Genomic DNA, 57,671 nt, shown 5'->3' on the forward strand with positions numbered 1-57,671 from the left:
TTTCGGCAATCTCATTCTGCTCCATTCCCGAGAGATAGAGTGACCGGGCGAGCGATTTTTTCTTTTCAGTTTCTTTTGTCATTTCGCTATAATAATGTTTGAATTATGCCTGCAAAATTGGTCTAAAATATTGACACTTAAAAGAAAGTGTGCAATGCTTGCATACTATACTGCAATGCTTGCACTGTTATTTGCTCTGCTGTGGATTAACTTGTAATATTGCAGCATCAAATTTTACAAAACAATGGGAAAAAGAGTAAGAATTTCTAATGAAAGCCTGAACTGCTACGGCTTTCGCGTACTGACAGCAGGCATTGATGTGGAACAGTACAAGCGAAACCCCGTACTTTTATATATGCATGAGCGCGGCAATGTGGTGGGCTACGTGAAAGACCCGAAGGTGGAGAATGATGAGATAACGGGAGAACTGATGTTCGACTGCGCTTCGGAACAGAGTGAGCGCTGTCAGAAGCAGTTCGAGTTCGGCAGCCTTCGAATGGTCAGTGCAGGGCTTGAGATTATTGAGACCAGCGAAGACCCTACAATGCTTGTACCCGGACAGACTCGTCCGACGATTACGAAGAGTCGCCTCATCGAGGTGAGCGTGGCCGATGTGGGGGCCAATGACGATGCAATCGTACTGGAAAAAGACGGGAAGCGGATAACTTTAAGTAAGGACGGAACCTGCGGGCTCCCCCTTATCAATCAAAATAACAATCAAAATCAAGAAGACATGGAACAGAAAGTCATTGCCCTGCAGTTGGGGCTGCCGGAAACGGCAACGGAGAAAGAGATTAACGAGAAGCTGGCACAGCTGACGGCCGTGCAGCAGGAAAACGACACCTTAAAGGCGGAGGCACAGAAGCTCACAGAAGCGCGTATTGCGCAGTTGGTTGACAATGCTATCGCTGAAAAGCGTCTTGACGCGCAGCATAAGGAACAGTTTGTGGAGCTGGGCAAGAAGATCGGTACCGAGGAGTTGGAAAACACCTTGCAGGCTATGAAGCCACAGGTGAAGCTGTCTTCAATGCTTGGGCATCATGGAAGTGCCCCTGTATCAGATAGTGAAAAGACCTACACGAAACTCAGTGAAGTACCGGCTGACGAACTTGTGAAGCTGCGTGCCGAGAACGTGGAGGAGTACAAGAAGCTCTACGAGGCAGAGTACGGCATGAAATGCGAACTTTGAAAGGCAAAGAAATAAAAGTAAGAAAGTAAAAGTAAAAAAATGAGTAACATGAAGAGATTAGTTATGAAATTAATGATTGCATTGCTGGTCAATGTGGTTGTAGGAGGTTTGATAGCCTTAGCTGTAGGCGTTGCGCCCTGGATAGGTGCGGTGGCATTGAATGTGATTGCCATTGCCGTAGGTGCATGTCTGCCCAAGGATGCCCTGCGTGCAGGTGTCTTTACAGAAGTGTGGACGGGCGAGTTGGTAAAATCGCTGCGTGGTGGGTTGGAAGGCTCGTGGCTGGACGGCGTTCCCGACCAGAGCAGCATCGTGAACAACGACGTCATTCACTTGGTAGACGTAGGTGTGGACCCTGATGTGCTTATCAACAACACGACCTATCCGATTCCAACGCAGGCCTTGTCCGACAAGGATATCGCCGTGAAGTTGGATAAGTTTCAGACCAAGGTGACCCCTATCACCGACGATGAACTCTATGCGGCTTCCTACGACAAGATGGCTCGCGTGAAGGAATCACATGGTAATGCCATTAACGACTCTAAGTTTACAAAAGCCGCTCATGCCCTCTGTGCACAGCAGGATACCGCTAAGACCCCAGTGCTGAAGACCACGGGTGAACGTGATGCCACGACAGGGCGTCTGCGTCTGACAATGGCCGACGTGGTAGCATTGAAATCTGCAATGGATAAATTGGGGGTTCCTGCTGAGAACCGCCGACTGGTACTCTGTCCGGATCATGCAAACGACCTGCTGCTCGCCAGTCAGACCTTCCGCGAGCAGTACAATATCGACCGCGCTACGGGTAAGGTGGGCAAACTCTATGGCTTCGATGTCTATGAGTATGCCAATACGCCGCTCTACACACAGGCAGGAAAGAAGAAGAACCTGGGCGTGGCTGCCGGGGACGGCGAGTTCAACTGCTCGTTCGCATTCTACACACCGCGCGTCTTCAAGGCGACAGGCTCGACGAAGATGTACTACAGCGAGGCAGCAACCGACCCTGAGTACCAGCGCAACAAGATCAACTTCCGACACTACTTCCTCTGCATGCCCAAGAAGGAAGATGCCGGCGTAGTGATGATGAGCGGATATAAGGCTTCTTAATCGTAAGAATTGAATGAGCAAGCCAATGCAATATCTCGTTATCCACTGCACGGCCACCCCCGAGGGGCGTGAGGTGAGCGCGGACGAAATACGCCGCTGGCACACTGCGCCCCCTCCTGCAGGCCGTGGTTGGAAGCAGGTAGGCTATACAGACATGGTGCACTTGGACGGAAGCGTGGAGCGACTCGTTAATAACAATGAGGACGCACAGGTGGACTCATGGGAGGTGACCAACGGTGCTGCAGGCTATAACAGCGTGAGCCGACATATTGTATATGTGGGGGGCTGCGACAAAGCCGGGAAGCCGAAAGATACGCGCACCGAGGCGCAGCGCGAAGCGTTGAAACGCTATGTGGAGGACTTCCACGCGCGGTTCCCGCAGATCCATATCGTGGGGCATCATGAATTGAATCCCGGCAAAGCATGTCCGAGTTTCGATGTTCCAACTTGGCTGCGCTCGATAGGCATCCGACAAGTTTAACGATAAAAACCAACGACAATGGCAGAGACTATATTCCAAATCCTGCAATGGGCTATCCCTTCGGGCGGTATCGGTGCTGCCATTGCCTGGATTGCGAACCGCCGCTTAAGGACGGTGGAAGAAAAGAAGAAAGTGGAAGACACCTACAAGCAGATGTACGATATGGTGAGTGCTGAACTTGTAGGTCTTCATAAACAAAACCGCATCAATTATGAGAAAATGGAAGAACTCCGCGGCGAGAACGACAAGACACGCCGTGCCCTCAACCGCCTCTCGCGGGCTATCGAGGCTATCCAGCTCTGTCCTCATCGTGCTGCTTGCCCTGTCAGCGGTGAACTGTCGCTCAGTGAAGACAGCGACAAGGGAAAGCCGCACAGAACACGTCAGCGCAGTGAAGGAAGCCGAACGGCAGACGAACATCCTCAAGCGGTGGCAGCAGCGGGTGACGGTGCCCGAGTCACGGGTGACGCTAAGCGTAGCTGAAGACAGTCTTGCCCTTCTGCCCGCAGGTGCAGGCTACACGGCTCGCCGGGGACAGGCGCATGTGAAAGTGAGCCGACGGCCCACGACAGACAAAGGAAGCCCTGCACGGATTATCATCGAAGCCGGATGCGACAGTCTTGAGGTGCAGTGTGCACGCTACGAGCAACGCATCGAAGAGATGCAGGCGCAGCTGTCAGCTGCAGAGCAGGTGATGACTACGCAGAAAGAGGTAATCAAGACGCAGCAGCCCTGGAGTTTGAAAAGATTATTCACCGCCTTTATCGTCGGGTTGGCGGCCGGCATAGTATCAACAATTTTAATAAGAAAAAAGATATGGCAAAAAGTGTTTTAGACGGAACCAACCTCATCCTGAGCGTTGACGGCAAGGCCCTCGGTTTCTCAACGGGCTGTAAGGTCAGTACATCTACGGAAACCGGTGAGCGCGTGACCAAGGAAGCCGCAAGCGGCAAGTGGAAGGAAAAGTATGTAAAGAGCTTTTCGGAGAGCATCTCTGCTGACGGTTGTGTGTTGACCGATGGTGATGATGATACGCCAACTTATGATCAGCTCAAAGAAAAAATGCTGAAAGGCGAGCCCGTCGATGCTGCCTACGGTCTGCGCGACGGTGACAAGCGTACAGGTAAGGCAGCCGGTGGCTACAAGGGTAAGTACATCATCACTTCACTGGAACTTGACGGTCAGGCCGGAGATGACGGCAAGTACAGTCTGAACTTGGAGAACTGCGGAAAGGTGGAGAAACAAGGGAATGGGCTGACAGAAGCAACGACACCCAAGCAGGGTGGCGGCGGCCATTCATAACATTAATAAGGTTACGTTATGAAAAAGCAAATCTTAAAACTGACGGTCGGCGGCAAGGAATATCCCTGCCGCGTGACCATGGGCGCAATGATGCGTTTCAAGCACATGGTGGGTAAGGATGTGAGTGAGCTCAAGCAGACCGACATCCGCGAACTCGTGCAGTTCATCTACTGCTGCGTGCAGAGTGCATGCAAGGCCGACGATGTGACTTTTGAAATGGACTTCGAAACCTTTGCAGACTCCCTGGAACCCGACAGCCTGAATACTTTCTATGCCCAGGTGGGCGATGCCGAAAAAAAAACGACGGTGAAACCCCTGCCGTAGGCATTGAGGAACTGCAAGGAATTGCGTTGGGGTGCATGGGAATGAGTCTGGATGACTTCTGCCGGTGCACCCCTTCGGAGTTTCAGGCAGCCTGGCAGTCTTGGCATGAATGGCACGAGAATGAGCAGCACGGCGAGTGGGAACGCCTGCGCATGGCATGCCTCTGTATGCTGCAGCCTTATTCAAAGCATACGCTTTCGGCTGAAGACGTGATGCAGTTCCCTTGGGAGGAAGATACGAAAAGAAAGGAACGGGAAGATGTGAGCGAAGAAGAATTGAAGCGGCGGTACCGAGAAGCCAAGCGTGCTGCAGGACTGAAATAAAAAAGACTATTTATGTCTGAGGACCCCGAGGCAGAAAAGCGCACCGAGGACAAAGGCAACAAGGCAGACGGCTACGGTGAAGACCGAAGCAATGGGATGCTCGCTGATGAGTCTGAAAACGGGTGTCCAATGGATTGCTGACATAAGTACTGTTTATGGTGTTGAGACAAAGATAATAAAAAAAACAAGAAACAATGGCAAAAGCTGTAGAATTTCAGATTAAGCTGAAGAGTGACGATGGTAGTGTCCTCAAAAAGCTGACTGTTGAAGCAACGAATTTTGAAGATGTGCTGTCAGATATCGGCGAACAGGCAAAACGGAGTGGTGAACAGCTCAAGACACTGGCTGCTAAGAGTCTTGTCTTTGACAATACCATTCGCTCTCTTGATCAGTTACGTAGTATGCTGACAGGTATTGCCGAACCCTTTAACAGTTTCGAGACTGCAATGCAGGGCGCTAATACTATGGCAGGGAAGAGTGGTAAGGATTTTGATGACCTTACCGATAAAATCGTAGGCCTAAGCAAGAATATACCATTAGCACGAGAAGAATTGGCTAATGGTCTTTATCAAACCATTTCAAATGGTGTCCCCGAGGATAACTGGATAACTTTTTTGGAGAAATCAAGTAAGGCAGCTGTCGGTGGTATTGCTGACCTTGGGCAAACCGTAACCGTTACTTCTACACTCATCAAGAACTATGGTCTGAGCTGGGATGCTGCCGGCGATATCCAAGATAAAATACAGATGACAGCCAAGAACGGTGTAACAAGTTTTGAACAATTAGGCCAGGCTCTGCCCCGCGTGAGTGGAAGTGCCGCCCAGCTGGGAGTTACGATGGATGAGTTGATGGCCGTGTTTGCAACGACGACTGGCGTAACAGGAAATACAGCAGAGGTCTCTACGCAGTTGGCAGCAGTTTTGAATGCACTTATAAAACCTTCGAGTGAAGCTACACAGGCTGCCAACGCCATGGGAATAGGTTTCAATGCTGCAAGTGTGAAAGCTGCAGGAGGTCTTGAAAATTTCCTGCAAGGCTTGGATGCAAGCATTTCGGAATATTCTGCGAGAACCGGGCAGTTGAAAGAGACCATCTACGGTCAGCTGTTTGGCAGTGCAGAGGCTTTACGCGTACTGGGGGCTCTGACGGGTGAACAGAAAGATAAGTTTTCGGAGAATATTCAAGCCATGAGTGACTCTGCGGGTACTATTGATGAAGCCTTTGAGCGTATGTCGAGTACAGGTGAGAGTACAAACCAGATGTTTAAGAACCAGTTACAATCGATGTTGGACTGGGCCGGTAGTATTGCAAGCAGTTCTGCTCCTTACATGGAGTTTCTTGCTAATACAGGGCTGGCTATCATGAGTCTGTCGCAATTGAGGACTGGTGTAATGGCCGTGATAGGCGGATTAAAAGCCATGCGCCTTGCTACGCTTGCGCAGGCTGCCGTATCTAAAGTTGTTGCCATAGCCTCCAATGCATGGAAAGTGGCACAGATAGCCTTGAATGCCGTATTGATGGCAAACCCTGTAGGAATCATTGTAATGGCCATAGCGGGGTTGATATTTATCTTGTATGAAGCTTATAATCACTGTGAGACTTTTCGAAATATCTGTGATCAAGTGTGGAGTGTCATCAAAGACTTGGCAGCTATTGTGTGGGATGCTTTGGTAAAAGCTTTTGAAAAGGCAAGTCAGGTTGTCAAGACCGCTTGGGAATGGGTAAAGAAATTCCTTGGCATCGGTGATGGAGACACAAAAGGTATTGAAAAGAAAACGAAAGCCGTCAAAGAGAATACCAGGGCCCAGGAAGCAAACGTTATTGCTGCTCTGAAAGCTAACAAGGCGCAGAACGGCAAAAGCGGCAGTAAGGGTACAGGTAAAAAGAAGGGGGAAGGCGATAAATATAGTGGAAAGCATCTGATAGAAGGCGCGAGCAGCTATAAGGAACTTGGCAATAATATCCAATACTATCAGAACAAACTTGAAACCACTAAGGGTACCGAAACAAAGCTTATGGCCTTATATGCCGAGAAGATAGCCAAACTTCAGAAGCAGCAGGATTTATTGAAACAGATAGAGGCACATGCACAACGTCCTAAGGAATTGGAAACCCTGGAGGATATCAATGCAGAAATATCTTATCAGCAGGCCCTGCGTGAGAAAGCCGGTAAAAGTTCTTTGGCGGGGATAGATAAGGAAATTAATCGTTTGAACGACCTTAAAACGGCATTTGAACGGAATGCACATGTTGATATAGGGATAGACAAGATTACCACCTACAAGCAGTTAGAAGAAGAACTACAATATTACAATGATTTGCTCAAGACGGCCACGGACACCGAGCGTGTGGAAATACAGAAGCAGATTAATGCCCTTGGTGACCTGAAGAAGAAGTGGGACGAAACCCTTGCCGGTCTGAAGGCTCCGGAGGATATCAGCCGCTTGAACACGATAGAGAAGCTCGACGAAGCTATCACCTACTATCAGGCAAAGCAGAAGAAGGCCTCGGGAGAAGAAATCAGCACTATTGGTGAGGTCATTGTGGCGTTGGAGCAGAAACGGGAGGCACTGAACCGCATGACACGCCTGCCTGAAATGCATGCCGAAACCGCAAAGCTGAACGGCATGGACGCAAAAGAGTTGAAATTGGAACTCAAGGTAATGGGCCTTGACGGTGTGAAGAAGCGCATCAAGGAACTTCAGGACATGCTACGTGACACCAAGAACCCGCTTGATAAGAGTCAGCGCGGGGAGGTAGAGAAACTCGTCGGCTCCTACAAGAAATATGAAAAAGTGCTGCGAAAGAGCGATGCGAGTTTCGAGAACCTATGGGGCAACACGAAAGGTGTCGCCGGCGGTATCTCATCGATGACCAATGCCCTTGAAGGTGGCCGTAATGCGTGGGAGACACTCGCGGGTGTGGTAGATGGTGCAATACAGATCTTCCAGGGCATTGCAGGCGTAGTAGACCTTATCAAGGCCATGACAGTTACGACACAGATGAGTTCGGCAGCCAGTCAAGTGAAAACTGCTGCAACAACCAGCGAAACCGCAGCGACAGCAACACACACTGCTGCCACGGCTGCTGATACGGCTGCGACAATTACCAACACTGCTGCTAAAAGTGGTGAAGCCATTGCCAGTGCTACAGCCAGCGGTGCAAGCATGCCTTTCCCTTATAACCTCATTGCCATTGCCGCAGGTGTGGCCGCTGTCGTTGCTGCCCTGGCATCCGTCAGCGGTGCCTTTGCAAATGGTGGCATTGTGGGCGGCTCCTCACCAAGCGGCGACAAATTGCTGGCTCGTGTGAACTCGGGCGAAATGATACTCAACGGGGCGCAGCAGAGTCGCCTCTTTAACTTCATCAACGGTGTTACACCGTTTGCCGACGGTGGCATCGTTTACGGACCAACACTCTCGATCATGGGCGAATATGCCGGGGCACGGTCAAACCCGGAGGTAATTGCACCGCTGAATAAGCTGAAATCGCTCATCGGCGGTGAAAGCAACGGTGGCGGACGATTGGAGGCCAGGCTGCGTGGCCGTGACCTCGTTCTGGCACTGGCCAACGAGACACGTATCAGCAGACGGAAGACAAATATCAAACTGTAAAAAGATAAAAATGTACATACACGGACACTTCTATAACGAAAAGAACGAGCGCATAGAGGTACATATCCTCACTCGGGGCGACCGCACGAATGAAGTTGAAATCGGTACCGAAGGCTGCGGCGTCAGCTGGACGGATGACCCCGTTGAGATTGAAAGCCAGGTCAGCGACACCTTTGATGTACTGCTCAAATATCAGGCTACCGTACGCCTGCTGGTAAAGAATTTCATTCCCGACCTGTTCTGTGCTTCCTGCCGTGATGCTGTAGTAAATATCTATCGCGAGGGAGAATGCCTCTTTGCCGGCTTTATAGAACCGCAGACTTATTCGCAACCTTATAATGAGGAAGAAGACGAAATAGAACTCAGCTGTATCAACGTGCTGACGGCCCTGCAATATTCCAAGTACCGAAATGTCGGCGTGCAGGGTATCACCTATAAGGAGGTGAAAGAGAAAGCGGGACAGCGCAGCTTCTTAGATATCATCCGTGAGCTGCTGTCTGGTCTGTCGGATAATCTTGATATTCAGGGAAATCAAAGTCTGGCTTGTTTTTATGACGGCAGCATCGGGGTAAGCAAATCGGAGAATGCGTTCGGTATTTTCTCACAGATAGGCATTCATGAGCTGTTGTTCCTCTCGGATAACGAAGACAATGTATGGACGGCAGAAGAGGTGCTGACGGAACTGCTGAAGTACCTTAACCTGCACATCGTACAGCAGGGCTTTTCTTTCTATCTGTTTTCATGGGAGAATGTAAAAAAGGCAGAAAACATCGCATGGAAAGACCTTTACAGCAACAAGCCTCTGACTACACCTCACAGACTGATAGGGATAACGACAGATAAGGTCTCAGGAACGGATACCACCATCAGCGTCGGCGAAATCTACAACCAGCTGCTGCTGACCTGTAAGGTTGAGAAAATGGAAAGTCTCATCGAAAGCCCGCTGGAGGAAAGTGCGCTCGGGAGTTATTTCGCAGCACGGCAGAAATACATGTCAGAACTGATCAGCTTAGGCGATGGAAAACGAGCCTATAGAGGTTTCAGAGATTTGGTGCTTGAAGGTGATACCGACTATGATGATGGAAGCATCGTGGATTGGTATGTGTGGTTGAAGCATCATGTTTCGTGGCGTTTCCCCATGCATGGGGGCACTGGCAGCGGTGAGGAACTCATGGTTCACTTCGGCCGTGGCGGTAAGGACCAGCAGGCGTTGCTGCAGTGGCTCGGCAAGAACCTTGGGGCAGCGCTCGTTTCCTATGGCAAGGTGGAGCGGGCCATGGCCAGAAAAGACAACAGCCCCGTGTCGAAAATCAACATGGACAATGTCCTGGTGCTGTCGGTGAACGGTAACGGAAAGAACAGTGCTGCAGAGGCGTATCCGAACGAGTCTGCTCTTCGCAGTGCCATTCCTTATGCCACTTATGTGAGTCAGCATTCCGGGGGGATGTTTTCCCCTGTCGATGAGGAGACAACGAACTATATTGTGTTTTCAGGGAAAATGCTCCTGAACCCAACCGTGAAAGTAACAGCCAAATACTACGACCTCCGGACTAAGGAATGGGTGTTCATGCCGTTCGGCGGAACACCACCTGAAGGCAAGGTTGACGTAAGAGGGAATGTGACAAAGAACAAAAAAGGAGACAGACTCTACTATACGCGCAAATTCTGGAAACAGACATACTCGGACCCTAAACATAATGAAGAGACCCGCTGGGACGAAAGTGGCGATAGTGGGTGGTATCCATTCACAGACACTGCCCCCGAGCTGTATGAGTTCAAGTACAGCAGCGTGGGTGACGGAACTGATAAAATCAGCAAAGTAGGACTCATAGCCTGTATGCTTATCATCGGTGACAAATGCGTCGTTGAGACAGGAAGCGGCTCGCAGATGGAAGATTTCGAGTGGCGCAAGTACAAGGAGCGCTCGGAGTGCAGCAGTGATGATGAATATTATCAGCAGTCGTTCACCATAGGTTTTGACCCGAAAATTGGTGACAAACTGATTGGTCACGAATACAGCCTGCAGAACAACATCAGCTGGAAGCATGGCGTAGACAGTGAAGGTATGGCTATACCTATTCGGAAACGAGACCATGTGAGCGGTGCGGTAAGGTTTATCGTCCTTGGTCCGGTGAATGTGCTTTGGAGTGATATCACACGCCGTCATCCTACATTCTTCAGACACACAAAGTGGACCGAGGATGCCATTCCACTGCTGGCACACGTGAGTTCCATACAGATAAAGTCTTTCGAGGTGAAGGTGGTGAGTGACAATGGAAAGACGGAGTTGCTCGGGGATGATCATGACATCGTATATATGAGTGCTGCACAGAGTTCCTTCTGCAACCGCAAGGATGACCTTGAGTTCAAGGTTACCTCTGCACTGACGCATGACGAATGCATGCAGATAGGTGTCAAGAATGCCCTCTGTCTCTCTACGCCTGTAGACGCTGCCAGTGGTGACGGCGTACTCACGCTCTACAGTCGGATGACAGACAGCATGGCCAAACCCGAGCAACTCTATGTGAACAGCTACTATCAGGAATATCATGCTCCACGGGTGATCATGACACAGCACATGACGGATATCCGCGGAGGGTTTGTAGATCCGTTTGCGCACTATAGGCATAATTTTCTAAACAAGAATTTCTTTGTGCAGGGTATCAGCAGAAACCTTGCAGAGGGAACGGCAGAACTGACATTAAAGGAAATTGACAGCAATGATTGATATCAAGATGTTTGCCCGAAAGCGGGCTGAGGGAACCGGCAGGGGTGGCAGCACTACGCCCTGGACACAGAGTGACGACGTGCGGCATGCACTGTCGGCAGACAAGGCTACGTTTGCAGAACAGGCAGACAAGGCACTGCAGGCAAACGATGCAGCCCGGGCCGCCTATGCCGATAAAGCGCGGGCCTTGGCAGAGGACAGCCCTGCATACGATGAGTTCCTGCGCAAGGATAAGGAAGATACAGCCAAGGAGTTGATAAATTTCCTCAAGGGTGTCACTATCGGCGATATTAAAATCAGCTATGATGAGAAAAGCGGCGCACTTTCACTGACACGTGTTTCGGATACAAGAAAGGCTGCGGGGCTGTATGCAACAGGTGGATTGACGGCATTCGGTGCAGGCGCCGTGCAAGGTGGCGGAGGTAGCGGTATGTCGTATGAGCGCCTGGATCGTTGGAGCGACTACACTACTGCAAAGGCAGCAGCCGTCCTCTCTGCGTTCCTCGGTAACGACCTTAACGAGCGATTAAAGAAAGTTGAGGGTGGCGCATTGACCTCGGTGGACTGGTCAATTATCAGGAACAAACCGAATGAGTTCAATCCTGCAGCACATTCGCACACTTTTGCTTCTCTGTTGAATAAGCCTACGACTCTGCAGGGGTACGGCATCACCGACGCTGCAAGCATATCACACACGCACGCTTTCTCGCAGCTGCGAGATAAGCCTACAACCGTTGACGGCTATGGTATTATCGATACATTCAAGACGCACAGAGAAGTCAATTTCGCACCAGACGAGGCTGGCTATTATGCTGTGATGACTACAAAGAGCGGAATTGGCGATGATTGGCGACATATCATTTCGATGGACTGGTCTAAAAATGACAGCGTGAACTGGATTAGTCAACTCGCACTCCCTACGCAGCGAAATGAAAGCGTATATTATCGCAAGAATGAAGCTGACGGTAAGCAAATCAAAGATGCAAAATGGATAAAAATTTGGGATGAAAAGAACCTGACGAAGCTCTCACAGTTGACCGATGATGTTGTGACGGGTAAGTACTTATCTCTTGCCGGTGGAACAATGCAGAACACGAGCATGATCCATAACCTGAATTCTGAATTTGTAGGAGGTAAGCATTACTCAAAAATTCTGACTTCGGACGGGAAAGTCACACAGCTAAGTTTAGATGTCAGTACAGAAGGTGGTGCCGGAGGTGGCTATCGGTGTATTTCAAAATCAAAAAAAGTATATCCGTGGTCAATCAACAAACTTATTTTTGCGATGATATCGCGTCACAAAGGGGTTGGATTTATAACGCTTCTTTTTCGTGTAAATTCTACTTTATCATCCTTTGATGCTGATATACGTGCAACGGGCAGCTTTAATGACATAGTAAATGCTTTGCAGTTTTATTACAATGTAAATACGGGAATATTCTCAATTTGGGCCCCTTTCAATGATTTTGATTACACAAAATTCATCACGGTATTAGAAGAGAGCAATATCACCTTGAATGGTGACAACAACTATTATCCGCAACTGCCTTCTGATGTCGGGACGCTGCTTAAATGTGAAGTTAACAGTGCAACAAAACTTGAGCAAACTCGCAAGATTTGGGGGCAGGATTTCGACGGTACAGGCAATGTCACAGGGGAGTTAAGCAGCGTGACGAATATCAATAATCTGTTGCATTTAGCAGGAAACAACGTTGGTATTGGTACAAATACTCCTGTTTACAAACTTGACGTAAACGGCAATATGCGGATATCTGATGAGCTGTTTGTGAACAGCTTTCTCTACCTTGCAAATAACAAGGGTCTGTGCCTGAAAGATAAGGAGGGAGGCAATCAGCGAGCCTTGTTCATATCCTCTTCTAACACTGTTTATTTCGGTTGCAACGACCGACCACTTTACACGCTTTTTGAGGGTGATGAATTACAATTTAACGTGTACAACAAAGGCTGGCAGAACGCACTCGTTATCAGCAGGGACAGAACTGCAATTTTTACAGGTAATGTATTAGCGCAGGGTGGCGTAACAGCTTACACCACGTCAGATAGGCGTTTGAAAGCGAATATCAAGCAGGTTGATAGTATGCGGATAATTCGCTCGCTCGGTGGAACCTGGCAGTTCGATTACAAGGACACGGGTGAGCACAGTATAGGATTTATTGCGCAGAGCGTGAAAGGAAGCGTTCTAAGGAACATGGTTTACACAGATGCAAAAGGCTATCTGAAGCTGAACTACCTCGACACGCGACTTATTGCACTCGCATTAGGTGCAGCCGTGCAGGTGGACGATAAGGTCGAGCGGTTAAAGAAGCGGATAAAAGTGCTTGAAACAGAAATTGAAAAATTGAAAGGAAACTGAAAATGAGCATCATTAATGGTATCATACAGGCCCCTGTCAGCATTGCGGACGTGAGGACCGTGCTCGGTGAGACGAGTAACGACCTTGCAACATTATGCAAAAGTGAAAAAATAAATATGTGGGCGAAGTTCAAGCCCGTGGAACTGAACAAGCCCTTTACCTCAGACGAGTTCGATTTTGAAAATAGAAAATGGCGTGACAATGCAACGTGGTTCAAGGGAGCGGACTTTGAGGGGGTTGGGATATGCGGTATAAAAATCGCACATAGCAGCACTTTGCAAAGTCTGACAGAATTATACGACAAAGGACAAAGTAACTGGTCGCGTGTGAAAGTAGGTTCTACATTTGCATGCCCTTACCGGCTGTCTGATTTCGTAGGCTACAAGCATGCTGCGACTGCGCCTTTCAAAAGGCCTTTTGTCACAAGCAAGACAAATGAAAATGGCAGCGTATTCGCAACGATGATGATAAAAAGTCTTGGTACGGAAAACGAACTGACGCTGCAGGAATTCGGTAAATTGTCGGAGGCTTATTTCGGGCTTGCACTGAAAAATGCTGCAGGACAGATTGCTTATTTCAAAACGTCTGACAAACCTCTGAAAGACGGGGGAACAAGCGTGGAAATGCAGGGTATGATTTTCGCAACTGGCAGCTATAAAGCCTATATTTTCCTTTGTTCCAGGGCGCTTGCATTCAACATACCTCCAGTACAGGCTACTACCTACTACACGATACATGACTTCAGACCGTCAGCTGTAGAAATCGTTTCTGATGCACAGCAGATGCACGATTACTTCTCGATTAAAGCGCGTGAGGACATCAGAGGACGTGTTATCGTAGAGGTAGAGATAAAGGACAACTATGTGCGTACTTCGAACAATGAGAATTTCTATATCATACTTAGATTTGCGACAAGCGAGCTTGGATCTCCGATGCTGGTAGGAGAGCAGGCGTTCACCTTTACTGATATCGAAGCTGGAACAAAATACACACATATCTTTAGCGGCCTGAAGGCTGAACAGCGCTACAAGATTGAATACACGTTCATGACCGTAACGCAGGAAATTTATATTATAGAATTAAACCCTTTTATTAATCAATTAAAATAGACAATCATGGAAGTAAAAGTAAAAGCAATTGCAGGCTTCAAGGCAAGTGTTGAAGCTGTAGGTACAGGTACGACTATCAAGGCCGTTGTTTCGGTTGAAAACGACAAGTATGCAAACATCGAAAATGGAAGTGTAAGCAGCAACGAGGCCAGCAAAGAACTTCTCGCGACTTTCGCGCATTTCGGAGGTATCAACATCAGTTACCTGACTACTGACGAAGACGAAATCATCAGCGTGGTTACCGACGTTGCAAAGTTCGTGAAGTACTGCAAGGCGAACGCAGCGAAGCTCGGCACAGTCAATGCAACAGAAGCAAAAGAAAAGTAAATAACAAAGTAATTTAGTAAGAATTAAAGTAAAAATGAAAGTAAAAACGATTAAGGCAGTTGAAGCCTACAGAGCATTAAAGGCGTTGAAAGTGGGGGGTATGAGCAATGAAGCCATGCTCGCAATATGGAAGGACCTCAAAGTTTTACGCCCTATTGCGGAGGCCTACGACAAAGATATCGAGGAGGTACGAGCAACACTTCAGGACGAAGAGTTTGAGAAGATGCAACAGCGAGTGAAAGAGGCGCAGGAACTTGAGCGACGGGCAAAGGAAGATGTGCGCGGTATGACTGATGCTGAAAAGCAGGAAATCTCTGAAATCAATACCTGGTTTGCTGCGTGGAACAAAAAAGGCGAGGAGTATCTCAAATCGTTAGCTGAAAAAGAGGTTGAAGTTAAAATCGACCCGCTCGATGCTGCAGAACTCCTCAAAGCGTACAAAGGTTCGGACAGAACGTTCGAAGATGCAGAAAAACTTGATTGGCTTACGATGTAGTATATAGCCAATTTAATAATCATCCCGGGGGGTAGAAAAAAGAAGCCCCCGGCCTGTTAATAGTCATCTCACCTACATATTAACGCAATACGAAGTACCGCACGACCGGGGGCAAATACCCTTGTCGCGGCACTTCTTTTTTTGCGCTTATGTAAGTGAGATGATGCAAAGATACAAAAAATATGATTATGAAGATAATAGACATCTTGAAATTTAACAGGGAATTGATAAAAAGGCTTCGCGAGGCCGGTATACGCTTGAAAGACGAACAGTATATAGCCCTTTACAATGATTATACAGAACTACGTCTGCGCGGTGAGAAGGTTTCCTATATCGTGTTAGTATTGTCAACCCGCTACGCCGTGAGTGAGCGTACTGTGTACAGTCTTATAAAGCGGATGAACCGTGAGTGTAATGTATTTGCAGTATAATTGTAGATGAATATTCTTTCTCTTTACGGGATATGCCGACCTTTGCAAGCCACTAAAAAACAAAAATGATGAAGAAACAATATCTTTCAGCGCCGCTTCCATTTCAGGGACAGAAGCGGATGTTCGCCAAAGAGTACATCAAAGTACTCCAACAGTTCCCTGACAATACGACCTTCGTGGATCTTTTCGGTGGCAGCGGTTTGTTGTCACATATCGCCAAGCATCAGAAGCCGAACTCCACCGTAGTCTATAATGACTTCGACGGTTATAGGCTGCGATTAGAGCACATTCCACAGACCAACGCATTGCTCTCCAGGCTGCGCAGCATTCTGTGCGATTATCCAAGAAAGAAAGCCATTGCAGGCGCCATGCGTAGGAGCGTCCTTTCCTGCATACACGAGTATGAGCACACTTTCGGTTATGTCGATTATATCACTCTGTCAGGCTCGCTCCTGTTTTCGATGAAATACGCTACCTGCTATGAAGAGTTGTCGAAAGAAACGTTATATAACAGAATAAAAGCCACCGATTACCCACTTGCCGATACCTACCTTGACGGCCTGACCGTTACCTCATGTGATTATCGTCAGCTGTTCGAGCAGTACAAGAATATACCCGATGTGGTGTTCCTCGTTGACCCTCCATATTTGAGCACAGACAGCAAAACATACAAAATGTATTGGAAACTGTCTGATTACCTTGATATACTAACCATCCTTGCTGGTCATCGTTTCATCTACTTCACTTCAAACAAATCCTCCATAACAGAGCTTTGTGAATGGATAGGTAAAAACAAGCTCATCGGCAACCCCTTTGAGAACTGCCACCGTAGGGAGTTCAATGCCCACATGAACTATAACGCTTCTTATACGGATATCATGCTTTATAAAAATACTGTTCAAATACCATTCGAACGATGAACAAATATCACGAAATATTGAAGCGGATCATAGTTTCAGGGAAGACACAACATAACAGAAAAGGCAGTATCCGCTACCTGCTCAACGAGCAGCTGTCATTATCTCCAGTCGACCTGCTCGACATATTCGAGAGCCACGGCATAGCAAGAAAGAAATTAAAAAATGAGCTGCAGCTGTTCATGCAAGGCGAGCGTCAGGTGCAAAAATATCGTGAGGTTGGAATAAACTGGTGGGACTATTGCGGAAGCGTGCTGGTGAACAGTTATCCGACCTACTTTGAGAAACTGCCACCGCTGATAGCGAAAATAAATCGTGAGAAACGTAACAGCAAGAATTATGTGCTATTCCTTGGTGAAACCAATGCGGAGAGTAATCAGGCTCCTTGCCTTAGCCTTGTGCAGTTCCAGATAGATGATGGAGAATTGGTGTTGTCGGCCTACCAAAGGAGCAGCGATGCTAATTTAGGGTTACCTGCAGATATATACCACCTTTACCTCATGTCGCGACAGATAGACCTGCCGCTGAAAAACATAACGCTGAACCTCGGAAACGTGCACATATACGAGAATAACTTGGAGCGCACGAGGTTGCTGCTTGATGGTGATGAGACGGTGAGGTTTGAACTCAATGTTTGAGTGCGTAAAGTCCCAATATATACTATACAAAGATAGTAATTTTCTGCGAGATATACAAATATTTGTAATAGAAAAACGCCTCAAAATAAAAGATTTTTTGAGGCGTTTCTTGCACGTGTGCGCTCGAAAAAAACACATTTCGTTTTACACAAAATAATCACATTTCGTTTTACCAAAGCGGTACATTTCGTTTTGCCGGATTAATAAAGCATTCTGCTAAGGATTTCGCTGTGTAGCCCCTCCCTGATTTTTGATTTGCCAATCCAATAAAAAAGAGATGCATTAGGATGAAATGCATCTCTTTTCTAAAGTTTTATGCAGCGCTTTATTTATTCTCTGCGTCTATTGTTTTAATCTTCTGTTTGACCAATTCCAAATCGTCTTTGAGTCTCTGTACCTTGTGGTTCATCTCGTCAATGAGGCTATTTCCTTTCTTACTGCTTGCATTCAGGAAGCCAAGATTATTCTCATAGGTGTTGATTTCTTGTTTCAATCCCTCATAACGGCGCATCAGACGGGCACGCTCATTGTCAAGAGCTTCCTCGCCACGCTTAGCTACATTCTTCAGATTATTCTTGAAGTTATCCAGTCTTCTCTTGGCTGCAGTGATGTGAAGATCCTTATAAAGCTTGTCAAGTACTTCGTGATATTGTTGGTAAAGCTTATCTTTCTCTTTGTAAGGAACATGCCCAACTTTACTGTATTCATCTACCAAAGCCTGTACTTTCTCCTGTAAATCATCGACAGCTCCCTCTGCAAGTTCCTTGAGTTGGCTTATGATAGCTTTCTTTTTGTCAAGATTGGAGCGCTCTTCATTGCGAGTTCCTGCATTCGCTTCATTGCGGGCTTCAAAGAATTTGTTGCAGGCGGTGAGGAATTTACTCCACAATTCATCGCCAAGTTTCTTGGGAACAGTTCCAATAGTCTTCCATTCTTTCTGCAAAGCAATCATTTTATCTGTCGTTACTTTCCAGTCGGTACTCTCCATTAGGGCCTCAGCCTGCTCTACAAGTGCCTGCTTTTTAGCTACATTCTCACTGAAGCGCTGCTTCATTTCCTTGAAGAATACGGCTTTTTGTGCAAAGAAATCATCGCAGGCAGCACGGAAACGCTCGAATATCTTGACGTTCATCTTCTGCGGAGCAAACCCAATCTTCTTCCATTCAGCCTGGATATTGATAATCTCCTTGGTTTTCTTTTCCCATTCACTCGCACCTTTATATTCACCTTTGGCAATGGCTTCTACTTGTTCGCAGAGTGTAGTTTTCCGTGCAAGGTTGTCTTCTTCTTTCGCGCGCAGTTCGTCGAAGTGCTGTTGGTGGCGTTTATTGATAACCGTAGATGCCGCTTTAAATCGTGTCCAAATCTCCTCTCTAAGTTCTTTAGCCACAGGCCCTGTCTCGCGATATTGCTGATGCAGTTCCTGCAACTGATGGAAAGCACTGATTACATCGGTCTCTTCGGCCAGCTTTTCTGCTGCCTCGCACAGATGCGTCTTTATGCTCAAGTTCTTCTTGAAGTCGTATTCGCGGGCTTCACGATTGAGATTAAGCTGGTCATAAAACTGCTCCACGTAGAGCTGATAGTTGCGCCACAGCTCGTTTGCCTTGTCTGCAGGCACGTTCTTTATCTCTTTCCAATGCTGTTGCAGCTCTTTGAATTCGTTATAATTCTTATTGGCTTCTTCAGGCGAAGTAGCCATATTCTTAATCTTTTCAATGATGTCAAGCTTCTTTTGCAGGTTCTCTTGTTTCTCTGCTTCCTGCTGCAGGAAGAGTTTTGCCCTACGTTCTTTGATGACACTCATCTCTGCCTTGAACACCTCTTCGTCTTCATCAGGGATCAAGACATATTTTTCGGGGTCGCCTCCAGCCTCAAGATAAGCTTTCTGTTGTGCTTCACGCTCAGCGATATGCAGCTTATAGAATGAAGTCTTTAGATGGTCGAGTTCGTCTTTTGTGGGGTTTTCCTCATTGCCAACGATTTCCTTCAGTCGTTCAATAACCTCTGCCTTGCTCTTGTAGTTGTTGGGTTCGGCAGGGGCTTTTGCTGCATTTTCTACTTCAACCGGCGTCTCCTTTGCCAGCTGCTCATCACTTATTGTTCCCTCTTTGAGGGTGTTTTCTTGAGAGTCCATCATGTCACTGAATTAGTTTATGATTTGAGTTTTTCATTGCATAATGCAATTATTAACATTATGCAAACTTAAATAAAAAAAGCGGAAAATCCTAATTAAATCAAAGTTTTTTTCTTTTTGCGGTCTATAACAGGCGTTTATGGCGCAAAAACCACCATGAAGCACCCGACACGACAACTGAAAGTATCAGTGCAATGGCAAAACCATAAGAACTGGTTTCCATGCCGTTGACAAGGTTCATGCCGAAAAGACTCGAGATAAGTGTGGGAAACATCATGATGATACTCACCGAAGTCAGCGTTCTCATCACAGTGTTCATGTTGTTGTTGATGATGCTTGAGTAGGTTTCCATCGTCGATTTGAGAATGTCCGAATAAATATTTGTCGTTTCACGAGCCTGTGTCATCTCAATGCCTACATCCTCAATGAGGTCTGCATCGAGTTCATCCACCTGCAGTTTGAACTTCAGTTTCTGCAACAGGTTCTCATTCCCACGGATTGAAGTGATGAAATAAGTGAGCGAATCCTGTAGTCTGCTCAGTCCAATCAGACTTTCGTTGTTCACATCCTGATCGAGATTATGCTTGGCTTTGTCAATGAGTGTGCTGATTTGTTTGAGTCGTTTCAGATACCATACTGCACTTGAAAGAAACAGTCTGAAAGTGAGATCCACAAAGTCGGTAAAGCCTTCACGCCGCTTCTGCTGATAGCTTACGAAGTCTAACATCATGTTGGTTTCGTAGTAACAAACCGTGATGGTGACATCGCGTTTGTGGATAATACCCAATGGAACCGTGGTATATGGCGTGCGCGAACGCACCTCTTTCACGTATGGGATACGCAGAATGATGAGCATCCAGCCGTCATCATATTCATAACGGGCACGCTCGTCGGTATCGCTAATGTCGGAAAGAAAGTAGTCGGGGATATGGAAAGTATCTTGAAGATACTCCTGATCTTCGTCCGTAGGGCATGTAACTTGTATCCAGCAATTGGGCTGCCATTCCTTGATGGCACTCAAATTCTCATTGATATTCCAATAGTTTCTCATTGTTGCTAATCTCCGTTAATTAATAAGGTGTGGGGATTAGCATCATACTAAACCTCACGCCTACAAACTAAATGTATCCGCGTGATAATCGTCCATATTTTGATTATGTTTTGATTTAACGCTGCAAAGGTAATCATTTCTGTTCAATTATGCTCATATATGCAAGAGAAAGTTTGGCAAGAAAAATGAAAAAGTAACAAGGGTGTGGTTTTCATGGGTTTTGATAACTGAAAGATGAAGCGTATTATACATTGGGGATAGAGGTTGATTGAAATGTAGTTATGTGTAAATTAATTTCGGGTTGAATTTGCATTCGCCTGTAAAAATCATTATCTTTGTGTCGGGGAGAGTGTGAAAGTGCTTTCCCCTTTTTCATGTCTTGTTGCAAAATCCCATGTAATCTGCGTCAAACAGTGTTGCAATATGCCTCAAAACGTCTCGCGATATGGCTGATATTACAGTGCAATATGATAGAGATTAAAGGTTGAAATGAATGAGATTAGCTGCCAATAGAATAAGAATGGAAAAGCGGACAAATTGAGTTTGTCCGCTTTTTTGAGTATTTCCATAAAAGATGTTAATGCGTTTTGGGCATATACTTCATGTGTCCTTGTCTGTTTTGGGCTGTCATAAAGATGGGCCTGCAAATGCTATACCTGTCTTTTCTCCCTGTTTATAGTTCTTGTCAGTCAATGACTTTGTTTTGTCTTTTATAGGGAAAACAGGGCCGATTGGCTTGAAACCGTGTTACACCAACGTTGCCACAATCTCCTCACGCGTACCTGGAAGCATGTCGATGACGGGGATTTCAGGCATCGTGTAGCAGCCCGGTTGCAGACGCATTGACGCGCGTGCCACGTTGACAAGCACTTGAGCGGTGAGTGCAGGATTGTTGATGCTCATGTTGAACTCCAATCGTTGGTTCTGCGTCTTGCCTGAAACACCTTTGCGAATAAGGTTTACACCATGGCCCATGTCGCGTACATCATCGACTGAGGCAACTGCAAATACGTGGGTTTCATCATGTGCAAAGTAGGGATCGGCTTTGATTTCAGCGGTCACATCCTCGAGTTTTGCACCGTCTTCAAGTTCTACATAGACCATACGGCGATGAATACCTTCGCCCAATGGGATAGTAACAGAAAGCGCATTCTTTACCCCTTCCTTGCTACGTACACACACTGAGTGACCCATTGACATGCCAGGGCCGAAGTTGGTGTAGGTTAAACCTTTCGGCGCAAGGCTTTCCATAAGCACACGAACGATAGAGTCTGAGCCCGGATCCCAGCCTGCAGAGATGACACTTACAGTATTGGTTTTCTTGTTGTTTGCCATCTGTTTGGTACGATAGTCAAGGATAGAAGTGTGTATATCGAAGCTGTCAACGGTGTTGATGCCTAATGCAGTGATCTTCTCTGCATATTCCGGACAGCTGCGAGTTGGCGTTGCAAGGATGGCCACATCAACGTCTTTGAGTTTCGTAATGTCGTCAACAACGTCGTAGGCTGACAGTTCTGCAGGTTTGTTTTTATCTCCCTGACGGCGTACGATACCTGCAATTTCGAAGTCATGTGAGGCTTCAAGCGCTTCAATGGTGTAGTGGCCGATGTTGCCATAGCCTACTACTGCTGCTCTGATTTTCTTCATCTTCTTTTTATTTTTTCGTTAGATGTTACATGAATTTATTTGCTATGACAAAATTACATGATTTAGATGAAAAATCCATTCTTTGCTTCTTGTTTTGTTTCTTTTTTATAATTCGGTAACAGTTGCAGTGATGATAGTTTATCAAAGATGTTTTGTGTTTCTTGATAATCCGTAGAATTATGGGCTGTTTTCTTGTCAAAATCATTGCAAAATCATTTTTTTATGCCTAAATTTGCAATGGAATGAAATAATCATTGATGAGATGAAAACACCTGAAAACAAACAAGTGAATCAGAAATACAGCAAGGATTTCATGATTTTAGCCCTCTTGGTAGGACTTGTTATGCTTACAGCTCATGTCTATGATATGGCTCCTGCACTGATACCTACCCATTTCGGGCTGAACCTTTCAAGTCCAATGGGGTATGGGCCTAAGTCATCTTTGCTGGTTGTTGCAGTTATAGGCATTTGCTTTGGCTTGGCAGGTGTCGCCGCAGGGCATAGCAAGAACCTGCCAATTCGCATCAACGGACTCTCTATGCACAAGATGAATGAGGTTCAGAAAGAGGCTCTAAGGCAGCTTGTCTATCGCTTTACGGTCTGCATCATCCTCTTGTGTGCGTGCGTAGTCATGCTGCTTGTGCCTGTTGTTTTGCCGCGTGTGGCAGTCACAGTACTGTTTATTCTGCTGTTTGCCTGGCTTTTATACAGTGCTGTGAACGCCTCTTTCAAGATACGGAGAATGCGCTGAAACGACAGGTCTTGTTCTATTATGCGTTGTGCTTGATAAGGATATAAACTGCAGAAACAATCATCACGAAGCCTATGCCGACACACCATGTCATGGGTTCTCCAAAGACAAGGATGCCGATAGCCATGGCCGTGAGAGGTTCGAAAGCACCAAGTGTGGCCACACTCGTGCTGTCTATGTTCTTCATTGCCATGACAAGGGTTACGTTACTGATAGTCGTTGGGATGAAACCTAATAATAATAGGTAGAAAAATACGTTGATATTGCCGATCGGTTGGATATATCCCGTGGTGAACAATGAATATAAAGCAAGCAGCATCATAGCCATTAGAAAGACAAAGAAGTTGGTTTTCAGACTGCCCATATTCTTGATTTTCATGTTCGGATAGGCCACCATATAAATTGCATATAGTAGTCCTGAAGAGAGTTCAAGCAGCAATCCGACACTTGATTTCACGTCGAAGCCATTCGTGATAATGCCTGACAGCATGGCAACACCAGCCACGGCAAGCATTATGGAGAGCGCAATGGGGAGCGTAAGTCGATGATGAGAGAAGATGATTTCAAGGATTGCTGTGAATACGGGGTAGGAGAAAAGCAGCGTTGTTGCCACACCGCTCGGCAGATAATTATAGCCGTTGACAAGGCAAATGGCTGAAACGGCGTAGAGCAGTGCCATGAAACTGAGCCGTAATCCCTCACCGAAAGTGAGTCGAAGTGACTTTCCGTTATAGATGAGTATTATCATCATCAACAGGCAAGCGAAGCCAAAACGATAGACAAGCAGGGAAGAAATCTGCATGCCTGCAGCCAAGACAGGAATGCTGAAGAGGGGAATTGTCCCGAAAGTTGCCGAAGAAATGATGGCTTCGATATAGCCTTTTAGCTTTGAGTTTTGCATCATGAGTCGTTGAGATCTTATGTAGCGTAAATCAATAAAGCAGCAGTAATCCAGCAAAAGCTGCATAACCAATCATTCGGATGGGGTTGATGCCGATGATTTTCGTACCTACAAAGGTCACAACGAAAAGGGCAATGCTTATCCAAAAAGTCCAAGGATCAGCGGGAGTAGAGAAGTTTTCGGGCGTCATCAGCAACAATGTTGCTGCTGCCAACAGGCCAACGATAGCCGGACGAAGCCCAAGAAAGATGCTCTGAACAGCTGTTGTCTGCATGTATTTCATGAACATCTTACTGATAAGTATCATTAATATGAACGAAGGAAGCACCAAAGCAAAGGTTGCAGTGACCGAACCGAGAATGGCAATTGGTTCAGAATAGCCTGCATGATGAACGGCACTGTAGCCGCAATAGGTAGCCGAGTTGATACCAACAGGGCCGGGTGTCATCTGACTGATAGCGATAACATTGGTAAATTCACTGGTAGTGAGCCAATGAAATCGGGTGACTACCATGCTCTGGATTAACGAAATCATGGCGTATCCGCCACCGAAACCGAATAAACCAATTTCAAAAAATGCGATGAAAAGCTGTAGAAAAACCATTGTCTGATATCGTTTATTCTGTTGGTTTGATATATTTGCCGTAGATATAGCCACCAAATGCCGCTGCAACAATCACCCAAATAGGGTTCACTCCAAGCAGCCATATGGCCAAAGCCCCTGCAATCGGTATCCAACAATTGGCCAAATTGATGTGTGTATCCTTAGCCAAAGTAAATGTTGGTGCTGCTATTAAGGCCACCACAGCAGGGCGAATGCCGGCAAACATCGCAGCAACAACCGAATTGTTTTGAAACTGATGGAAGAACATCGCAATGAGAAGAATGATGATAAAAGAGGGTAGGGTAGCTCCCAAGGCTGTGCAGATTGCACCTGGAATCTTCTTGATTTTGTAGCCAATAAAGGTGCTGATGTTGATTGCAAAGACGCCGGGACAGGTCTGGGCAATGGCGAGTAGGTCGATGAACTCGTCCTTGCTGACCCATTTGTTGCGGCGAACGACGTCCTCTTCTATCATGGGAATCATGGCATAGCCACCTCCGAAGGTGACTATGCCAATCTTGAAGAATGTCTTGAATAGGTTTATATACATTCTTGTTTTCGTGTTATCAATTTTAATTGTTTGTCTTTTCTTCAATCCATTTGCGTGCATTGACAAAGGCTTCTATCCAAGGTGTCACTTCATCTTGCTTGCGATTGCGCGGATAGTAAGCATTCTGCCAAGGGAAGATCGCACGTTCCGGATGTGGCATCATAGCCAAATGACGACCGTCTTTAGAGCAAATGCCGGCCACATTATAGTCTGATCCGTTTGGATTTCCTGGGTATTCAGCATAGTTGTACTTGGCAACTACGTTGTAATGGTCCTCCGGTTCGGGCAGATAGAAGCGCCCTTCACCATGTGCAACCCATATCCCGAGCTTGCTTCCGCTAAGACTATGCAGCATGATACTCTCGTTCTGAGGGATAGTTAAGCCGAGGAATGAACTCTCAAACTTCTTGGAATTGTTGTGGCATAAATGGCTTCTGTGCGTGTGTTCAGGGTTGATGAGATTGAGTTCTATCATCAACTGACAACCATTACAGATGCCAAGACTGAGCGTATCTTGACGTGCATAGAACTTCTCCAGCGCCTCTTTTGCCTTCTGATTATATAGGAATGCGCCTGCCCAACCCTTTGCACTGCCGAGTACATCGCTATTGGAGAAACCGCCACAGAACACAATGAAGTTCACATCTTCAAGCGTTTCGCGTCCACTGATGAGGTCAGTCATCATGACATCCTTAACATCAAAGCCCGCTAAATAAAGCGTATAAGCCATTTCTCGCTCTCCATTGGTTCCCTTTTCGCGTATGATTGCGGCCTTTACGCCTGAAGGTTGACGCTGGCCTACAGTCAAACCATAGCTTTCCAAAGTGCCTTTGAAGTAGCTGTTGAACTGTAATTCAATCGCTTGCTTCTTGTAGTTGGTGAAGCGTTTCTTTGCCATTCCGTTGAAACTCTGGTCGCGATCGAGCAGATATGAAGTCTTGAACCATGTGTCGCGCAGTGTATCAATGTCGAATTCATGCACAATCTCATCCTTCTTTACAGTTATCTTGCGATTGTTTGGCGTAGGATAACCAATCTTTGCAAAGCCTATTCCTGCATCTTCAAGATATTCCAAGAGCTCTGCCTTGTGTGTATCGCTCACTTGAATAACGACACCTGGGTTCTCTGCAAACAGCATTTTAACGAGGTCATTGCCTGCAATATCGTGCAGATTGATGTTCAACCCGCCCGCTTTATTGGCGAAAGTCATCTCCAACAAGGTGGTAATCAGACCACCGGCACTGATATCATGTCCTGCCATTACCCACCCGCGGCGGATTAACTCCTGTACGGCGTTGAAGCAATCTACGAAGTATTCGGGGTTCTTTACTGTCGGAACGTCGCTGCCTACTTTGCCCAAACTCTGTGCAAAGGCGCTACCTCCGAGATGTTGCTCGTCAAAACTGAAGTCAATATGGTAGAGACTGGAGTTCTTGTCATTGATAATTACAGGGCTTACTACCTTTTTTACGTCGCTCACTTCACCTCCTGCGCTGACGATTACAGTGCCGGGAGCAATGATTTTCTCACCATTTGGATATTGTTGTGAAAGAGAAAGCGAGTCTTTTCCAGTCGGAACATTCACATGAATGGCACAACAGAAGTCGCTTAATGCCTCAACTGCTGCGTAAAGGCGGGCATCTTCGCCCTTTTGTGAACGGCAGGGCCACATCCAGTTGGCGCTTAAACTGACACTGTCAAGGCCTTCTTCCAATGGCGCCCACACGAGATTGGTCAGTGACTCGGCTACAGAGAGCACGCTTCCTGCCTTTGGATCGGCCAACCCTGCTTGCGGAGCATGCCCCATAGCAGTGGCAATACCCTTCTCTCCACGGTAATCCAAGGCCACAACTCCACAGTCGGAAAGTGGCAATTGAATTTCACCTTGTCCCTGTTGGCGGGCAATCTTTCCCGTAACAGAACGGTCAACTTTGTTTGTCAACCAGTCTTTGCAGGCCACAGCTTCTAATTGAAGCACGCGATTCAGATAGTTGTCGAGGTGATCTTCGCTATACTTGACATCATCATATCGGCGTTCTACGGTCTCATCTACCATGACAGTCTTCGGCGTATGGCCAAACATCTGTGCCACATCCAAGTCGAATGGCTTCACACCATCAGCCTGCTTGAAACAGAAATGTGCATCACCTGTCGTCTCACCGACCACATACATCGGCGCACGTTCACGCTCGGCAATCTTCTGAACATGGTCTAAATACTTCTCATCAATGAGCAATCCCATGCGTTCCTGGCTTTCATTGGCAATGATTTCCTTTGCCGAAAGGGTCTTGTCTCCAATCGGAAGCTTGGCCATGTCAATCTCTCCACCACATTCTTCAACCAATTCTGAAAGGCAATTCAAGTGGCCTGCACTGCCATGGTCATGAATGCTGACAACAGGATTTTCGTCTTCTTCAACCAAAGCACGCACGAGGTTATAGGCTCGTTTCTGCATTTCGGGATTGGCACGCTGTATGGCATTCAGTTCAATTCCATTGCTGTAGCGACCTGTATCCACAGAAGAAACGCTGCCACCACCTAAACCTATGCGGTAATTATCACCTCCTACAACGACAATCTTATTGCCTTTCTGTGGCTCTTTCTTCAGACAATCGCGCTTCTTTCCATAGCCCACACCGCCTGCAAGCATGATAACTTTGTCGTAAGCATACTTTTCTTGGTTCTCCTGATGCTCGAAAGTGAGCACCGATCCGCAAATTAAAGGCTGACCAAACTTGTTTCCAAAGTCGCTCGCTCCATTGGAAGCCTTGATCAATATCTGTTCAGGACTCTGGTAAAGCCACTTTCTGACAGGCATGATATCTTCCCAATCGCGCTCCACATCGGGCTTTCCTTGTTCGTCTTTCAGACGCGGATAAGCCGTCATATAACAGGCTGTGCCGGCTATTGGCCATGAACCTGTGCCACCACCCATGCGGTCACGTATCTCACCTCCGGTTCCTGTGGCAGCTCCGTTGAAGGGTTCTACAGTCGTTGGAAAGTTATGTGTTTCGGCTTTCAGCGAGATAACGCTCTCTATTTCCTTGACTTTGAAATAGTCACTTGTGCTCTGGTCGGCCGGTGCAAACTGCTCAATGACCGGGCCTTGGGCAAAAGCTACGTTGTCTTTATAGGCAGAAAGAATCTTATTGGGGTTCTCCTTGGTGGTCTTTTTAATCATGTTGAAAAGCGAAGACTCCTTTTCTTTGCCGTCAATTACAAACTGACCACCGAATATTTTGTGGCGACAATGCTCTGAATTTATCTGTGCAAAGCCGAATATTTCAGAGTCGGTGAGCGGTCTTCCATTCTCTTTTTCCAGTTTATGAAGATATGAAATTTCATCCTTACTCAATGCAAGTCCTTCTTCTTCATTGTATTTTTCAAGGTCGTCCACGTATTGAATGGGCTCGGCTTCATGGTTTACCGTGAAGATGTCCTGACCGATACCGTTGTACATGCGCTGCAACATCGGGTCGTGTTCTGCGTCTTCCGAGTCAACGGGGAAATACTCTTCAATACGCAAAATGCCGTCAAGACTCATGTTTTGAGTAATCTCAACGGCATTCGTACTCCATGGAGTAATCATTTCGCGACGTGGCCCTACGAAGAAACCCGTAAGTTCTTGAGCCTCTTCAAGCGTTGCATCGCCATAAAGCCAGCTAAGTTTACTGATTTCATCTGGATTGAGCTGATGGTCAACTTCAGTCGCAATCACACTCTTTGATTGAGTTCTGAAAAAAAGAATCATACTTTTCTATAATTAAAAATAGGTAATATAATCTGTTGTGCAAAGTTAATGTAAATCGCTCATAAATCAAAATAAAAGTGATGTTTTTATTGAAGGATAGGGTAAAGACCAATCTGATAAATTCTCCTATGTAAGTTGTTTGTCTTTCAGCAGCACAGTCTTTCCTGTCTTTTTGAAGGGAAATAGTAAACGGCACCATTGAACTGACACCCTGTTTCGCTTGTAGTTTTCTTCTGGTTTTGTAAATATTGTTCCCCTGTTTTTAACACTTCCAGAACACACCAAATAGAAAAGAAAAGCTGCTCTCAATGCTTTTACGAAGTCATTTCTTGGTTTCTGCATTCCTGTTTCTGTCTCTTTGTCTTGTCATCTCAGTCACTTTACCGTGCTTTCTGAGTCAAAACACACAGTCATCTCATGCGAATTGCAAGGCAATTTGACGCAAAAGGCAAGGCTTTTCTGCGTGATTTCACCTCTTTATTTGCTTCGAATTTCATAATAGCTTGATAGACAGAGTGTTGCAAACTATTAAAAAACAGCACGTATTTGGACCGAAGATGTCTTTCATTTCAAATACGCGAGTATAGCGAAGGCTTTTGTAAAGTTTCTTGGGGAAATACAAATTATACCTTCTTATATGCAATTATATGAGACGATTTGCAGCCTTTTTGTTAACATTCGGATAGGAAATACCGGATAAGGCGACAGACTTTCCGCATTCAAATGTATGTAGAAAAGTTTGATTCAGCCGGCAAACTCGGCAGTTTCTCCTTGAGGTTGCGCCGTCGAAAGGCCGTCTATCTCTTTCAATACGCCTTTCAACAGATACGTTGCATTTTGATTTCGTGCTACGCCTGGCGTGATTTTATAGGAATAGGTAACTGCCGTTCCGAGTTCAATCTCAAAGCAATAGTTGCTGAAATGGCGGGGATATTCGTTTGCAAGCTTTGAAAGTTCAAGGTCGTGTGTGGCGATAAGGCCCGTAACGGGTAATTTGCAGATGTTCTCCAAGAAGAGTCTTGAGCCGTTGAGCTTGTCGAGTGAATTCGTCCCTTTCAGTATTTCGTCGAGGATAATGAGTGTAGACGGACTTTCGGCAGGCTTCCCTTGGACATAAACAGGGTGTTTGCAGAAGCGTATGAGCTGTTGCAAGCGTCGCAGTTCGGCGTTGAAATACGAGATGCCTCCTGCCAGATCATCCGTCGTGCGCATGCTGCTGAAGAGGTTGAATGAGGAGGTTCGCATTCGTTTTGCAAACACCGGAGCACCGTTTCTGGCCAGAATATAGTTGATACCTATGGTTCTTAGGAACGTACTTTTACCTGCCATGTTCGCTCCGGTCACAATGGTATAACTGCCATTTTCAATCGAAAAGTCGTTCTTGACGGCTTTTGTTCCGAGGAAAGGATGATAGATTTCCTCTGCTTCAAAACAGACCTTCTGTTCTGTCGTGACTTCTGCTGTGGTGGTTTCCGGGTGATTATAGGCGAAACGTCCCCACGAAACGAGGGCGTCAATATGGCTTAATGCCTTGACTTGAGCGGCAATTTGTGCTTTAAAATCATGTTCCCAACGCAAGTATTCGCGTATGAGGAAGTAGTCGTTCAGCCCAAATGTGTCGATAATCATCAGTCCTAAGATGTTTCCCCTGCGGTCAAGTCGGTTGATGATACTTGTCAATAGTGCAGCCTGTTGGCGGGCATTGCGCAGCGTGTCGACCTCTTTCTGCAGGGAAAGTGGCAGGTCGTGCAGGCTGACACATTGCTTGATGAGTTGTTGAAAGCCCTCTGCCTCGCGATGAATTTTGGCAGTTCGCTTGGCAATATTACGGGTTGCAGCGTTGCAGGCAAGGTAGACGATGAAGAATTGCAGGGTGGCATAGAAGACAGGGACATTGCCTTCGATGAGTCCGAAGAGTGAAAGAATGATGAGTAAAGGCAGCAGGCAGAGCATCAGAGAGGCCACAATGAGCGACCAACGCGTGGAGAACCACCTTGGACATGATGCTTTCGAAAGCTCGTTTTGCAAGGCGAGCATGGCCAAGGTGTCAATGGTTTGCCCTTCTCCCAAGGCTTGAAAGTTGTCCATGAAGCTGACTTGGTGGCTCATATAATGGATTTCCTTGGGCTGAAACTGTATCTCTTCAAATGAAAGATTGCGTGCCAACAAAGCTTTTCCGCCTGTGGTCACCGTGCGGTTGAGGCGTGCAAAGAGTGAGTTTTGCCCGAAAACATCGAGGTCAAAGGTAAAAGGATGATGATAATCCATGAAGTCTTGTCCGCTGTCAAAGGCTGAATAGTTGCCTTCAATGGCTTCTAATTCGTGCGTATAGACGGCAAGTAGTTGCTCTGTCTGCTTGATAGTGCTTGCGTTTTTGTTGTCGAAAAAGCGCGTAAATAGGTATGCTGAAAGGCAAATCACAGCCATCAGAAGGCCTGATTTGCTCCATGCTGTCATGGCAAAAACGGCAATCGAGGCAACGATAAGCATGAAAAGGGCTATTTCACCCACGATAAAATAACGGTTGTAACGTTTCAGTCGGCTGATGACAGCGGTCATCTTGGCCTTTTGTTCAAGGTAGTGTTTTTGATTTTCCATCGTTTTCAGTTGTCGGATTTGGGTCCGGTGTGTATTTCTCAACAGCCTCATGAGCCTTTTTCATGACTTTACCTGATAGTTTACTGCGTTTTTCAAGAAACCACAGAAAGTTCATTCCGGAGGGTGATGTCGGCTTGAGAAGCGGATCTTTACTGATGACCGTAGACGCGTTTACAGGGTTGGAACTCATGATACTGGGGGCTTTTGCCGTGATAACGACCGTGTTAATCGTGATAGCTTTAGGCAAGAGCAACACCGTGTCCTTTATATTGGTCAGATTTAATGTGCGGTTTACGTAGCTGTTATGCGAGAAAGTGACGCTCCGCGAAGCCCTGTCAGTAATGGTATAATGGCCTTGTCGGTCGGTCATATACATTTTGTTGGTGTTCGTGTAGACTTTAACGCCTGCTAAAGGTTGGCGAGTTTCCATGTCAAGAACCACGCCGTTACGTTGCGCCATGCCCTGAATGGCTGTCAGAATCAGTAGGAGTGTAAGAAAGAAATACCTGATTTTCATTTTCCGTTCTTGTTACTTGATAGAAGATTTCAACCTTTTCTGCAAAGATAAATATAAAATATTGAAGGCCATAAAAGCTTCCCCGAGTTTATGTTTTCTTATCTTTTTTTGAATTTTTGATGCACGATGAAAGGGAGAGAAGATAGAGTTGATGAGCAAAGCTGAAAGTCAATGGCTGTCAAGGTTAGGCATCAGGGGTGATGTTCGTTAAATAACACAAAAACCGGTAAACTTATTTCGTTTTTCAATATCTAAGGTGTATATTTGCAATATCGAATAAATGGATTATCAATTAAAAAGAGAGGAATATGAAAAAAAACGTATTTTTACTTACAATGGTGGCCGGAGTGCTTCTCATAAGCAGTTGTGCCAGCAAGAAAGATCTGGAGAACTGTCAGAATGAAAACCGCGAATTGACTGCCAATTATCAGAACACGAAGGAAGAACTTGCTGCGAGCAAGGCACGCGTTGCAAGTCTTGAAGAGCAGTTGGCGCAGCAAAAGAAGAATGTTGCAGCATTGCAAAACGCTCTCGATAAGAGTCTTGTGAATGCTAATGCCAATAACATCAATATCTCAAAGCTGGTAGATCAGATCAACGAAAGCAATCAGTATATCCGCCATTTGGTTGAGGTGAAGAGTAAGAGTGACTCTCTCAACATGGTACTTACCAATAACTTGACCCGCTCGTTGAGTCGGGAAGAGATGAAAGAAGTTGATATTAAGGTGCTCAAGGGAGTTGTCTATATCTCTTTGGCCGATAACATGCTCTATAAGAGTGGCAGTTATGAGATCAATGATCGTGCCGAAGAAACGCTTAGAAAGATAGCTAAGATCATCATGGATTATAAGGATTATGACGTACTTATTGAGGGAAATACTGACAATGTGCCTGTCAATACGAAGTCAGCGGCAATGAAGAACATCCGCAACAATTGGGATCTCTCTGCTTTGCGCGCTTCTTCTGTTGTGCAATATCTGCAGGATCGCTTTGGGGTTGCACCGAAACGACTCACTGCCGGAGGCCGAGGAGAATACAATCCTGTTGCTTCCAATGACACGGAATTGGGCAAACAGCGCAACCGCCGTACCCAGATTATCATCACTCCGAAGCTCGATCAGTTCATGGATTTGATTGATAAAGCACCTGAAGAGAAGAAGTAAACCCTGTATTGAGATTTGAATATAAAAAGGAGCAAAGTTGAAACATCAGCTTTGCTCTTTTGTTTTATCCTTTTGTATGGTTTTAATGATGTTCTGTCTGCAGGCAAGTATAACTTTGATAGAAGCTTGCTGCAAGTAAAATTTCCCTCTTTTGGGGAGGGCAGTAGGGGATGTTCTCGCCCTATAGTAACGGACTCAGCAACCTCACAATGCTTTCCCAAAGTCGTAAGAAGAAAGAACGATGTGTGAAATCACGTATTTCTTCGATGTCAACACAATCCTTTTCATCTTTCAAATAGATTTCCTTGATGCGTAAAGCCATGTCTTTATCATAGAAGAAAACATTGCATTCGAAGTTGTTCTCAAAACTTCTGAAGTCGATGTTCGTACTGCCACAAGTGCAGAGATGATCATCACTTACCATCAGTTTTGAATGATTGAAGCCTGCTTTATAAAGGAAAACCTTGGCTCCCGCCTCTACAATCTCACCCAAATATGACTTGCATGCCCACTCCACAAGCTTGGCGTCGCCGTGCATGGGGATTATCAGTCGCACGTCAACTCCCGACAAAGCAGCTGTCCGAATGGCGAAAAGTATGGGTTCGGTAGGCAGGAAATAGGGCGTTTCCATATACACATAATGCTTCGCTTCAATAAGAATGCGCACATAACCTTGCATGATGTCAGGCCATGGTTGAATGGGACTGCTCGTTACAATCTGCGCCAGACAGTTGTTTCTTTCAATGTGTGTATTCTCCGGATAATAGCGGTGGTCGGCCAGCAATGTGCGTGCAACGAAGTACCAATCTATCAGGAATGCACGCTGCATGGAATAGACAACGCTACCTGTGATGCGCATATGGGTGTCGCGCCAAGGCTGTCCTTTAGTGCCTTTTACATAGCGCATAGCGATGTTCATGCCACCGATGAAGCCTGTTTCTCCGTCGATAACGCATATCTTTCGATGGTTACGATAGTTCACCTTGCTTGTCAAAGCCGGGAAACGCACGGGAATAAAGGGCTTCACTTCTATTCCTTCGCGCTTCATTCTATTGAAGAATTTGTCGCGAACATTCCAACAACCTACGTCGTCATAGATAATCCTAACCTCAACCCCTTGCCTCACTTTGTCAATCAACGCATCAGCAATGAGCATGCCGAGCGGGTCGTCATCAAAGATATAAGTATCGATATGGATGTGGTCTTGTGCCCTTCCGATAGTGCGGAGCAGCGCAAGAAAGAAATCACTTCCATGGGTGTAGATGTCTGCATTGTTGTCTTTGAAAGGCAAAGCCATGCTCTGATTGGCAAAAAGATGCATCAACTGGCGTGCGTTTTCAGGCAGATGCAGGTTGCGTTGTTCCGTGAATTCAAGCATACTTCGCTTCGTCAGTTCGTCCAAACTGTGCTGACTGATGAAGTGTTGTCTGCGGTAATTCTGTCCAAAGAAGATATAAATGATGATGCCTACTATCGGGATGAAAGAAAGCACCATGAGCCAAGCTACAGTCTTTGCAGGCTGCCGATTGTCCATCAGAACGGCTATCATGGCCAGTATGACACTGATAGTGTAGATGCTTACTATAATCCAATGCAGATAAGACATTTATTGAAAACCAATCATTTTGTGGGTTTGCAGACTCAGACGCCACTTGGGATGTGACGCTATATAACGGATACAAGCCTGCGTAATGGCCCTGTTCTGAACGTCGTTGCCCACGTCACAGGGTTGCAGATAATAGTAGTCGGCCTCAATTCCGAGGTCATCAACAGGTTTTTGTCCGTCGAAAATGCACTTCAGTTCGTTGCATTCGGTAACAACGACATGCTCTTTCGGCGATATGGTCAGCCAGTCGAGATTGGGCGGGGGCACGTTTGTTCCGTTGGATTCCATGGCTACATAGAAGTCTTCGGCATGCAAGGCATCAATCAGTTTGCTGTCGACTTGCAGCGTGGGTTCGCCTCCGGTGAGCACCACGAAGCCTGCCGTTTTCCATTCTCTGACAGCATCAACGATAGCCTCGGCCGTCATTTCGTGATACAATTTGAAATCAGTATCACAGAAACTGCACTTCAAGTTGCATCCGCTGAAACGGATAAACACTGCTGCACGGCCCGTGTTTCGGCCTTCGCCTTGCAGTGAGTAGAAGATTTCATTGACCTTATACGTCTTCTTCATACGTGGCTATATTTCCATCACTTTCCTGCACAGTGGCCTTATAGCAGGTAGGAATCTGCTCGGTTATCCAGCGTGCAATGTTCTCGGCTGTAGGGTTGAAAGGCAGCACTTTGTTGATATCGGCATGGTCAAGTCGGCCATGAATGAGGCGCTTTACTTCTGAAAAGTCAGCCACCATGCCGTCTTTGTTGAGCTCACGTGCCTTGCAGAACACCGTGATGTGCCAGTTATGACCATGCACATTGCTGCATTTACTCTTGTAAGAGAGGGTCAGATGGTGTGAGGCTGATACCTCGAAACTCTTTTGTATGTAATACATATCCTGTTCTTTTCGGTTAGTCTATACGATAATATTATTGCCCAACTGCTTTGCAAGCGCATTGCGTATGGCCGTCATTTCCTTATATTCGGTCATGAGTGGCATGAGATTGTCAGCCGAAGCCTTGGCAATTTGCTGCTTTAATTCGCGCAGATGCTTCTCAACATACTCCATTCTGAAGTCGAGCATCAAGTGAATGGCACGGTTTCGAAGGCTCTCATTGTCGCTCTTCACTTGCTGACTTTCAGACAGTTTGAACCGTTCTTCGGTCATATGGATAGCTAATTGGCTGATATGAATGTCGTGATGATGCACGAAATAAGGTTCAGTGTCGAACGAACGGTCGTGTCCTTTCTCCACAACTTCTTTCAAAATCTGATTGTAGACAGGGCTTTCGAACGACAAACCATCGGCAGAAAGACAGTAATCAAAGTATTCGGCAATCGATAATTGCAGTGGTTTCCCGTCGCTATCCTCTATGTTCTCGAAGACAACTCGATTGCCATGCTTGATAATCATCTGCAACATGAGCTGCTCTGCCTTGGATTCTATGTTTGCTTGGCTTTGAGATTGAATAGCGCTTTGATTGGCTTGAAGAGGCTGTGGGCCCGTAGCTGTGGGCTGAACTGCCGTAGGAGTCATCGAGCCCGTGGCCTTTCTGTCACGTATCATGTTGTTCATCTGGGTGATAAGTGTGGCTTCATTGATGCCGATACGCTGTGAACAGTCGTGCAGATAGGTATCGCGGAGGATGGGATTCTGCACCATCGAGATGCTCGTGACAATGGAGTTGATAGCCTCCGAGCGCTTCAAGGGGTCGGTTTCATTGTCAAGCAGCAAGGCCGTCTTAAAGCGGATGAAGTCTGTGGCATGTTGTTCGATATAGTCTTTGAACTCTTCTGCCGTGTGTTTTCGTGCGAAACTGTCGGGATCATCATTGTCGGGAAGCAGCAGCACTTTAAGGTTCATGCCCTCTTGAAGCAGCATGTCTGTACCGCGAAGTGCCGCATGAATGCCTGCCGCATCACCGTCATAGAGCAACGTTATGTTGGCGGTGAAGCGGTGAAGTGTATGTATCTGGTGAATGCTCAAGGCCGTTCCGGAGTTTGCAACGACGTTTTCAATGCCGCACTGGTGCATGGAAATCACATCCGTGTAGCCTTCAACCATGTAGACACGGTCTGCTTTTGCAATCGCTTTCTTGGCCTGATAGATGCCGTAAAGCTCATGATCTTTGTGATAGATGTCACTGTCTGGCGAGTTGACATACTTCTGATTGACGCCTTTTGTGCGTGCATCGAGCACGCGACCCCCAAAGCCAACCACCTTGCCGCTTATGCCTATCCAAGGAAAGATGACGCGACCTGAATAGCGATCAACTAATTCTCCGCGCTCATTTCGATAGCAAATGCCGGTCTTCAGCAGGTATTCGTCTTGGAAACCCTTTTGCCGTGCCGTACGTCCGAGCGTCAAACGGTCGGGTAAGTCAAAGCCTAATTTGAACTTTCTGATAATATCATCGCGGAAGCCTCGCGTGCGGAAGTATTGCATCCCAATAGCCACGCCGTCGACATTGTTATGGAGTATGTCTTCAAAATAGCCGGAAGCCCACTCGTTGATGATGAACATGCTTTCGCGTTCGCTTTGCTCTCGTTTCTCATCATCGGTCAGTTCGCGTTCCTTTATCTCTATATGATACTTGTTAGCTAACCAGCGAAGCGCCTCGGGATAGGTCATTTGCTCATGCTCCATGATGAAACTTATGGGATTTCCTCCTTTGCCACAGCCGAAACAATGACAGGTTCCACGGGCCGGAGAAACATAGAAAGACGGTGTCTTCTCATTGTGGAAAGGGCATAATCCCTTATAGTTACTGCCACTTTTTCGCAGCGTAACAAACTCGGAAACAACGTCAACGATGTTTGCAGCGTCTTTGATTCGCTCAACTGTTAGTCTGTCAATCATAGATAAGGCAAAGTTAATAAAAAACGTTGAAACCGCAAAGCGTGGTGCATAACAAAAGAAAATATAATCTCATCAAGGTTTTGTTGCCATGTTTTTCAGATTATCATACTTCTTTACAAAAGCCTTTTCAGGAAGGGCCTTGCCGAAAAATAAAATGCAGGTGGCTTCAAATACGCGAGTTTTAAGGCTTTTAAGCAAAGGCTTGAACATTAGAGATTTAACTCAAGAAAAGCTTTCTTGGAGTTTGTTTTCGTTGTAATTGGGTGCTGATTTGACGCAAATTGTTGGCTGATTTGAGGCAAGTTACACTTCATTTTGACGCATCTTGGCTTACGAAATGCACCATATTGCGGCGTGTTTTGACGCAAATGGCGTGATAAGTCGATTGCTATGGGCAGATGAATAGCTGCAAATGAGTGCAAAATGGGCACTTATGTGACTTCTGTTTTCCTGGAAGGTGTTTCTGAAAGTGGGTGTTTTTTTACGATTTATCTTTACAAAAAGGATTGGATTTTCAAGGAGTAGTGCGGGCTGTTGTTTGTAAATTCACTCACATTTCGGCCTTCATGAACTCATGTTCTTCGTCTTTCGGGATTGCAGCATGCTGTCTGCGGTTTTGCAAAGTGGGAGAAATCATAGAGAAAAAGGATGCTTTTTGTGGTTTCGGCACTGTTTTTGCTGTGTATGACAGCGTATTAATCGTATTGGGATAATAAAGATATGAGAGCAAATATTAAGCGCAATGAACAGCGAAGAGTTGTTGTCGTAGGAGGTGGTCTGGGGGGACTGAAAATGGTTTCGAGTCTCCGTGACACAGACTATCAGGTGGTGTTGGTAGACAAGAACAATTATAATCAGTTTCCACCGCTGATTTATCAGGTGGCTTCGGCTGGTTTGGAGCCGAGCAATATATCGTTTCCTTTTCGTAGATTGTTTCAGGGATGGAAGAACTTTTTCTTTCGAATGGCCGAGGTTGAGCATATTGATACCGAGGAGAAAGCCATTCGCACATCCATCGGAACGATACACTATGACGACTTGGTGCTGGCTGCCGGTGCAACAACCAATTTCTTTGGAAACAAGAATATCGAGGCTTCAGCGTTGCCGATGAAGTCGGTTAGTGAGGCTATGCGGCTGCGCAACACGATTTTGCAGAACCTTGAAAGGGCTGAAACTGAAGACAATGAAGCTTGCAGGCAAGCGTTGATGAACATAGCAATCGTAGGAGGCGGCCCGTCTGGTGTAGAGATTGCCGGTGCATTGGCTGAGATGAAGCGCACCATTCTACCCCGTGATTATCCCGATCTTGATACTTCTTGCATGCGCATCTATCTCATCAATGCAGCTCCACGCCTTTTAGGTGCCATGGCAGAAAAGTCTTCTCGTGAGGCAGAGAAAGCCTTGAAAGAACTCGGAGTGGAGATAATGGCCGGATGTATGGTGACAGATTATGTAGATCATGAATTGATTTTGAAGGATGGAAGTCATCTTCCTGTGGAGACAGTGATATGGGTGAGCGGTATTCGTGCTAACCATATAGACGGTATTCCGACAGATAGTATCGGACGTGGTGGCCGCATCATAACGGATCGTTTCAATCGGGTTAAGGGAATGGAGAATGTCTATGCCATTGGCGATCAATGCTTGATAGAAGGTGATAAGGCCTATCCGCAGGGACATCCACAGTTGGCTCAGGTGGCAATGCAACAGGCAGAGAACTTGGCAATGAACCTGAAACGGCAGGATAAAAACGAGCAGGAGCATCCCTTTTCTTATAGAAATTTAGGCACAATGGCAACCATTGGGCGCAAAAAGGCCGTTGTAGAGATTGGTAGATTGAAGTTTGGAGGCTTCTTTGCCTGGCTTCTCTGGTTGGTTGTTCACTTGCGTTCTATTCTTGGAGTAAGGAATAAAACGATTGTGTTTCTCAATTGGATGTGGAGTTATTTCAATTATAAACAGAGCCTTCGATTGATATTAAAGGCGAAACGCTGATAGCAGTAGCTGTTGAAATGAGGCCGTGAGTCCTTGGTTTCTGATATTGGGATGTCTGTCTAAAGATAGAAGCCAAGGACGCTGTTGACTTGTGTCATTTGATATTCTTCATTTTATGTCAACTCACTTGCATGGGATTGAAGTGATAGTTATAAGCTTCAAGCCCTATTATTCATAGCCTATTGCACGCAAAAACGGGAACCCTTGAATAAGGATTCCCGTTTTGGGGTGGAGGGTGGGACTCGAACCCACGACATTCAGAACCACAATCTGACGCTCTAACCAACTGAACTACATCCACCATGTAATGCGTTTGCTATTGTTGTTTAGCGGGTGCAAAGGTATGAGAAAAGTTTGGATTGACCAAACTTTTCCCTTGTTTTTTTGCTGTTTTTTTATTTGGCAGGTGTTTGAGGAGCCTGTGGTACCTGCTGACTTGCCCCAAATCCCTGGGTATTTGTTGGGTTGGTGGTCTGTGTTTCGGTTGCACTCTTCTCCATAACGCTTTGTTCTGTTGCTGCCTGTGGTGCTACATAAGCACATGCAACACTAAGGATTACCATTGAAACAGCGAGCGCCCATGTTGCTTTTTCTACCACATTGGTCGTCTTGCGAACGCCCATAATGGCATTTGATGATGAGAAGTTTGAGGCCAAACCACCACCTTTTGATTCTTGAATAAGTACGACAAGCACCATCAAAATGGCTGCTAATACGATCAATACAACGAATAATGTGTAAATCATTTCCCTTATTTTTTGTTTTTATTATTTATTATCAATTTCTCCAAGAAACGTATTTGGTCTGCAAAGTAAGCATTTTTTTTTGGATTATTCAAATTTAAACGCTTAATAATTTCCAATGCCTTTGCATATCGTCCCTGTTTGACATAGATGCGAGCCAGCGTTTCTGTGAAATAATTTTCATCGCCTTCGTTCTCTTCTTGGAGTTGTAGTTCAGGCTCAAGTGAGAGTGTTGGTGTCGGCGTTTCTGTTTCAATATCTTCTATCTGATAGCTTATGGCGTAGTTCTTTGTCAGTTCTTCATTCGTATCTTCTTCTGTTCTGAGGTTGAAACCGCCGTCTTCAATGAAGTTGTCTATCAGAGTTGTTGTGCGGTCCTGGGCCTTCTGCTGGCGTTGTTCCTGTTCTTCTTCCTCTTCAAGGTTAAGTAGATAGGAGACGTAGTCCACGGTTGCATCGGCTGGAGTGGGGCGGCGGGTTTTGTCCTTAGCTTCTTCTTCTGTGCCTTCGGGAATGGAATCGAGGAAGCTGTCAATGAGTTTCGTTGTGCGATCTCCGTTCTCGGCCGTTGTCTCGTGTAGCTTCCTTTGGGTTGAAGTAGATTTGTCTGCATGCACTTTATAATGGGCAGCCTCAATCATATTGAAGAGAATGCGTCGGTCGGTGATGCAAATAGCAGCTTTGCGCAGCTCTTCATCGAATGCAGGATCATGCAGAATGTAAAGGTTTTGCAGCATCAGTATGCGTGCCGTTTGATAGTAGGGGTGGAGTGCAATGAAACTACGGAGATCGTAAAGGGTCTCGCGATCCATGTATTCGGGATGCAGTATAAGGCGCTTAATGTCCATCTTTTATTACCAATTGGCTACAGTTGCATTGAAAATTTGGTCGACAATATCCTTTATCATCTGTGTAACGAGTTCCTCTTGAACGGAATTCAAGCTTCTGGCAGACTCGTAACTGGCAGTCGATGTAAACTGTTTCTCGATGAATTCCGGGCGGTTTTTGGGATTGGTAATCCTCACATTGACAGTCATAGAGAGTTCTGTCTGGGCCGAAGTTCCATTACTTGTCACCGACTTATTGCGCTGGTTGTATTGCGTAATCTCTCCTTCTATCTTTATATCTCCATTGCGTTTCACCAGAATTAGTTTCGTATGATCGGCAAATTGATCTTTCAATCGGTTGTTGAAAAGAGGCCCCATAGGTCCCCATACATAGCTGGAACGAATGGGAAAATCGGCAATCTGTATTGTCTTTGTCTTGCTGTAGTCGATGCTGGCGCCATTGAACTTGTAGCCTTTGAAGGCACATGAGCTTATCAGTATAAGCAGACTGACTGCCAATATGTATTTCAGTTTCTTCATTTTCGTGGGAGTTGATGACGTCAAATAGATTTATCTAATCCGTATTGCTTGATACGTCGGTAGAGCGTACGGTCTGAAATACCCAATTCCTGTGCTGCTTTCTTGCGATTTCCACCATTGCGTTCCAGGGCTTTCTCTACCATCTGACGCCCTAAGTCATTGAGGTTCAAGCTTTCGGGTTCACGTATTTCCTCGGCAATAACATCGTAGGCAGCAGGTTGTGTTTGCTGACTTGGTGTACTGATGATACCATAAGGATTTTTATTCTCACCGCGTATAAGCGCTGTTTCCTGTGGAGAAGCGAGCGATTGACTTTGAAAACCCTGTGCACCGGATAGCGAACGGGTCTCGTCAAGCTGCTTTTTCAGCATGTTCATGTCGCGTTTTAAGTCGCTGACATTGCCTCGGAGTTCATACAATATCTTATATAGTATCTCGCGTTCTGTTTCGTAAGAGTGCTCTCCTGGCTTCGAAATGGTGGCCAACTGCGTACTTTCCGTATCCTTTGGAATAAAGTGTAACAAGGCTTCTGCATTGATTTCGCGCTGTTCACTGAGTACCGACATCTGCTCTGTGATGTTCTTTAACTGGCGAATATTACCCGGCCATTTGTATTGCATGAGTAATTGTTTGGCCTCATCTGTAAGCGTAATCTTTGGAAGATGATACTTTTCAGCCATCTGCATGGCGAAAAGACGGAACAAAAGTACGATGTCTTCGCCCCTATCTCGCAAGGGAGGCATCTGCACGGGAATAGTATTCAGACGGTAAAATAGGTCTTCACGAAACCTGCCTTCACTGACAGCCTTGCGCATGTTGACGTTTGTTGCAGCCACGATACGCACATTTGTCTTCCTGATTTCCTGTCCTCCAACACGAATATACTCACCCGTTTCGAGCACACGGAGCAGTCGTGCCTGTGTAGCAAGTGGCAGTTCGCCCACTTCATCAAGGAAAATCGTACCCTTATTTGCTGTTCCAAAGTAGCCTTCGCTTTCTCCAATAGCTCCTGTGAACGAGCCTTTCTCGTGGCCAAACAGTTCACTGTCAATCGTTCCTTCAGGGATAGAACCGCAGTTAATGGCAAAATATCTCTCGCGACGGCGGGGAGAATTGTCGTGAATAACACGTGGAATAATCTCTTTGCCGACGCCACTTTCACCTACAACCAATACAGATAGGTCGGTTGGGGCTACCTGCAGGGCTATGTCTAAAGCTCTGTTTAGCCCATCACTATTGCCTACAATGTTGTAGCGTTGCTTTATTTTTTGCAGTTCAGAAGTATTCATTGGATGACAAAATTACATATTTTATTCCATAATCCTGCTAATTTGGCAGACTTTTTATATGTTTTTAGGGCAGCGATTACCGTGCAGTGGTTTCGCCAATCCATTAATTTCGTTTGCCAAACTTGATGAGTAGCAGGCCTATTCCCGTCCAAAGCAACTCGCGGAGTCTTACAATCAATGCTACGAAGATACCCGCACTTGCTGATATACCCAATGCTGTTGTCGACATCAGAAAGCCACCCTCGCGTCCTCCAAGCTGCAGAGGAATGAAAAAAAGCAGGTTAGCAAAGAGGCTTGTAAAGGCAAGAATGAGCACACATTGCAAGAAATCAACATTCGGCATGAGCACCAATAGCACGAAAAATATTTCTAAAGCCGAGCAAATGCGACATGATAATTCCAACAGAACTGCCGAAACAAAGGTCTTGGGGTTCTGCTTATGAAGAGCTGCTATCTGTTGATCTATGGTGTCAAGTTGCTCGCGATGACTTTCAACAAAAGGCTGTGCCCACTTCTTCAAGAGAGGAATATGCCCGAGAAACTTCATCACTCGGTTGGCCAATCCCTTGCGATAGCCCGATATGAAGAACCAAATTCCTAATAGACAGAAGGCACCTGTGACAGCCAGCAGCGTTGCTAAGAGCAGCGTTATAGGCTGTGTGAGCATGAAAATAACTATCGAAAGCAACCAAAAACAGAAATGACTGAAGATGTGAGTCATGGCATAAAGGATTACCGATGACGATGCACGCTCCGGTCCTATGTATGGAGAAAGCGACATGATACGGTAAGGTTCGCCCCCCATCAGACCGCCGGGAGTGGCATAGTTGAGGGCAAATCCCGACACGGTAATCTTATAAAGCCATGCAAAGGATATTTTCTTTTGTCCTTTGTCGGCTTTCTGTGAATTGATAATGATATACCATGCCGAAGTGTTGAAGATGTAGAGAAAGGCCCAAAGCACGACAACGGCAATGAACCAATAGCCTGCATGACACAGCCCTTCCCACACTTGGTGGAAATCAAGCTGTGTAATCATGATGCCGAGAACGACAATCCCGAAGATGAAAAATCCGTTCTGATACTTCTTATTCATGCTTTTTCTTTGGTATAGAGAAGCGAACTTTCTCCCCATCATCATGCTTTTCGCGGTAAAGCTTAGGCAAAGGATTCTGCAAAGGCTCGTCATAACGCTTGCGGTTGCGGTAGATGTCGATGGCTGTATAAATGGCATGACGCAGTGAAGAAGCATCGGCTATGCACTGACCTGCAATATCAAAGCGAGTATGGCAATCGGGTTCAGTGGCTATAATGGGTAGGTTGGCATTGAATTTTACCACACTTTCCGTAGCAAGGGCTTTTAATGGAGGCACTCCCTGGTCGTAATATAGGGCCAAGATGCCGTCAAACTGGTCGTAATAACCATTTTCAAAGAATTCTTCAGCAGTGTAAGGACCGAATGCCTGCACGCTGTCCTCTTCCATTTCTTTAATTGCAGGCAAGATAATCTCTTGCTCTTCTTTGCCTTGTGCCGTAGGATTTAAGGATAAAACAGCAATGCGTGGATTGGAAATATTAAAGTCGCGGCGAATGGTTTTGAATAATAATGTAGCCTTTTCTTTTACTAAATCCTTGGTCAACACATTTGCAATGTCCTTTACAGAAGCCCTTTCTGCCGCAACCATCAGCCGCAGGTTGTCACTGATATAAAGGGTAGAAGCTTTGTTTCCTTCGCCTAAACAAGTTTCAATATACTTGCTGATGCCGGTAAATTTGTAGCCTTCAATGTGAATATTGCTGTCTTCCACCGGACAATTCACGAGCACATCATAGGCATCATCCCGATAATCGGTCATGGCTTTATCAAGTGCTTTCAATGCAGCAGCACCGCTTTCAGGCGACACTATGCCCATCTCCACTTTCACATCATCGTCGAAACATGTCAGCAGATTAATGCGGTTTTCAACTGCTTCATCGGCAGTATTGATGATACTGAAGTTTCCTTGAATGTCAAGTGCCTTGCGATGATAAGATGCTATCTTGGGAGAACCATAGATGATTGGCGTGCAAAGCTCCAGCATCTCGGGTTCAGAGAAAGCCTTAAAGATGAGTTCATATCCGATACCATTAGTATCACCATGTGTGATAGCCACACGAATTTTCTTATTTTCCATTGTTATTCTTTATATTTATAGAGCCCAGTATGGCGTTAAGCTGACCGAGCAGAGTTTTCTTATTGCTTATTTCGGGCGCATAGAGGAAGCCTTCTGCGAAGATGAGTCCTTCTCCTTCAGGGCGCTTATAGACGTTGCAGATGAATAGCCCTCCCATGGCATCGCCCTGCATCTCCCATAGTCCTTCATAGCGACATCGCCTTTTCTTTGGGTTGAAATGCCCCTTGACAGAAGCCTTCAGCGTTGTGATGAACATCGAATCGGTTTCACCTTTAATATTGATTTGCATCACACTGTCGTGCAACTGACAGAAACGTTCCACGCTTAGTGGCAGTGTGTCGGCAGTCGTTACTTTGTAGATAGCTACGTTTTTCATGCCTGTTGTGGCATTGTTGGATATCCATAGAAATCCTTTTCCTTGTTTGCTCGACCGCATGTCAGCAGGCAATTCAATGCTCATTCCCATCAGTTTGCGCACTCGTTCCTGCATCTCGGGATTGTCTTCATACGGGTGGTTGAGCCGTCCGAGCATTCCCTTTCGCCGACCGTTGCAGCCACAAAACACGAGCATTGCAGCCAACATGAAGACAATGATCTTATTGCTCATGACGGATTTCGCCGATTTTCTTCGACGTAGAAAGCAGTCCGCAGGCTGCAAAGATATCTTGTCCGCGACTCGCACGGATAGTCGTGAAGATGCCATGTGATGTCAGATAGTCGCGCAATTCCTCCATTCTCTTCTCGTCGGCACCATGCAGTGGCACGTCAGGTATTTGGTGGAAGCGTATCAGATTGATGCGACAGTCAAGACCTTTCAACAGTTTTACAAGCTCACGGGCATGTGTCATAGAGTCGTTTACGCCTCCGAAGACGATATATTCAAACGACAAACGACGTTGGTGGGAGAAGTCATAATTGCGCAGAAGTTCCACGATTTCCGCAATACTCATGCCCTTTTGGGCCGGCATAAGCTCGGCTCTTTGCTCGGCTATCGGCGAATGAAGACTGATAGCTACATGGCAATCGCTCTCTTCAATGAAGCGTTTCAGCTTGTTCTTAACGCCGACACTGCTTACCGTTATGCGCTTCGGACTCCATGCCCAGCCGTAGTCGGCCGTGAGAATCTCCGTTGTTCGCAGAATGTTGTCAAGGTTGTCCATCGGCTCCCCCTGTCCCATGAACACGATATTCGTAAGTTTATCCACTTCGGGAAGCGAATAAATCTGGTTCAAGATGTCACAAGTTGTCAGGCTTCCCTCAAAGCCTTGCTTTCCCGTTTGACAGAAAAGACAGTTCATTTTGCAGCCCACCTGACACGAAACGCAAAGAGTGGCGCGGTCATTCTCGGGGATATACACCGTTTCTACAAACTTTCCGCTTGCTGTGGGGAATAGATATTTGATGGTTCCGTCCTTGGAATGCTGTGCTTCCAAAGCTTCTGCACAACCTATAGTGTAGGCTTCTTCTAATTTTGCACGGTTAGTTTTGGATATATTTGTCATCTCGTCAATGTGCTTCACGTGATGCGTATATAGCCATTTTGCAATCTGTCCGCCCGTAAAGGCAGGCATTCCCAATTGCTTGCAGGCTTCCTTGAGCTCGTTCAAGGTCATGCCTAAAAGTGCTTTCTTCGAAGAAATCATACTGCAAAGATAATAAATAATGTTGAATGTTTCACGCTTTGTATTGTTTTTTTGATTTGTGGAGAGAGCGTGGAATGCAGGGGTAAGGAGTGTGGTTTGTTTTCAGACAGTCTTTAAGCCCTTGCAAATTGCGACTTAGGTATAGGCTCACAGGGCTGTAATTTGATATTGGAAAGCAGCAAAAAAGATTTTGAAAAATAATCAAAAAACATGACAATAAGAATTGTTCCGCATGGTTCTGTTTTTCCATAAACAGCAAATTGTCTTCTCACATGAATGCTTCAGTCATGTCATTTGCATCATTTCGTCTTGCCATCTAAGGCATATTGCAGTGTGTTTTGCGTCATTTTATCTTGCGATTTGACGCATATTACACACTGATTTGACGCATATTGAATGCCTTCTTGGAAGGAGTAACAAAAAAGGGAAAACCAAATTGCGGTCTTCCCTACGGCAAAGATAATCATTTTTTGAGGCAAATGCAAATGGATAATGAAATATCTTTACTTTTAGAGCGACATTAAAGAGCCTGTGGAAAAATCGTGTTTCAGCAGCATGTAATTCGATTTTATTTGCTATCTTTGCAGGAAATATGGTGTCGTTGCTGACATGCCAAGGGGCAATCCGGCGGTTGCAACAGTGCCTCAACACGCGTTAAACACATTTTTATGATTGGAAAAATAGACTGTTTTCTGCCTTGCAGCAATCCCAACGACCTGAAAGAGACCATCGAGATGTTGCGGAAGAGTAAGACAATCCGACAGATAAACTTACTCGTGGACTCGGATTTCAAGGTCGCGGAGCGGGCTGATGACTGCACGACTATCGTTGTTGACAATTTGCTTTCGACCGACACCATGCGCAAAGTCAGTGAAAATGCAGAGGCCGACTATGTGCTTCTTGCGCTCAAATCAACGCCTCTTGTGTTAGGCCAGCATGCACTTGACCGCCTGCTTCGTGTGGCCACAGATACCCATGCGGCCTTGGTTTATAGCGATTATCATGCGGTTGTTGACGGGAAACGCGAGCAACATCCAGTCATAGACTATCAGATGGGGAGTCTGCGTGACGATTTTGATTTCGGTTCCTTGCTGTTCATTCGTGCCGATCTGTTGCATGAATATGCTGCAACTTGCGGTAAAGAGGGCGGTCATCAGTTTGCTTTTGCCGGACTTTACGACCTGCGTCTGTTCCTCAGTCGCAAGGGGAAACTCTTCCATATCAATGAATATCTCTATACAACAGAGGAGTCTGATACGCGAAAGAGCGGTGAACGCCAGTTCGATTACGTCAATCCGCGCAACCGCGAGGTGCAGATCGAAATGGAAAAGGCTGTTACTTTGCATCTCGAAGCCGTTGGTGCACGCATTGATACGCATGATTATGAAGCGCCAAACTTTAACCGTGAGCCTTTCAATTGCGAGGCCTCTGTCGTCATTCCAGTGTATAATCGCGAGCGAACGATAGCCGATGCCGTGAAAAGTGCATTGCAACAAGAGGCCGATTTCAAGTATAATGTGATTGTTGTCAATAATCACAGCAGTGACCATACAGGCGATATCCTGCGCGAGTTGGCTTGCGAACGCCTCATAGTTATTGAGCCTGAACGCACTGATTTGGGGATTGGCGGCTGCTGGAATGTAGCTGTTGACGATGCAAGGTGTGGCCGTTTTACCGTTCAGTTGGATAGCGATGATCTCTATTCTTCCCCACATACGCTGCAGAAAATCGTTGATGCGTTCCATGAACAGCATGCAGCAATGATTATAGGTGCCTATCGTATGTGTGATTTTGAACTCAAGACACTGCCTCCGGGAATGATAGAACATCGTGAATGGACCGAAGATAACGGTTGCAACAATGCCTTACGCATTAATGGTTTGGGTGCTCCACGCGCATTCTTTACGCCACTTCTGCGTGAAATTCATTTCCCTAACACCAGTTATGGCGAGGATTATGCGTTGGGATTGGCTTTCAGTCGCCGCTATCGTATAGGCAGAATATACGATGAACTCTATCTTTGCAGGCGGTGGGGAGGCAACAGCGATGCTGCATTGAGCATTGAAAAGGTGAATGCCAACAATCTTTATAAGGACCGTTTGCGCACGATAGAGTTGAAGGCACGCCGTCAGTTGGTGAGCAAAAAGGCTTCTCTTGGTGACGATGACGACTTGAAACGCTTTTTCAATCAACAGTTGAAACAGTGGGAGGATGCCCGAAAACGCTATCAAGACCTGCGGGATGTGAAGACAAAACAATTAGGCATATTGCGCGTGCAGTATAATCCGGCACGCATGGTAAGCACTGGAGCGAAGATTGATGCACACACATTGGCACAGCGTCCTTGCTTTCTTTGTGCATCAAATCGGCCGAAAGAACAGCTGACGGAAAGGCTTGATGATGACTTCTGTCTGCTTGTTAATCCGTTCCCTATCCTTCCTATCCACTTCACTATTCCTGCTTTGCGCCATGAGCCACAGGCTATTCTGTCGCATTATGGTGAGGTTCATAAGCTGCTTTCAAGGTATAAAGCGCTCATGGTGTTCTATAATGGGCCGAAATGTGGGGCGAGTGCTCCCGATCATCAGCATCTGCAAGCGGGTGAAAGTGGGCTTGTGCCCTTGCAACGTGAATGGAAACGCATGCAAAAAAGCCTTGAGCCGATAGTCACATTGAATGAAGATAACGATGTTTGTCTGCTTCGTGACTTCGTGGTTCCAGCGCTTGTCATTCGCAGTACGAGTGCCGAGAGCGACGAAAAGCTCTTTCATCTTGTGTATAAGTGCTTGCCGTTACGTGACGGAGAGACCGAGCCGATGATGAATATCGTGGCTTGGCGTGAAGGCAGACAGTATATTTCAGTGGTTATTCCGCGTGAAAAGCATCGCCCGGATTGCTATTTTGACGAGGGCGAAAAACAGTTGTTGGTAAGTCCCGGGGCCTTGGATATGTCGGGATTGCTGATTGTTCCGCGTGAAGAAGACTTCAATAAACTGACCGAAACGCAGGCTGAAACCATCCTGAAAGAGTGTGGTGTCACTGAAAAGACAATGCAGGCGGTGGTTGAACGCATAAAAGAAAACAACTGAAAATGGTCTTGAAAGATAATCATATGCAGGTAGATACACAGCCGGATGTGTCGGTAGGCATTGTCAGTGGAAGTCAGATTAGGTTTCGTCTTGATGCGCCTTATCTTGTAGAGGGGGGGCTTGCAGAGGGCGAACAAACGGTTGCTTTTGCTGAAAAAAGTATACATTGGAAAGGAAAATGCTATCAAGAGCTGACTTTCATACCACAACAAAGCGATGCTTCTTTCTCACTTTTCGATGTCACTATAGGTGTAAACTTTCATTGGGAGCGTAAGGAAACACAGACTTTTCTTGGCAGATTGAAGTTCATAGTCAATGAAGATAAGGTGTGTGCTGTCAATGAATTGCCGGTTGAAAGCTATTTGGAGAGTGTTATCTCAAGTGAAATGAGTGCTACTTCGAGCCTCGAACTGCTCAAGGCTCATGCTGTGATATCGCGTAGTTGGCTGTTGGTGCAGATGCAAAACCGCAAGGATAATCATGGAAAAAGCAAGTCCATGTCGTCTGAAATGCCTACTGAAGGAGAACTTATCCGCTGGTATGACCGCGAAGATCATACGCTTTTCGATGTCTGTGCCGATGATCATTGCCAGCGTTATCAAGGAATAACGAAAGAAACAAGCCCACAGGTGGCAGAGGCTATCAGGCAAACCAAGGGGCAGGTGCTGCTGTATGACGGTGAAATCTGCGATGCAAGGTTCTCTAAATGCTGTGGAGGTGAGACTGAAGAGTTCCAATATTGCTGGGAGAACTTGCGCAAACCTTATCTCGTTGCCCTACGTGATGCGCCGCATAATGAGTCACTTCAGTTGAATGTTGAGGCTGATGCAGACCGTTGGATACGCTCAAATCCGGAGAGTTTCTGCAATACACACGATGTAAAAGTGCTTTCACAAGTGCTCAACAACTATGACCAGGAGACGTCAGACTTCTACCGTTGGCGCGTGGAATACACGCAGGAGCAGCTTCAGATGCTGATAACCGAGAAGCTTGAAATAGACTTTGGGCATATCATTGACCTTATTCCTGTGGAGCGTGGAACGAGTGGAAGACTTTCAAAGCTTAAGATAATAGGTGACAGAAAGACGCTTGTCATTGGCAAGGAACTGGAGATTCGCCGTGCTTTGAGCAAGACTCATCTCTACAGTTCGGCTTTTGTGGTCGATGCACTTGACCGCAATGAGCAGGGAATTCCGCAGCGGTTTGTCCTCATTGGAGCCGGTTGGGGGCATGGTGTAGGGCTTTGTCAGATTGGCGCAGCCGTCATGGGAGAGCGTGGTTACAATTATAATGAAATCCTGTTGCATTATTATAAAGGTGCAACTATCGAACAAATCTATCATTAGACATGAAGAATTCAAGACCTTGGACATGGGTTCCTTCACTTTATTTCGCTGAAGGGCTGCCTTATATTGCCGTGACAGTGCTGGCCATCGAAATCTATATGCAGCTTGGGTTGAGTGATGCAGAAGTGACATTCTATACCTCTTGGCTCTATTTACCATGGGTGATAAAGCCTTTCTGGAGTCCTTTTCTCGAGTTGTATAAGACAAAACGCTGGTGGATTACAGCCATGCAACTGCTTCTTGGCGCTGCTTTTGCGGGCGTTGCCTTTACCATTCAGGCTTCATGGTGGCTGCAAGGAACAATTTGTTTCTTTTGGATGATGGCCTTTTCAAGTGCAACTCACGACGTAGCTGCTGATGGTTTCTACATGATGGGACTTGACCAACACGACCAAGCGTTCTTTGTGGGCATTCGAAGTACGTTCTATCGCCTTTCAATGATAGTCGGGAAAGGAGTTCTTATCATGCTTGCCGGTGTGCTTCAAGTGGTGTTCCGTTATCAGATTAAATTCTCATGGAGTCTTATTTTCTATGGACTGACAGGGCTTTTCATCGCTTTCTATCTCTATCATAACTATGTTCTTCCACACCCGAAAGAGGATGCTGACCATGTAAAGAAGCGGGGTGCAGAGGATATTCTGATGGAGTTTGTGATGACTTTCGTTACATTCTTCTCCAAGAAACAAGTGCTTGTGGCTATTCCTTTCTTGCTTCTTTTCCGACTTCCAGAGGCATTGTTGACTCCCGTTTCACAGCTTTTCCTGCAAGCCTTGCCAAGTAAAGGCGGATTAGGGCTGTCACCTCAGGAGTTCGGATTGGTCAATGGAACTGTCGGAGTGATAGGTTTGTTGGTAGGAGGTGTTATCGGTGGGATGCTGGCGAGCCGTGATGGACTGAAGAAGTGGCTATGGCCTATGACCTGTGCAATAACAATTCCCAATGTTGCTTACGTGTATTTAGCTTATGCAATGCCTGAAAGCTTGATTGCAATCAACGTGTGCGTATGTCTTGAGAACTTTGGTTATGGCTTTGGTTTCAGTGCATATATGCTCTTCATGATATACTTTTCTCAAGGTCAGCACAAGACATCTCATTATGCACTTTGCACGGGGTTCATGGCCCTTTCGATGATGTTGCCGGGCTTGTTTGCCGGTGCTTTGGCCCAGGCGGTAGGCTATCGGATGTTCTTTATCATTGTGATGATCAGCTGTTTGCTGCCGTTCGCCGTTGCCTCCTTCCTGAAAATCGACCCGAACTTCGGTAAGAAAGAAGTAGAAGAAGAATTATAAAACAAGGAAAAGGCTTGCAAACGGTGATGTCTGCAGGCCTTTTATATTAGATGTTTTCATTTCAGAAGTTCGGGCAGAGCTATCATTCCTTGCATTTTAAAAGGCTTTTTCATGCGCTTATATGTGGTCTTTTCCTCATCTTCTTCTGGCTGAAAAAGTCGTGTGATGATTTTATCGAGGAAGAAAGAACCTTGCCGATAGCGAAAGATATATTTCATATTGTAGAAATATTTGCCTCCTCCCCAACTGATAAGCAACATGAAACCACGCTTGGTTTGCATGAGACTGTCTACACAGAAGTTCTTACATTCAAAGTCGGCAAGCGGTAATTTGATAGTTGCAAACCTTGTCTTACCACTTGAGAAATGGATATATCCGCGTCGAAACTCATCATTCGTATCTCTGACATACCTTATTTGATAAGTCTTTTTGCCATATAACTGACCTTTCAATGTCAGTCTTTGCCAAACGTCCCAGCGTGGTATCTCTTCTCGAAAACCAGTCTTTCCGACATTTGCACATTGTCCTTGAAAAGCAAGACAAAGCAAGGAATAGAGTAACAACAAGTATTTGTTCATGTCGTTGGGCTTTAATCAAGTATTGGATAATAATAGTTGACGCCGAGACACCCCTCATATTGCTCAATCTTTACAGGCGCCCCGATTTGTAATTTATTGTAAAGTTTGTGGGAGATATATACCCTTTCATCTTCTTTTAAGTCATTCCATGGAGCGAGTTTTAAGTAATATCGATGCCCTTTTCCTGTTGTACTCGACTTATCTTTAATGCTCGAATCAAAATACTTTGGCTTAGATGGGTCGAAAGTTATATTGCAAAATATGAGCGTACTATAGCTATAAACAAAGCAACCGATTAGTATTACTCCAATGAAAAGAAGCAAATCGCGCTGCCCATACGTTGGCGTTATGTGCTCATTTCGTGTGCAAAGATAAGTCAGGACGAGTGTAACCACGATGACAATCAACCAGAATTGAGAAGGAATATGAAGGAGATTCTCTCGCCAAGCACTATATAACAGGCCTAAAGAACAAACACTTCCTATCGACAATAGCGATGGATGAGGGTCTGTTTTACTGACATAAAATTTCGCCAATCCATGGCTTTTGTTGTAGACAATGATTGCAACGAGGGGCAAAAGTGCGGCAATTGAGTGGATAGATTATTTTCTTGAGCTTGTTTGCCTTATTTCTGATATCTTCTTCACTTGCTCCATAGTGCAAATCTGATAGCATTTCTTCCGTCTCTTGCTTTTCATCAATGATATCTTTGTTTTGAAATTGCGAATGAGCCCATGCTTCTATGCTCGCAAAACCATCGTAATCATTGGATATAATAATAAACTTTGACAACCTCGTTGCATGCAGAGTGATTCGGTTTTTCTCATCTTCATAGCAGTCAATCTCAGCCATTGGAAGGATTGTTTTGCCGAAAATGCTAACACGAATCACGGCTTCTGGTGTGATGAACAGCTTCGAAACTACTTGGTTTATCACATAACCCATACTGCCAATAATAAAGGCTAAGGCCAGCAACCCCAAGTAAATGCGTGCTGATAAGTCATAATCGTCAAACGTCATCATGGTATAAAAGGTCATGAGACCAAGGAAAATGAAGAGTAAAGCGACTATCCAGGCACCGACGATTGACGATTTTTGTGGGCGATGTTCACCGAGAATGCGATGATGTTTCAATGGTTTGTACATAACTTTACAGCTATTTTACTCGTCGATATAGCGCTTAGTGATGTCCTGATAGCTGTCAATGCGGCGGTCACGGAGGAATGGCCACCACCTGCGTACTTGCTCACTGTGGTGCATGTCAACTTCTATCACGATGCTTTCTTCTTCATTATTGCTGGCTCTGTAATGGATTTCGCCCTGCGGTCCGACAGCAAAGCTGCTGCCCCAGAACTCAATTCCTCGCGTTTGTCCGCTTGGATCAGGCTCATGACCAACGCGATTAACGGCAATGACAGGTAGTCCGTTGGCCACTGCATGTCCACGCATTACGGTCGTCCATGCCTCACGTTGTCGCTCCTGTTCATCGGGCGTATCGCTGCTTTCATAGCCAATGGCCGTGGGATAGATAAGGATTTCGGCCCCTTGCAGCGCCATTAAGCGGGCTGCTTCGGGATACCATTGGTCCCAACATACCAACACTCCGAGTCGCCCTATGCTTGTGTCGATGGGATGAAAACCAAGATCTCCGGGCGTGAAATAAAACTTTTCGTAGTATGCAGGGTCATCAGGAATGTGCATTTTCCGATACTTCCCGGCTATCGTTCCGTCTTTTTCTATCACTACAGCCGTATTGTGATAGAGTCCCGGGGCACGCTTTTCAAACAGCGAAGTGACGATAACCACTCCGTATTGCTTGGCCAATTCACCATAGAAACCCGTTGAAGGCCCTGGTATCGGCTCTGCAAAATCGAAGTTGTTGACGTCTTCCACCTGGCAGAAGTAAAGCGAATTGTGAAGTTCCTGCAACACAATGAGCTGTGCTCCACGGGCAGCTAAGTCGGCTATTCCCTTTGCCAAGCGTTGAATGTTCACAGCAGGATCAGCAACATTATGTTGCTGGAGAAAACCTATTTTTATTTCTTTCATAACTTTGGATATTGCATAGTGAGACAATGAAGTGAGCCGTGCTGACGGATAACCGTGCGTGCATCAATGCCTATAACCTTGCGGTCGGGGAAGGCTTTCTGCAGTTGTTGCATAGCTAAACGGTCTCTTTCGGGTTGTGCATACGTAGGACAGAGCACGTGATGATTGAGGATAACGAAGTTGGCATAGGTTGCAGGAAGCCGCTCTTTATTGTCGTATATCGGCTCAGGAAAAGGCAATCGCAGCAGATGATAGGGCTTCCCCTCAAGCGTGCGCAGTGTTTTCAGCTGGTCTTCCAAAGCTTGGAAGTCAGCGAAATGCACATCTTCTTCGTCGCTGTATATATATAATAAGGTGTCATTGGGCGCCAATCTCACGGTCGTGTCAATATGTCCGTCGGTGTCATCGCCAAGGAGTTGACCGTGTTCAAGCCATACAATGCGCTCTGCATGCAGTGTTTCGAGCAGCTTTCTCTCAATGTCTTCACGCGTCATGGGTTGGTTTCTGTGAGGTGCCAAAAGGCAGCATGTGGTGGTGAAAATGGTGCCTTTACCGTCACTTTCAATGCTTCCACCCTCTAAAACGAAGTCGGTGTGGTCTTCTATGGTGCCGTCAAAGGCTCCCATTTGAGCCATGTTGCGTGTGATGGCATTGTCTTTCTGCCAGTTGAATTTCTCTCCCCAGCCATTGAATTTGAAGTCAAGCATGCGTAATTCAGAACCGTTCGAAAGCGTGACAGCGCCGTGGTCGCGTGCCCAAGTGTCGTTGGTATCTATCGCGAAATAGCGGATATTGGCATGTTGACTGCTTGAAAGTTGCTGCTCAAGCAGGGCTTTCACCTTGTCGGGTTCAGGCGTAACGATGAGAAGTTGCTCATCCGTTGTGATGACTTTCGCCATTTCAATGAATGTCTTTGTAATGTCTTCGAGATAGGGAAGCCAGTCGGTTTGAGCATGGGGCCACGTGAGTTGAATGCCTCGTTGCGGTGCCCATTCAGCCGGAAGTACAAAGTCTTTGTTTGCCATATCGTAGGAGTGATAGTTCAATATATAATCGTTTGCTGGTTACAAAATTAGTTGTTTTTTTCCAATTGTTGTGAGTTTGAAGAATAGAAAGGTGAATATTTTTGTGAGAAATGAGAGTAGCGCACGCTTCATTCAGGGTGCATCGTGAAGCTTTTCAGGGCGTTTCGAATGCGGTTTTCATAGCTTTGGAAAGCCGGAATGAACGCTTTGATTGTAAACTTAAATGACAGTTGATTTGCATTTGCTTAGAAAATTGATTACCTTTGCCGTAGGGGAAGACCGCAATGTGGTTTTCCCTTTTTTGTTATGCCTTGCAGAATGGTTTGCAATATGCGTCAAATCAGCGTGTCATATGCGTCAAGTTATATGCTGAAGTGACGCAAAATGCACAGCAATATGCCTTAGATTGAAGGGCGAAATGATACGAATGACAGGACAAAAGCATTCATTTGGGAAGATAATTTGCAGTTAATAGAAAAACAGAACCATGCAGAATAACTCTTGTTGTCATGTTTTTTGATTATTTTTATTTATTTTTCGATGTCCGAATATCCATCAAGAAAGCATAATACTTATGGCGTTGTTTACGGTCACTCCTTGCTAAAATTATATTGATTGATATTGCATTTAGGATAAAAAACCGTAACTTTGCCTTATAAAAAGCAACGGAAATGCTGGAAATCAAGAACGGAACCCTAAACGGAGTGGAGCATCCCGCGACGGCTGCCGACATTAACTTAGTGGTTGATGCGGGCGAAATGCTCTGTATCTATGCTTGGCGCAGCGACAAACGGCAGGCGATTGTCCATACTCTTTTAGGGTTACAACCTCTCAAGTCGGGCTTTATGTCGGTTGATGGTGATGTAATCGACGAGCGTTCGGCAGCTTATTATCGAAGTCATACAGCCTTCGTGCCGCGCGATTTACGGTTGCCTTTCAAAACGGTTAGCGAGACTATGCAGGCAATGATGACGGTCGATAAAGACTTGACAAAAGGCACTATTGAAAGCGAATGGCGCAAGGTGGGCATAGCGGATGGCCTGTGGAATGCGCTTGTTGAGCACGTAGGGCAGGATATTTTGCAGCAAATGATGATGGTTGTAGCCGTGATGAGAGGGTGTAATCACATGATTATCGACCTGCTTCCCGGGGCTATGACGCCTGAAATGATGGGCTATCTACGGCAGTACACGGCTTCTGGCGGACTGATTGTGATAGCTACTGACGATGAAGAAGTAAAGGGGCAGTGCGACAAGTCGCTGCTCGAACCGCAATGATTAAATAGAACAAGCAATGAATATTGGTTTTATGGGTATCTGTATCCTCGTGATACTGCTGTGTGTCCCGGTATATCTGATTTATTTCTATAAGCTCAATCTGCAGCGCAAGTTTGCCTTGGCTTTGGCTAAAGTCGTGGGTTATTTGGCTTTGACTGGCATCATGTTGGAGTTTGTTTTCCGCATGAACAACATCGCACTCAATATCCTTTGGGTGGTGTTGTTGGCCTTGCTGACTTCGGTGGTGACGGTGAACAGGGCACGCTTGACCATGAAAAGCTATTTCATTCCGGCTTTCATTTCTACGCTTGTCG

Annotated in this window: 51 protein-coding genes and 1 tRNA gene (2 of these 52 only partly in view); 25 read left to right on the forward strand and 27 right to left on the reverse strand. The window is 45.9% G+C overall.

What is annotated here, in order from left to right:
* Positions 1-82: the start of a terminase gpP N-terminus-related DNA-binding protein gene (locus EL210_RS12970; RefSeq protein WP_018921200.1), read on the reverse strand. The gene continues 389 nt to the left of window position 1, outside the view; the window shows 82 of its 471 coding nt (coding positions 1-82); it begins with the start codon at positions 80-82; the stop codon falls past the left edge of the window.
* Between the two features lie 162 nt (positions 83-244).
* Between EL210_RS12970 and EL210_RS12975 the strand changes: the two genes are divergently transcribed.
* From EL210_RS12975 to EL210_RS13050, 17 genes are all read left to right on the forward strand, one after another.
* The gene (locus EL210_RS12975) at positions 245-1,189 is read left to right on the forward strand and encodes an HK97 family phage prohead protease (RefSeq protein ID WP_025879864.1); all 945 of its coding nucleotides are present in this window, start codon (positions 245-247) and stop codon (positions 1,187-1,189) included.
* Between the two features lie 72 nt (positions 1,190-1,261).
* Complete coding sequence (locus EL210_RS12980) at positions 1,262-2,296, forward strand: hypothetical protein (RefSeq protein WP_018921265.1); 1,035 nt, start codon at positions 1,262-1,264, stop codon at positions 2,294-2,296.
* 13 nt (positions 2,297-2,309) lie between these two features.
* Positions 2,310-2,777, forward strand: a complete 468-nt coding sequence (locus EL210_RS12985) for an N-acetylmuramoyl-L-alanine amidase (RefSeq protein WP_018921264.1) — start codon at positions 2,310-2,312, stop codon at positions 2,775-2,777.
* An 18-nt stretch (positions 2,778-2,795) separates the two neighbouring features.
* Positions 2,796-3,260: a hypothetical protein gene (locus tag EL210_RS13875; RefSeq protein ID WP_145962301.1), complete on the forward strand. Its 465-nt coding sequence runs from the start codon at positions 2,796-2,798 to the stop codon at positions 3,258-3,260.
* Positions 3,261-3,593: 333 nt separating this feature from the next.
* On the forward strand, positions 3,594-4,079 hold the full coding sequence (locus EL210_RS12995) for a phage tail tube protein (protein WP_126370241.1): 486 nt from the start codon (positions 3,594-3,596) through the stop codon (positions 4,077-4,079).
* 18 nt (positions 4,080-4,097) lie between these two features.
* A complete protein-coding gene (locus tag EL210_RS13000) occupies positions 4,098-4,403 on the forward strand; it encodes a hypothetical protein (protein WP_126370176.1) in 306 nt (101 codons plus the stop codon).
* Positions 4,404-4,438: 35 nt separating this feature from the next.
* On the forward strand, positions 4,439-4,726 hold the full coding sequence (locus EL210_RS13005; RefSeq protein WP_018921258.1) for a hypothetical protein: 288 nt from the start codon (positions 4,439-4,441) through the stop codon (positions 4,724-4,726).
* Between the two features lie 12 nt (positions 4,727-4,738).
* Positions 4,739-4,867, forward strand: a complete 129-nt coding sequence (locus EL210_RS13920; RefSeq protein ID WP_018921257.1) for a hypothetical protein — start codon at positions 4,739-4,741, stop codon at positions 4,865-4,867.
* Positions 4,868-4,920: 53 nt separating this feature from the next.
* Entirely contained in the window at positions 4,921-8,340 is a 3,420-nt protein-coding gene (locus tag EL210_RS13010) for a phage tail tape measure protein (protein ID WP_126370242.1), read from the forward strand.
* Between the two features lie 10 nt (positions 8,341-8,350).
* Positions 8,351-11,068: a hypothetical protein gene (locus EL210_RS13015; RefSeq protein WP_232000376.1), complete on the forward strand. Its 2,718-nt coding sequence runs from the start codon at positions 8,351-8,353 to the stop codon at positions 11,066-11,068.
* A complete protein-coding gene (locus EL210_RS13020) occupies positions 11,061-13,442 on the forward strand; it encodes a tail fiber domain-containing protein (RefSeq protein ID WP_025879880.1) in 2,382 nt (793 codons plus the stop codon). The genes EL210_RS13015 and EL210_RS13020 overlap by 8 nt, the downstream gene beginning before the upstream one ends.
* Before the next feature lie 2 nt (positions 13,443-13,444).
* The gene (locus tag EL210_RS13025; RefSeq protein WP_126370244.1) at positions 13,445-14,551 is read left to right on the forward strand and encodes a hypothetical protein; all 1,107 of its coding nucleotides are present in this window, start codon (positions 13,445-13,447) and stop codon (positions 14,549-14,551) included.
* A 6-nt stretch (positions 14,552-14,557) separates the two neighbouring features.
* Positions 14,558-14,878, forward strand: a complete 321-nt coding sequence (locus tag EL210_RS13030; RefSeq protein WP_025879879.1) for a hypothetical protein — start codon at positions 14,558-14,560, stop codon at positions 14,876-14,878.
* A gap of 34 nt (positions 14,879-14,912) precedes the next feature.
* Entirely contained in the window at positions 14,913-15,374 is a 462-nt protein-coding gene (locus EL210_RS13035) for a hypothetical protein (protein ID WP_018921154.1), read from the forward strand.
* 188 nt (positions 15,375-15,562) lie between these two features.
* Positions 15,563-15,805: a hypothetical protein gene (locus EL210_RS13040; protein WP_025879924.1), complete on the forward strand. Its 243-nt coding sequence runs from the start codon at positions 15,563-15,565 to the stop codon at positions 15,803-15,805.
* Positions 15,806-15,873: 68 nt separating this feature from the next.
* Entirely contained in the window at positions 15,874-16,725 is an 852-nt protein-coding gene (locus EL210_RS13045; RefSeq protein WP_126370267.1) for a DNA adenine methylase, read from the forward strand.
* On the forward strand, positions 16,722-17,360 hold the full coding sequence (locus EL210_RS13050) for a thymidylate synthase (RefSeq protein WP_126370245.1): 639 nt from the start codon (positions 16,722-16,724) through the stop codon (positions 17,358-17,360). The genes EL210_RS13045 and EL210_RS13050 overlap by 4 nt, the downstream gene beginning before the upstream one ends.
* Before the next feature lie 325 nt (positions 17,361-17,685).
* On the opposite strand, the gene EL210_RS13055 is transcribed toward EL210_RS13050, so the two are convergent.
* The 3 genes from EL210_RS13055 to EL210_RS13065 form a co-directional block, all read right to left on the reverse strand.
* Positions 17,686-19,500 (reverse strand): DUF349 domain-containing protein, encoded by a 1,815-nt coding sequence (locus EL210_RS13055; protein ID WP_026285996.1) that lies wholly within the window; start codon positions 19,498-19,500, stop codon positions 17,686-17,688.
* Between the two features lie 121 nt (positions 19,501-19,621).
* Positions 19,622-20,548 (reverse strand): magnesium transporter CorA family protein, encoded by a 927-nt coding sequence (locus tag EL210_RS13060; RefSeq protein ID WP_004375629.1) that lies wholly within the window; start codon positions 20,546-20,548, stop codon positions 19,622-19,624.
* Positions 20,549-21,295: 747 nt separating this feature from the next.
* Positions 21,296-22,195, reverse strand: a complete 900-nt coding sequence (locus EL210_RS13065) for a diaminopimelate dehydrogenase (protein ID WP_018921044.1) — start codon at positions 22,193-22,195, stop codon at positions 21,296-21,298.
* A gap of 262 nt (positions 22,196-22,457) precedes the next feature.
* Here EL210_RS13065 and EL210_RS13070 point away from each other — a divergent pair, with 262 nt between their 5' ends.
* Complete coding sequence (locus tag EL210_RS13070) at positions 22,458-22,946, forward strand: SdpI family protein (protein ID WP_018921043.1); 489 nt, start codon at positions 22,458-22,460, stop codon at positions 22,944-22,946.
* A 19-nt stretch (positions 22,947-22,965) separates the two neighbouring features.
* Here the strand turns inward: EL210_RS13070 and EL210_RS13075 are convergent, their stop codons facing one another.
* The 6 genes from EL210_RS13075 to EL210_RS13100 form a co-directional block, all read right to left on the reverse strand.
* On the reverse strand, positions 22,966-23,850 hold the full coding sequence (locus tag EL210_RS13075) for a DMT family transporter (protein ID WP_018921042.1): 885 nt from the start codon (positions 23,848-23,850) through the stop codon (positions 22,966-22,968).
* Between the two features lie 28 nt (positions 23,851-23,878).
* Positions 23,879-24,451, reverse strand: coding sequence for a chromate transporter (locus EL210_RS13080; protein ID WP_026285995.1), 573 nt, complete (start codon positions 24,449-24,451; stop codon positions 23,879-23,881).
* Positions 24,452-24,464: 13 nt separating this feature from the next.
* A complete protein-coding gene (locus EL210_RS13085) occupies positions 24,465-25,001 on the reverse strand; it encodes a chromate transporter (protein ID WP_039873990.1) in 537 nt (178 codons plus the stop codon).
* A 22-nt stretch (positions 25,002-25,023) separates the two neighbouring features.
* Positions 25,024-28,752 carry a phosphoribosylformylglycinamidine synthase gene (gene purL, locus EL210_RS13090; RefSeq protein WP_018921039.1) on the reverse strand — a complete coding sequence of 1,243 codons (3,729 nt, stop codon included), beginning with the start codon at positions 28,750-28,752 and terminating at the stop codon, positions 25,024-25,026.
* Positions 28,753-29,496: 744 nt separating this feature from the next.
* Positions 29,497-31,350 (reverse strand): MutS-related protein, encoded by a 1,854-nt coding sequence (locus EL210_RS13095; RefSeq protein ID WP_018921038.1) that lies wholly within the window; start codon positions 31,348-31,350, stop codon positions 29,497-29,499.
* Complete coding sequence (locus EL210_RS13100) at positions 31,325-31,867, reverse strand: carboxypeptidase-like regulatory domain-containing protein (RefSeq protein ID WP_018921037.1); 543 nt, start codon at positions 31,865-31,867, stop codon at positions 31,325-31,327. The genes EL210_RS13095 and EL210_RS13100 overlap by 26 nt, the downstream gene beginning before the upstream one ends.
* Before the next feature lie 308 nt (positions 31,868-32,175).
* Between EL210_RS13100 and EL210_RS13105 the strand changes: the two genes are divergently transcribed.
* Complete coding sequence (locus tag EL210_RS13105; RefSeq protein WP_004375616.1) at positions 32,176-33,030, forward strand: OmpA/MotB family protein; 855 nt, start codon at positions 32,176-32,178, stop codon at positions 33,028-33,030.
* Between the two features lie 181 nt (positions 33,031-33,211).
* Here EL210_RS13105 and cls read toward each other — a convergent pair whose 3' ends face one another.
* Genes cls through dnaG form a run of 4 tightly spaced genes read right to left on the reverse strand, consistent with a single transcriptional unit; the run spans position 33,212 to position 37,493 of the window.
* On the reverse strand, positions 33,212-34,636 hold the full coding sequence (gene cls / locus EL210_RS13110; RefSeq protein ID WP_018921035.1) for a cardiolipin synthase: 1,425 nt from the start codon (positions 34,634-34,636) through the stop codon (positions 33,212-33,214).
* The gene (locus EL210_RS13115) at positions 34,637-35,209 is read right to left on the reverse strand and encodes a 7-carboxy-7-deazaguanine synthase QueE (protein ID WP_018921034.1); all 573 of its coding nucleotides are present in this window, start codon (positions 35,207-35,209) and stop codon (positions 34,637-34,639) included. It abuts the gene before it with no gap.
* Positions 35,193-35,528 carry a 6-pyruvoyl trahydropterin synthase family protein gene (locus EL210_RS13120; protein ID WP_018921033.1) on the reverse strand — a complete coding sequence of 112 codons (336 nt, stop codon included), beginning with the start codon at positions 35,526-35,528 and terminating at the stop codon, positions 35,193-35,195. The genes EL210_RS13115 and EL210_RS13120 overlap by 17 nt, the downstream gene beginning before the upstream one ends.
* A 21-nt stretch (positions 35,529-35,549) precedes the next feature.
* Positions 35,550-37,493 (reverse strand): DNA primase, encoded by a 1,944-nt coding sequence (gene dnaG / locus EL210_RS13125; protein ID WP_018921032.1) that lies wholly within the window; start codon positions 37,491-37,493, stop codon positions 35,550-35,552.
* Positions 37,494-38,213: 720 nt separating this feature from the next.
* Here dnaG and EL210_RS13130 point away from each other — a divergent pair.
* A complete protein-coding gene (locus EL210_RS13130) occupies positions 38,214-39,488 on the forward strand; it encodes an NAD(P)/FAD-dependent oxidoreductase (RefSeq protein ID WP_018921030.1) in 1,275 nt (424 codons plus the stop codon).
* 224 nt (positions 39,489-39,712) lie between these two features.
* On the opposite strand, the gene EL210_RS13135 is transcribed toward EL210_RS13130, so the two are convergent.
* The 9 genes from EL210_RS13135 to rlmN all read right to left on the reverse strand — a co-directional run bounded on the left by EL210_RS13135 (position 39,713) and on the right by rlmN (position 46,704).
* A tRNA-His gene (locus EL210_RS13135) sits at positions 39,713-39,789 on the reverse strand.
* A gap of 94 nt (positions 39,790-39,883) precedes the next feature.
* Positions 39,884-40,234, reverse strand: coding sequence for a preprotein translocase subunit SecG (gene secG, locus EL210_RS13140; protein ID WP_004375603.1), 351 nt, complete (start codon positions 40,232-40,234; stop codon positions 39,884-39,886).
* Positions 40,235-40,239: 5 nt separating this feature from the next.
* Positions 40,240-41,079 carry a hypothetical protein gene (locus EL210_RS13145; RefSeq protein ID WP_018921029.1) on the reverse strand — a complete coding sequence of 280 codons (840 nt, stop codon included), beginning with the start codon at positions 41,077-41,079 and terminating at the stop codon, positions 40,240-40,242.
* Positions 41,080-41,085: 6 nt separating this feature from the next.
* Positions 41,086-41,598 carry an LptE family protein gene (locus tag EL210_RS13150; protein ID WP_018921028.1) on the reverse strand — a complete coding sequence of 171 codons (513 nt, stop codon included), beginning with the start codon at positions 41,596-41,598 and terminating at the stop codon, positions 41,086-41,088.
* Between the two features lie 20 nt (positions 41,599-41,618).
* Positions 41,619-42,887: a sigma-54 interaction domain-containing protein gene (locus tag EL210_RS13155; protein ID WP_018921027.1), complete on the reverse strand. Its 1,269-nt coding sequence runs from the start codon at positions 42,885-42,887 to the stop codon at positions 41,619-41,621.
* A gap of 103 nt (positions 42,888-42,990) precedes the next feature.
* Positions 42,991-43,983: a lysylphosphatidylglycerol synthase transmembrane domain-containing protein gene (locus EL210_RS13160; protein ID WP_018921026.1), complete on the reverse strand. Its 993-nt coding sequence runs from the start codon at positions 43,981-43,983 to the stop codon at positions 42,991-42,993.
* Positions 43,976-45,061, reverse strand: coding sequence for a PdxA family dehydrogenase (locus tag EL210_RS13165; protein WP_018921025.1), 1,086 nt, complete (start codon positions 45,059-45,061; stop codon positions 43,976-43,978). Before EL210_RS13165 ends, EL210_RS13160 begins: the two co-directional genes overlap by 8 nt.
* Positions 45,051-45,668: a DUF4837 family protein gene (locus tag EL210_RS13170; protein ID WP_018921024.1), complete on the reverse strand. Its 618-nt coding sequence runs from the start codon at positions 45,666-45,668 to the stop codon at positions 45,051-45,053. The genes EL210_RS13165 and EL210_RS13170 overlap by 11 nt, the downstream gene beginning before the upstream one ends.
* The gene (gene rlmN / locus EL210_RS13175; RefSeq protein WP_018921023.1) at positions 45,658-46,704 is read right to left on the reverse strand and encodes a 23S rRNA (adenine(2503)-C(2))-methyltransferase RlmN; all 1,047 of its coding nucleotides are present in this window, start codon (positions 46,702-46,704) and stop codon (positions 45,658-45,660) included. The genes EL210_RS13170 and rlmN overlap by 11 nt, the downstream gene beginning before the upstream one ends.
* A 668-nt stretch (positions 46,705-47,372) precedes the next feature.
* On the opposite strand from rlmN, the gene EL210_RS13180 reads away from it, so the two are divergent.
* The 3 genes from EL210_RS13180 to EL210_RS13190 are packed head-to-tail and all read left to right on the forward strand — an operon-like array spanning position 47,373 to position 52,428.
* The gene (locus EL210_RS13180) at positions 47,373-49,793 is read left to right on the forward strand and encodes a DUF4922 domain-containing protein (protein WP_025879752.1); all 2,421 of its coding nucleotides are present in this window, start codon (positions 47,373-47,375) and stop codon (positions 49,791-49,793) included.
* Between the two features lie 2 nt (positions 49,794-49,795).
* Entirely contained in the window at positions 49,796-51,139 is a 1,344-nt protein-coding gene (locus EL210_RS13185) for a SpoIID/LytB domain-containing protein (protein ID WP_081620297.1), read from the forward strand.
* 2 nt (positions 51,140-51,141) lie between these two features.
* Complete coding sequence (locus tag EL210_RS13190) at positions 51,142-52,428, forward strand: MFS transporter (RefSeq protein ID WP_018921021.1); 1,287 nt, start codon at positions 51,142-51,144, stop codon at positions 52,426-52,428.
* Between the two features lie 56 nt (positions 52,429-52,484).
* Here EL210_RS13190 and EL210_RS13195 read toward each other — a convergent pair whose 3' ends face one another.
* From EL210_RS13195 to EL210_RS13210, 4 genes are all read right to left on the reverse strand, one after another.
* On the reverse strand, positions 52,485-53,006 hold the full coding sequence (locus EL210_RS13195) for a hypothetical protein (RefSeq protein ID WP_018921020.1): 522 nt from the start codon (positions 53,004-53,006) through the stop codon (positions 52,485-52,487).
* Between the two features lie 513 nt (positions 53,007-53,519).
* Entirely contained in the window at positions 53,520-54,140 is a 621-nt protein-coding gene (locus EL210_RS13880) for a hypothetical protein (protein ID WP_232000378.1), read from the reverse strand.
* Positions 54,141-54,167: 27 nt separating this feature from the next.
* Positions 54,168-55,055, reverse strand: coding sequence for a carbon-nitrogen hydrolase (locus tag EL210_RS13205; RefSeq protein WP_004375588.1), 888 nt, complete (start codon positions 55,053-55,055; stop codon positions 54,168-54,170).
* The gene (locus EL210_RS13210) at positions 55,052-56,080 is read right to left on the reverse strand and encodes an agmatine deiminase family protein (protein WP_018921017.1); all 1,029 of its coding nucleotides are present in this window, start codon (positions 56,078-56,080) and stop codon (positions 55,052-55,054) included. The genes EL210_RS13205 and EL210_RS13210 overlap by 4 nt, the downstream gene beginning before the upstream one ends.
* 671 nt (positions 56,081-56,751) lie before the next feature.
* Between EL210_RS13210 and EL210_RS13215 the strand changes: the two genes are divergently transcribed.
* Positions 56,752-57,357: an ABC transporter ATP-binding protein/permease gene (locus EL210_RS13215; protein ID WP_018921015.1), complete on the forward strand. Its 606-nt coding sequence runs from the start codon at positions 56,752-56,754 to the stop codon at positions 57,355-57,357.
* Between the two features lie 16 nt (positions 57,358-57,373).
* Positions 57,374-57,671, forward strand: partial view of an ABC transporter permease gene (locus EL210_RS13220; RefSeq protein WP_018921014.1) — the 5' portion only. Its footprint extends 494 nt past the window's final position; the window shows 298 of its 792 coding nt (coding positions 1-298); it begins with the start codon at positions 57,374-57,376; the stop codon falls past the right edge of the window.

The sequence above is a fragment of the Segatella oris genome (assembly GCF_900637655.1).
GTDB lineage: Bacteria > Bacteroidota > Bacteroidia > Bacteroidales > Bacteroidaceae > Prevotella > Prevotella oris.

Excerpts from the sequence above, each read along its gene's own strand:
- EL210_RS13120 (WP_018921033.1), bottom strand. The coding sequence starts at position 35,528 with ATGTATTACATACAAAAGAGTTTCGAGGTATCAGCCTCACACCATCTG.
- EL210_RS13165 (WP_018921025.1), bottom strand. The coding sequence starts at position 45,061 with ATGGAAAATAAGAAAATTCGTGTGGCTATCACACATGGTGATACTAAT.
- EL210_RS13065 (WP_018921044.1), bottom strand. The coding sequence starts at position 22,195 with ATGAAGAAAATCAGAGCAGCAGTAGTAGGCTATGGCAACATCGGCCAC.
- EL210_RS12995 (WP_126370241.1), top strand. The coding sequence starts at position 3,594 with ATGGCAAAAAGTGTTTTAGACGGAACCAACCTCATCCTGAGCGTTGAC.
- EL210_RS13020 (WP_025879880.1), top strand. The coding sequence starts at position 11,061 with ATGATTGATATCAAGATGTTTGCCCGAAAGCGGGCTGAGGGAACCGGC.
- EL210_RS13030 (WP_025879879.1), top strand. The coding sequence starts at position 14,558 with ATGGAAGTAAAAGTAAAAGCAATTGCAGGCTTCAAGGCAAGTGTTGAA.
- secG (WP_004375603.1), bottom strand. The coding sequence starts at position 40,234 with ATGATTTACACATTATTCGTTGTATTGATCGTATTAGCAGCCATTTTG.
- EL210_RS13105 (WP_004375616.1), top strand. The coding sequence starts at position 32,176 with ATGAAAAAAAACGTATTTTTACTTACAATGGTGGCCGGAGTGCTTCTC.
- EL210_RS13210 (WP_018921017.1), bottom strand. The coding sequence starts at position 56,080 with ATGGCAAACAAAGACTTTGTACTTCCGGCTGAATGGGCACCGCAACGA.
- EL210_RS13130 (WP_018921030.1), top strand. The coding sequence starts at position 38,214 with ATGAGAGCAAATATTAAGCGCAATGAACAGCGAAGAGTTGTTGTCGTA.
- EL210_RS13010 (WP_126370242.1), top strand. The coding sequence starts at position 4,921 with ATGGCAAAAGCTGTAGAATTTCAGATTAAGCTGAAGAGTGACGATGGT.
- dnaG (WP_018921032.1), bottom strand. The coding sequence starts at position 37,493 with ATGATTGACAGACTAACAGTTGAGCGAATCAAAGACGCTGCAAACATC.
- EL210_RS13005 (WP_018921258.1), top strand. The coding sequence starts at position 4,439 with ATGGGAATGAGTCTGGATGACTTCTGCCGGTGCACCCCTTCGGAGTTT.
- cls (WP_018921035.1), bottom strand. The coding sequence starts at position 34,636 with ATGTCTTATCTGCATTGGATTATAGTAAGCATCTACACTATCAGTGTC.
- EL210_RS13000 (WP_126370176.1), top strand. The coding sequence starts at position 4,098 with ATGAAAAAGCAAATCTTAAAACTGACGGTCGGCGGCAAGGAATATCCC.
- EL210_RS12975 (WP_025879864.1), top strand. The coding sequence starts at position 245 with ATGGGAAAAAGAGTAAGAATTTCTAATGAAAGCCTGAACTGCTACGGC.
- EL210_RS13055 (WP_026285996.1), bottom strand. The coding sequence starts at position 19,500 with ATGATGGACTCTCAAGAAAACACCCTCAAAGAGGGAACAATAAGTGAT.
- EL210_RS13040 (WP_025879924.1), top strand. The coding sequence starts at position 15,563 with ATGAAGATAATAGACATCTTGAAATTTAACAGGGAATTGATAAAAAGG.
- EL210_RS13085 (WP_039873990.1), bottom strand. The coding sequence starts at position 25,001 with ATGTATATAAACCTATTCAAGACATTCTTCAAGATTGGCATAGTCACC.
- EL210_RS13180 (WP_025879752.1), top strand. The coding sequence starts at position 47,373 with ATGATTGGAAAAATAGACTGTTTTCTGCCTTGCAGCAATCCCAACGAC.
- EL210_RS13080 (WP_026285995.1), bottom strand. The coding sequence starts at position 24,451 with ATGGTTTTTCTACAGCTTTTCATCGCATTTTTTGAAATTGGTTTATTC.
- EL210_RS13185 (WP_081620297.1), top strand. The coding sequence starts at position 49,796 with ATGGTCTTGAAAGATAATCATATGCAGGTAGATACACAGCCGGATGTG.
- EL210_RS13190 (WP_018921021.1), top strand. The coding sequence starts at position 51,142 with ATGAAGAATTCAAGACCTTGGACATGGGTTCCTTCACTTTATTTCGCT.
- EL210_RS13145 (WP_018921029.1), bottom strand. The coding sequence starts at position 41,079 with ATGGACATTAAGCGCCTTATACTGCATCCCGAATACATGGATCGCGAG.
- EL210_RS12980 (WP_018921265.1), top strand. The coding sequence starts at position 1,262 with ATGATTGCATTGCTGGTCAATGTGGTTGTAGGAGGTTTGATAGCCTTA.
- EL210_RS13170 (WP_018921024.1), bottom strand. The coding sequence starts at position 45,668 with ATGAGCAATAAGATCATTGTCTTCATGTTGGCTGCAATGCTCGTGTTT.
- EL210_RS13215 (WP_018921015.1), top strand. The coding sequence starts at position 56,752 with ATGCTGGAAATCAAGAACGGAACCCTAAACGGAGTGGAGCATCCCGCG.
- EL210_RS13075 (WP_018921042.1), bottom strand. The coding sequence starts at position 23,850 with ATGATGCAAAACTCAAAGCTAAAAGGCTATATCGAAGCCATCATTTCT.
- purL (WP_018921039.1), bottom strand. The coding sequence starts at position 28,752 with ATGATTCTTTTTTTCAGAACTCAATCAAAGAGTGTGATTGCGACTGAA.
- EL210_RS13115 (WP_018921034.1), bottom strand. The coding sequence starts at position 35,209 with ATGAAGAAGACGTATAAGGTCAATGAAATCTTCTACTCACTGCAAGGC.
- EL210_RS13045 (WP_126370267.1), top strand. The coding sequence starts at position 15,874 with ATGAAGAAACAATATCTTTCAGCGCCGCTTCCATTTCAGGGACAGAAG.
- EL210_RS13070 (WP_018921043.1), top strand. The coding sequence starts at position 22,458 with ATGAAAACACCTGAAAACAAACAAGTGAATCAGAAATACAGCAAGGAT.
- EL210_RS13060 (WP_004375629.1), bottom strand. The coding sequence starts at position 20,548 with ATGAGAAACTATTGGAATATCAATGAGAATTTGAGTGCCATCAAGGAA.
- EL210_RS13100 (WP_018921037.1), bottom strand. The coding sequence starts at position 31,867 with ATGAAAATCAGGTATTTCTTTCTTACACTCCTACTGATTCTGACAGCC.
- rlmN (WP_018921023.1), bottom strand. The coding sequence starts at position 46,704 with ATGATTTCTTCGAAGAAAGCACTTTTAGGCATGACCTTGAACGAGCTC.
- EL210_RS13025 (WP_126370244.1), top strand. The coding sequence starts at position 13,445 with ATGAGCATCATTAATGGTATCATACAGGCCCCTGTCAGCATTGCGGAC.
- EL210_RS13035 (WP_018921154.1), top strand. The coding sequence starts at position 14,913 with ATGAAAGTAAAAACGATTAAGGCAGTTGAAGCCTACAGAGCATTAAAG.
- EL210_RS13150 (WP_018921028.1), bottom strand. The coding sequence starts at position 41,598 with ATGAAGAAACTGAAATACATATTGGCAGTCAGTCTGCTTATACTGATA.
- EL210_RS13920 (WP_018921257.1), top strand. The coding sequence starts at position 4,739 with ATGTCTGAGGACCCCGAGGCAGAAAAGCGCACCGAGGACAAAGGCAAC.
- EL210_RS12985 (WP_018921264.1), top strand. The coding sequence starts at position 2,310 with ATGAGCAAGCCAATGCAATATCTCGTTATCCACTGCACGGCCACCCCC.
- EL210_RS13875 (WP_145962301.1), top strand. The coding sequence starts at position 2,796 with ATGGCAGAGACTATATTCCAAATCCTGCAATGGGCTATCCCTTCGGGC.
- EL210_RS13015 (WP_232000376.1), top strand. The coding sequence starts at position 8,351 with ATGTACATACACGGACACTTCTATAACGAAAAGAACGAGCGCATAGAG.
- EL210_RS13095 (WP_018921038.1), bottom strand. The coding sequence starts at position 31,350 with ATGGAAAATCAAAAACACTACCTTGAACAAAAGGCCAAGATGACCGCT.
- EL210_RS13155 (WP_018921027.1), bottom strand. The coding sequence starts at position 42,887 with ATGAATACTTCTGAACTGCAAAAAATAAAGCAACGCTACAACATTGTA.
- EL210_RS13160 (WP_018921026.1), bottom strand. The coding sequence starts at position 43,983 with ATGAATAAGAAGTATCAGAACGGATTTTTCATCTTCGGGATTGTCGTT.
- EL210_RS13050 (WP_126370245.1), top strand. The coding sequence starts at position 16,722 with ATGAACAAATATCACGAAATATTGAAGCGGATCATAGTTTCAGGGAAG.
- EL210_RS13195 (WP_018921020.1), bottom strand. The coding sequence starts at position 53,006 with ATGAACAAATACTTGTTGTTACTCTATTCCTTGCTTTGTCTTGCTTTT.
- EL210_RS13205 (WP_004375588.1), bottom strand. The coding sequence starts at position 55,055 with ATGAAAGAAATAAAAATAGGTTTTCTCCAGCAACATAATGTTGCTGAT.